The sequence below is a fragment of the Mesorhizobium sp. LNHC232B00 genome, assembly GCF_000502435.1.
Lineage (GTDB): Bacteria > Pseudomonadota > Alphaproteobacteria > Rhizobiales > Rhizobiaceae > Mesorhizobium > Mesorhizobium opportunistum.
This window is the reverse complement of sequence record NZ_AYWP01000031.1, coordinates 1-57,671: the sequence shown is the minus strand read 5'-3', so window position 1 is coordinate 57,671 and position 57,671 is coordinate 1. Positions and strand designations below refer to the sequence as shown.

Annotated in this window: 52 protein-coding genes, 1 tRNA gene and 1 riboswitch; of the genes, 30 read left to right on the top strand and 23 right to left on the bottom strand. The window is 62.7% G+C overall.

Features of this window, described 5'->3' with window-relative positions; all coding sequences use genetic code 11:
• Nucleotides 1–155: 155 nt before the first annotated feature.
• From X743_RS143040 to X743_RS143075, 9 genes are all read left to right on the top strand, one after another.
• Nucleotides 156–617 carry a MerR family DNA-binding transcriptional regulator gene (locus X743_RS143040; RefSeq protein ID WP_023768379.1) on the top strand — a complete coding sequence of 154 codons (462 nt, stop codon included), beginning with the start codon at nt 156–158 and terminating at the stop codon, nt 615–617.
• A 229-nt stretch (nt 618–846) separates the two neighbouring features.
• On the top strand, nt 847–1,350 hold the full coding sequence (locus X743_RS1000000172415; RefSeq protein WP_023768378.1) for a hypothetical protein: 504 nt from the start codon (nt 847–849) through the stop codon (nt 1,348–1,350).
• A gap of 101 nt (nt 1,351–1,451) precedes the next feature.
• Nucleotides 1,452–3,242 (top strand): acyl-CoA dehydrogenase, encoded by a 1,791-nt coding sequence (locus tag X743_RS143045; RefSeq protein ID WP_023768377.1) that lies wholly within the window; start codon nt 1,452–1,454, stop codon nt 3,240–3,242.
• A gap of 307 nt (nt 3,243–3,549) precedes the next feature.
• On the top strand, nt 3,550–4,719 hold the full coding sequence (locus tag X743_RS143050; protein WP_023768375.1) for an acyl-CoA dehydrogenase family protein: 1,170 nt from the start codon (nt 3,550–3,552) through the stop codon (nt 4,717–4,719).
• A 33-nt stretch (nt 4,720–4,752) separates the two neighbouring features.
• On the top strand, nt 4,753–5,961 hold the full coding sequence (locus X743_RS143055; RefSeq protein ID WP_023768374.1) for an acetyl-CoA C-acetyltransferase: 1,209 nt from the start codon (nt 4,753–4,755) through the stop codon (nt 5,959–5,961).
• Between the two features lie 14 nt (nt 5,962–5,975).
• Nucleotides 5,976–8,195 (top strand): 3-hydroxyacyl-CoA dehydrogenase NAD-binding domain-containing protein, encoded by a 2,220-nt coding sequence (locus X743_RS143060; RefSeq protein ID WP_023768373.1) that lies wholly within the window; start codon nt 5,976–5,978, stop codon nt 8,193–8,195.
• Nucleotides 8,196–8,203: 8 nt separating this feature from the next.
• The gene (locus tag X743_RS143065; RefSeq protein WP_023768372.1) at nt 8,204–8,749 is read left to right on the top strand and encodes a thioesterase family protein; all 546 of its coding nucleotides are present in this window, start codon (nt 8,204–8,206) and stop codon (nt 8,747–8,749) included.
• Between the two features lie 124 nt (nt 8,750–8,873).
• The gene (locus X743_RS143070) at nt 8,874–9,524 is read left to right on the top strand and encodes a helix-turn-helix transcriptional regulator (RefSeq protein ID WP_023768371.1); all 651 of its coding nucleotides are present in this window, start codon (nt 8,874–8,876) and stop codon (nt 9,522–9,524) included.
• A gap of 9 nt (nt 9,525–9,533) precedes the next feature.
• A complete protein-coding gene (locus X743_RS143075) occupies nt 9,534–10,391 on the top strand; it encodes a thermonuclease family protein (protein WP_031258476.1) in 858 nt (285 codons plus the stop codon).
• Here the strand turns inward: X743_RS143075 and X743_RS143080 are convergent.
• Entirely contained in the window at nt 10,357–12,003 is a 1,647-nt protein-coding gene (locus X743_RS143080; protein WP_023768369.1) for a lysine--tRNA ligase, read from the bottom strand. The genes X743_RS143075 and X743_RS143080 overlap by 35 nt on opposite strands.
• Before the next feature lie 168 nt (nt 12,004–12,171).
• Here X743_RS143080 and X743_RS143085 point away from each other — a divergent pair, with 168 nt between their 5' ends.
• The gene (locus X743_RS143085; RefSeq protein ID WP_023768368.1) at nt 12,172–12,585 is read left to right on the top strand and encodes a tellurite resistance TerB family protein; all 414 of its coding nucleotides are present in this window, start codon (nt 12,172–12,174) and stop codon (nt 12,583–12,585) included.
• 41 nt (nt 12,586–12,626) lie between these two features.
• Here the strand turns inward: X743_RS143085 and X743_RS143090 are convergent, their stop codons facing one another.
• On the bottom strand, nt 12,627–13,475 hold the full coding sequence (locus X743_RS143090; RefSeq protein WP_023768367.1) for a transporter substrate-binding domain-containing protein: 849 nt from the start codon (nt 13,473–13,475) through the stop codon (nt 12,627–12,629).
• 260 nt (nt 13,476–13,735) lie between these two features.
• Here X743_RS143090 and X743_RS143095 point away from each other — a divergent pair, with 260 nt between their 5' ends.
• The 3 genes from X743_RS143095 (at nt 13,736) to X743_RS143105 (ending at nt 15,977) form a co-directional block, all read left to right on the top strand.
• Nucleotides 13,736–14,467, top strand: a complete 732-nt coding sequence (locus X743_RS143095) for a LuxR family transcriptional regulator (protein ID WP_023768366.1) — start codon at nt 13,736–13,738, stop codon at nt 14,465–14,467.
• A gap of 116 nt (nt 14,468–14,583) precedes the next feature.
• Entirely contained in the window at nt 14,584–15,222 is a 639-nt protein-coding gene (locus X743_RS143100) for an acyl-homoserine-lactone synthase (protein WP_023768365.1), read from the top strand.
• Entirely contained in the window at nt 15,219–15,977 is a 759-nt protein-coding gene (locus tag X743_RS143105) for an enoyl-CoA hydratase-related protein (RefSeq protein ID WP_031258474.1), read from the top strand. The genes X743_RS143100 and X743_RS143105 overlap by 4 nt, the downstream gene beginning before the upstream one ends.
• 50 nt (nt 15,978–16,027) lie before the next feature.
• Here the strand turns inward: X743_RS143105 and ppk2 are convergent, their stop codons facing one another.
• Nucleotides 16,028–16,936, bottom strand: coding sequence for a polyphosphate kinase 2 (gene ppk2 / locus X743_RS143110; RefSeq protein WP_023768363.1), 909 nt, complete (start codon nt 16,934–16,936; stop codon nt 16,028–16,030).
• A 119-nt stretch (nt 16,937–17,055) separates the two neighbouring features.
• On the opposite strand from ppk2, the gene X743_RS143115 reads away from it, so the two are divergent.
• The 3 genes from X743_RS143115 to X743_RS143125 all read left to right on the top strand — a co-directional run bounded on the left by X743_RS143115 (nt 17,056) and on the right by X743_RS143125 (nt 20,262).
• Entirely contained in the window at nt 17,056–18,321 is a 1,266-nt protein-coding gene (locus tag X743_RS143115; protein ID WP_023768362.1) for an ATP-binding protein, read from the top strand.
• A 109-nt stretch (nt 18,322–18,430) separates the two neighbouring features.
• A complete protein-coding gene (gene phoU / locus X743_RS143120) occupies nt 18,431–19,156 on the top strand; it encodes a phosphate signaling complex protein PhoU (RefSeq protein WP_023768361.1) in 726 nt (241 codons plus the stop codon).
• Between the two features lie 98 nt (nt 19,157–19,254).
• The gene (locus X743_RS143125; RefSeq protein WP_013897272.1) at nt 19,255–20,262 is read left to right on the top strand and encodes a magnesium and cobalt transport protein CorA; all 1,008 of its coding nucleotides are present in this window, start codon (nt 19,255–19,257) and stop codon (nt 20,260–20,262) included.
• A gap of 112 nt (nt 20,263–20,374) precedes the next feature.
• Here X743_RS143125 and X743_RS143130 read toward each other — a convergent pair whose 3' ends face one another.
• Nucleotides 20,375–20,893, bottom strand: a complete 519-nt coding sequence (locus X743_RS143130; RefSeq protein WP_023768360.1) for a GcrA family cell cycle regulator — start codon at nt 20,891–20,893, stop codon at nt 20,375–20,377.
• A 356-nt stretch (nt 20,894–21,249) separates the two neighbouring features.
• Between X743_RS143130 and X743_RS143135 the strand changes: the two genes are divergently transcribed.
• The 3 genes from X743_RS143135 to X743_RS143145 all read left to right on the top strand — a co-directional run bounded on the left by X743_RS143135 (nt 21,250) and on the right by X743_RS143145 (nt 24,523).
• Entirely contained in the window at nt 21,250–22,449 is a 1,200-nt protein-coding gene (locus X743_RS143135; RefSeq protein ID WP_023768359.1) for an aspartate aminotransferase family protein, read from the top strand.
• A gap of 18 nt (nt 22,450–22,467) precedes the next feature.
• Entirely contained in the window at nt 22,468–23,379 is a 912-nt protein-coding gene (gene argF, locus X743_RS143140; protein WP_013897269.1) for an ornithine carbamoyltransferase, read from the top strand.
• Nucleotides 23,380–23,491: 112 nt separating this feature from the next.
• Entirely contained in the window at nt 23,492–24,523 is a 1,032-nt protein-coding gene (locus tag X743_RS143145; RefSeq protein ID WP_013897268.1) for an Hsp33 family molecular chaperone, read from the top strand.
• A gap of 39 nt (nt 24,524–24,562) precedes the next feature.
• Here the strand turns inward: X743_RS143145 and apaG are convergent, their stop codons facing one another.
• Nucleotides 24,563–24,955, bottom strand: a complete 393-nt coding sequence (apaG, locus tag X743_RS143150; RefSeq protein ID WP_023768357.1) for a Co2+/Mg2+ efflux protein ApaG — start codon at nt 24,953–24,955, stop codon at nt 24,563–24,565.
• Between the two features lie 220 nt (nt 24,956–25,175).
• Here apaG and X743_RS143155 point away from each other — a divergent pair, with 220 nt between their 5' ends.
• Nucleotides 25,176–26,327: a ceramide glucosyltransferase gene (locus tag X743_RS143155; protein ID WP_023768356.1), complete on the top strand. Its 1,152-nt coding sequence runs from the start codon at nt 25,176–25,178 to the stop codon at nt 26,325–26,327.
• A gap of 35 nt (nt 26,328–26,362) precedes the next feature.
• Here X743_RS143155 and X743_RS143160 read toward each other — a convergent pair whose 3' ends face one another.
• Complete coding sequence (locus tag X743_RS143160) at nt 26,363–27,553, bottom strand: O-succinylhomoserine sulfhydrylase (protein WP_023768355.1); 1,191 nt, start codon at nt 27,551–27,553, stop codon at nt 26,363–26,365.
• Nucleotides 27,554–27,608: 55 nt separating this feature from the next.
• Nucleotides 27,609–27,686: riboswitch (SAM riboswitch) on the bottom strand.
• A gap of 88 nt (nt 27,687–27,774) precedes the next feature.
• Here X743_RS143160 and X743_RS143165 point away from each other — a divergent pair.
• Nucleotides 27,775–28,869 (top strand): 2'-deoxycytidine 5'-triphosphate deaminase, encoded by a 1,095-nt coding sequence (locus X743_RS143165; protein ID WP_023768354.1) that lies wholly within the window; start codon nt 27,775–27,777, stop codon nt 28,867–28,869.
• Nucleotides 28,870–28,968: 99 nt separating this feature from the next.
• A complete protein-coding gene (locus X743_RS143170; protein ID WP_023768353.1) occupies nt 28,969–29,742 on the top strand; it encodes an ABC transporter substrate-binding protein in 774 nt (257 codons plus the stop codon).
• A 271-nt stretch (nt 29,743–30,013) separates the two neighbouring features.
• Here X743_RS143170 and araD1 read toward each other — a convergent pair whose 3' ends face one another.
• The 4 genes from araD1 to chvE all read right to left on the bottom strand — a co-directional run bounded on the left by araD1 (nt 30,014) and on the right by chvE (nt 35,286).
• Nucleotides 30,014–31,006 (bottom strand): AraD1 family protein, encoded by a 993-nt coding sequence (gene araD1, locus X743_RS143175; RefSeq protein WP_023768352.1) that lies wholly within the window; start codon nt 31,004–31,006, stop codon nt 30,014–30,016.
• A gap of 294 nt (nt 31,007–31,300) precedes the next feature.
• Nucleotides 31,301–32,587, bottom strand: a complete 1,287-nt coding sequence (gene mmsB / locus X743_RS143180; RefSeq protein WP_023768351.1) for a multiple monosaccharide ABC transporter permease — start codon at nt 32,585–32,587, stop codon at nt 31,301–31,303.
• Entirely contained in the window at nt 32,584–34,116 is a 1,533-nt protein-coding gene (gene mmsA, locus X743_RS143185; RefSeq protein WP_023768350.1) for a multiple monosaccharide ABC transporter ATP-binding protein, read from the bottom strand. Before mmsA ends, mmsB begins: the two co-directional genes overlap by 4 nt.
• 99 nt (nt 34,117–34,215) lie before the next feature.
• Nucleotides 34,216–35,286 (bottom strand): multiple monosaccharide ABC transporter substrate-binding protein, encoded by a 1,071-nt coding sequence (chvE, locus tag X743_RS143190; protein ID WP_023768349.1) that lies wholly within the window; start codon nt 35,284–35,286, stop codon nt 34,216–34,218.
• A gap of 288 nt (nt 35,287–35,574) precedes the next feature.
• On the opposite strand from chvE, the gene X743_RS143195 reads away from it, so the two are divergent.
• Nucleotides 35,575–36,564, top strand: coding sequence for a LysR family transcriptional regulator (locus X743_RS143195; protein ID WP_023768348.1), 990 nt, complete (start codon nt 35,575–35,577; stop codon nt 36,562–36,564).
• Nucleotides 36,565–36,683: 119 nt separating this feature from the next.
• On the opposite strand, the gene X743_RS1000000172410 is transcribed toward X743_RS143195, so the two are convergent.
• Nucleotides 36,684–36,959 (bottom strand): hypothetical protein, encoded by a 276-nt coding sequence (locus X743_RS1000000172410; RefSeq protein ID WP_156934524.1) that lies wholly within the window; start codon nt 36,957–36,959, stop codon nt 36,684–36,686.
• A gap of 339 nt (nt 36,960–37,298) precedes the next feature.
• Here X743_RS1000000172410 and X743_RS143205 point away from each other — a divergent pair, with 339 nt between their 5' ends.
• Entirely contained in the window at nt 37,299–38,060 is a 762-nt protein-coding gene (locus tag X743_RS143205; protein WP_023768346.1) for a Stf0 family sulfotransferase, read from the top strand.
• A 243-nt stretch (nt 38,061–38,303) separates the two neighbouring features.
• Here the strand turns inward: X743_RS143205 and X743_RS1000000170010 are convergent, their stop codons facing one another.
• The 7 genes from X743_RS1000000170010 to X743_RS143230 form a co-directional block, all read right to left on the bottom strand.
• The gene (locus X743_RS1000000170010) at nt 38,304–39,761 is read right to left on the bottom strand and encodes a methyltransferase (protein ID WP_198028499.1); all 1,458 of its coding nucleotides are present in this window, start codon (nt 39,759–39,761) and stop codon (nt 38,304–38,306) included.
• 228 nt (nt 39,762–39,989) lie between these two features.
• A complete protein-coding gene (locus X743_RS1000000172980) occupies nt 39,990–40,298 on the bottom strand; it encodes a hypothetical protein (protein ID WP_023768344.1) in 309 nt (102 codons plus the stop codon).
• Between the two features lie 355 nt (nt 40,299–40,653).
• A tRNA-Gly gene (locus X743_RS143210) sits at nt 40,654–40,727 on the bottom strand.
• A 24-nt stretch (nt 40,728–40,751) separates the two neighbouring features.
• On the bottom strand, nt 40,752–42,719 hold the full coding sequence (locus tag X743_RS143215; RefSeq protein ID WP_023768343.1) for an acyltransferase family protein: 1,968 nt from the start codon (nt 42,717–42,719) through the stop codon (nt 40,752–40,754).
• Nucleotides 42,720–42,954: 235 nt separating this feature from the next.
• Nucleotides 42,955–44,445 (bottom strand): hypothetical protein, encoded by a 1,491-nt coding sequence (locus tag X743_RS143220; RefSeq protein ID WP_023768342.1) that lies wholly within the window; start codon nt 44,443–44,445, stop codon nt 42,955–42,957.
• A 101-nt stretch (nt 44,446–44,546) separates the two neighbouring features.
• Nucleotides 44,547–45,002: a GtrA family protein gene (locus tag X743_RS143225; protein WP_023768341.1), complete on the bottom strand. Its 456-nt coding sequence runs from the start codon at nt 45,000–45,002 to the stop codon at nt 44,547–44,549.
• Between the two features lie 32 nt (nt 45,003–45,034).
• Nucleotides 45,035–46,024 carry a glycosyltransferase family 2 protein gene (locus tag X743_RS143230; protein WP_051508621.1) on the bottom strand — a complete coding sequence of 330 codons (990 nt, stop codon included), beginning with the start codon at nt 46,022–46,024 and terminating at the stop codon, nt 45,035–45,037.
• Nucleotides 46,025–46,298: 274 nt separating this feature from the next.
• Between X743_RS143230 and X743_RS143235 the strand changes: the two genes are divergently transcribed.
• On the top strand, nt 46,299–46,562 hold the full coding sequence (locus X743_RS143235) for a DUF6460 domain-containing protein (protein WP_023768339.1): 264 nt from the start codon (nt 46,299–46,301) through the stop codon (nt 46,560–46,562).
• A 20-nt stretch (nt 46,563–46,582) separates the two neighbouring features.
• Here the strand turns inward: X743_RS143235 and X743_RS143240 are convergent, their stop codons facing one another.
• Nucleotides 46,583–47,479: a histone deacetylase gene (locus tag X743_RS143240; RefSeq protein ID WP_023768338.1), complete on the bottom strand. Its 897-nt coding sequence runs from the start codon at nt 47,477–47,479 to the stop codon at nt 46,583–46,585.
• 131 nt (nt 47,480–47,610) lie between these two features.
• On the opposite strand from X743_RS143240, the gene X743_RS143245 reads away from it, so the two are divergent.
• A complete protein-coding gene (locus X743_RS143245) occupies nt 47,611–48,951 on the top strand; it encodes an MATE family efflux transporter (protein WP_023768337.1) in 1,341 nt (446 codons plus the stop codon).
• Here X743_RS143245 and X743_RS143250 read toward each other — a convergent pair.
• Nucleotides 48,944–50,023: a quinone-dependent dihydroorotate dehydrogenase gene (locus X743_RS143250; protein WP_023768336.1), complete on the bottom strand. Its 1,080-nt coding sequence runs from the start codon at nt 50,021–50,023 to the stop codon at nt 48,944–48,946. The genes X743_RS143245 and X743_RS143250 overlap by 8 nt on opposite strands.
• Nucleotides 50,020–50,370: a DUF952 domain-containing protein gene (locus tag X743_RS143255; protein WP_023768335.1), complete on the bottom strand. Its 351-nt coding sequence runs from the start codon at nt 50,368–50,370 to the stop codon at nt 50,020–50,022. Before X743_RS143255 ends, X743_RS143250 begins: the two co-directional genes overlap by 4 nt.
• Nucleotides 50,371–50,533: 163 nt before the next feature.
• On the opposite strand from X743_RS143255, the gene X743_RS143260 reads away from it, so the two are divergent.
• Entirely contained in the window at nt 50,534–50,968 is a 435-nt protein-coding gene (locus tag X743_RS143260; RefSeq protein WP_023768334.1) for a hypothetical protein, read from the top strand.
• A 127-nt stretch (nt 50,969–51,095) separates the two neighbouring features.
• On the top strand, nt 51,096–51,755 hold the full coding sequence (locus X743_RS143265) for a response regulator transcription factor (protein ID WP_023768333.1): 660 nt from the start codon (nt 51,096–51,098) through the stop codon (nt 51,753–51,755).
• A gap of 1 nt (nt 51,756) precedes the next feature.
• Here the strand turns inward: X743_RS143265 and X743_RS143270 are convergent, their stop codons facing one another.
• Nucleotides 51,757–55,248, bottom strand: coding sequence for a PAS domain-containing hybrid sensor histidine kinase/response regulator (locus X743_RS143270; protein ID WP_023768332.1), 3,492 nt, complete (start codon nt 55,246–55,248; stop codon nt 51,757–51,759).
• 246 nt (nt 55,249–55,494) lie between these two features.
• On the opposite strand from X743_RS143270, the gene mscL reads away from it, so the two are divergent.
• Both mscL and X743_RS143280 read left to right on the top strand, forming a co-directional pair.
• Nucleotides 55,495–55,914 carry a large conductance mechanosensitive channel protein MscL gene (mscL, locus tag X743_RS143275; RefSeq protein WP_023768331.1) on the top strand — a complete coding sequence of 140 codons (420 nt, stop codon included), beginning with the start codon at nt 55,495–55,497 and terminating at the stop codon, nt 55,912–55,914.
• 105 nt (nt 55,915–56,019) lie between these two features.
• A complete protein-coding gene (locus X743_RS143280; protein ID WP_023768330.1) occupies nt 56,020–57,186 on the top strand; it encodes a pyridoxal phosphate-dependent aminotransferase in 1,167 nt (388 codons plus the stop codon).
• A 74-nt stretch (nt 57,187–57,260) separates the two neighbouring features.
• On the opposite strand, the gene X743_RS0137035 is transcribed toward X743_RS143280, so the two are convergent.
• Nucleotides 57,261–57,671: aminotransferase class I/II-fold pyridoxal phosphate-dependent enzyme (locus X743_RS0137035; RefSeq protein WP_031258468.1), on the bottom strand; the 411-nt coding region annotated here is incomplete at its 5' end.

The window sequence follows — 57,671 nt, the reverse complement described above, 5'->3', positions numbered from 1 at the left end:
ATCGGTATAGAATTGACGTAAACGTAAAAGGCGCATTGAGTGTGCTGTTTTGCGATTTGTTTGTCGAAACCACGGCCGGAAGCACGCCCCCGCTTCCAGTCAGGCGACGCATGGTCAAGGACCGCGACGCCACCAGACGGGGAAAGCCAGTGACCATGAAGCTTATTTCGGCCGGCGAGACCGCGGCCAATACCAACAATATACCTGTCGAAGCCGGCGAGGATCTCGTCCGCATCGGCGAGATGGCCAAGAAGTACGGCGTGACGCTGCGCACGCTGCGTTTCTACGAAGACAAGGGCCTGCTCAATCCTCAGCGTGACGGCTCGACCCGCCTCTACACGCGCCGCGACAGGGCCCGGCTGAAGCTGATCCTGCTCGGCCGCAAGGTCGGCTTCTCGCTGCGCGACGTCAAGCAGATGATGGATCTCTACGATCCGACCGGGTCCAACACCAAGCAACTGCGGCTGGCGCTCGACAAGTCTGAAAAGCAGCTTGCCCGCCTGCAGAAGCAGCGGGCGCTGATCGACGACGCCATCAACGAGCTGGGCGGCTCGATGACGGCGGTGCGCCAGATGCTGGCCGAGCGCTCGACGCCGCAGGCGAGCGTCGCGGGCTAAGCCAGCCCCCATCTGCTTTCAACCGAAAAAGCCGCGTGGCCGTTGCCGCGCGGCTTTTTTAGGATGGGCGCAGCGGACCGCCGCGCTAGGATGATGCCTGCGCCTGTGAATGGGTGATCCGAAGGCCGGTCGCGCCTGCAGCTTCAAGAAGCGCAAGCAGGCTCCAGAATGCGTCCGGGGAAGCCGTTCCGAAGTCCACGTTCAGCACTTTGGGCCGAATGGAAGCCGAGTGGATGATATTTCCCAATTCGGCGCCCTCTTGGTGACGCTCGTCATCGGGATCGAACCAGTGCTGGAACCAGATGCCTATCTGGTCGAGCGGAGCAGCCGCGAGCGTGTGATGGATCACGACATCGTTCCATTGCAACTGCTCTATCAGGAATTCGGCGCGCTCAATCCGACCCGATATCGGCTCGAATGTGAGGAAATCCGGCTGAAGCTCGGTGGGATCGACTTTGCCGTCATTCTTGACAAAGTCGACGCAACAAAGCCCCCGAAATATCCCGCTATCCTCACCGATCTGGAACTTTACTTCGGGAGACCCCTGAACGCAGCTCTGCCGCTGCTTTGCTACGAACGCCCGAAACTGATCCAGGTAATGGCTCTGAACGCTGATTATGAATGCGGCGGGGTTCATGCGATGAAATTGCCCTGTCGCGAACAGCCGGGCAAGCGGCCGCTTGCGAAATTTCGGACAAAGCTTGGCAAAAATTTTTGCGGCGCAAACAATTGACGTTTACGCAAACGTCAATAATTGCTATTGCGACTTCGACATTGGCTCGCCTGCCGCGCACGGCTTGGTTTGGGACCAAATCCGCATGGTGGAGGAAAAGCATGCCGATCTACAGGGCTCCGGTCCAGGATACGCTGTTCGTGTTGAACGAGGTGCTGGGTTACCAGCGCTATTCGAACCTTCCCGGATTTGCGGACGCCACGCCCGACGTGCTGGAAGCGATCCTCGCGGAAGGCGCCAAGCTTGCCGAAAACGTCATGCACCCGCTCAACCGTGTCGGCGACATGGAAGGCTGCGTCCGTCACGACGATGGCTCGGTGACGACGCCCAAGGGCTTCAAGGAAGCTTTCGACCAGTACCGCGAAGGCGGCTGGATGGGGCTTGCCGCGCCGGTCGAGTTCGGCGGCCAGGGCCTGCCCTATGCCGTGCACACGGCGGTTGCCGAATACATGGTGTCGGCCAACATGTCGCTGATGATGTATCCGGGCCTGACGCAGGGCGCGATCGCGGCGATCATCACCCACGGCACCGACGAGCAGAAGGCCAAATGGCTGCCCAGGATGGTCGAGGGCGCCTGGACCGGCACCATGAACCTGACCGAGCCGCATTGCGGCACCGATCTCGGCCTGCTGCGCACCAAGGCGGTGCCGAACGGCGATGGCACCTACAAGATCTCGGGCCAGAAGATATTCATCTCGGCCGGCGAGCACGACATGTCGGACAACATCGTCCATCTGGTGCTGGCCCGCATCGAGGGCGCGCCGGAAGGCGTCAAGGGCATCTCGCTGTTCATCGTGCCGAAGCTCAAGCTCGATGCATCAGGCAATCCGGGGGAGCGCAACACCCTCTCCTGCGGTTCGATCGAGGAGAAGATGGGCATCCACGGCAATTCGACCTGCGTCATGAATTACGACAAGGCCGAGGGTACGCTGCTCGGCGAGGCCAATGCCGGTTTGAAGGCCATGTTCACGATGATGAACGAGGCACGGCTCGGTGTCGGCCTGCAGGGGCTGTCGCTGTCCGAGATCGCCTACCAGAACGCCGTCGCCTACGCCAAGGACCGTTTGCAGGGCCGCTCGCTGTCGGGGCCGAAGGCGCCCGACAAGAAGGCCGACCCGATCATCGTCCATCCCGACATTCGCCGCTCGCTGATGACCATGAGGGCCTTCAACGAGGCCGGCCGCGCGCTAGCGCTGTGGACGGCGATCAAATCCGATGTCGCCCACCGCTCGGGCGACGACAAGGATCGCCAGGCGGCTGACGACTACACCGGCCTGATGACACCGGTGGTCAAGGGCGTGCTCACCGACAAGGGGTTCGACCACGCTGTCATGGCGCAGCAGGTGTTCGGCGGCCACGGCTACATCGAGGAGCACGGCATGAGCCAGTTCGTGCGCGATGCCCGTATCGCCATGATCTATGAAGGTGCCAACGGCATCCAGGCGCTCGACCTCGTCGGCCGCAAGCTTGGCCTGAACGGCGGCCGCGCCGTCCAGGCCTTCTTCAAGGAAGTCGGCGAATTCTGCGAGGAAAATCGCGCCGACGAGAAGATGGCACCCTTCACCAAGGGCTTGAAGAAGGGTCTCAACGATCTGCAGGCGGCGACCATGTGGCTGCTGCAGAATGGCATGGCCAAGCCCGACAATGCCGGTGCGGCCTCGACCGACTACATGCATCTCTTCGGCCTCGTGGCGCTCGGCTACATGTGGGCGCAGATGGCCAAGGCAGCACAGGGCAAAACCGGCGCCAACGGTTCCCAGTCCTTCTACGACAACAAGGTGGTGACGGCGCGCTTCTTCATGGAGCGGATCATGCCGGAGACATCGGCACATCTGGCCCGCATTTCCAGTGGTGCGGACACGCTAATGGCGCTGCCTGCGGAAGCGTTCTAGAAATTGCCGGCGTCCCCCTCCCCCTTGAGGGGAGGGTGGCCCGAAGGGCCGGGAGGGGTCCTGCGTGCAGTGCGCCGGCTGGTTGGCGCTTTTGGAGGAGAATGATCGCAGTGCCCCAAACCCGCGTCAGTTTCGAAGATAAGGTCGAGCACGTCATCGGCGACCCCACCCGACCGCTTCGCGGCCACCCTCCCCTCGAGGGGGAGGGGGACGTCGGCGCGGGAGAAACGGCATGANACCCCACCCGACCGCTTCGCGGCCACCCTCCCCTCGAGGGGGAGGGGGACGTCGGCGCGGGAGAAACGGCATGACAAATCCAGCCGAAGTGCTTTCTTTGCCGAAGCCTGCCTGGGCGGCGGACGAGGTCGGCATGCTCTACGACATGGCGGTCCGCTTCATGTCGGAGGAGATCGCGCCGCGTTACGACGAGTTCGAGAAGAACGAGATGGTCGACCGCGAAAGCTGGCTGAAGGCGGGGGCCGCCGGCCTGCTCTGTGCCTCGATGCCGGAAGAGTATGGCGGCTCGGGCGGAACCTTCGCGCATGAAAGCGCCATCATCGAGGCCATCGGCCATGTCGGTGTCGACGGCTTCGGTATCGGCCTGCACAATTCGATCGTCGCCCCCTACATCCTCCACTACGGCTCGGAAGAGCAGAAGAAGAAGTGGCTGCCGAAGCTGGCGACCGGCGAACTGATCGGCGCCATCGCCATGACCGAACCGGGCGCCGGCTCGGACCTGCAAGGCGTCAAGACGCGGGCGCAGAAGGATGGCAACCAATACAAGGTCAACGGTTCCAAGACCTTCATCACCAACGGCCAGCTCGCCAACTTGATCATCGTCGTCACCAAGACCGATCCGGAAAAGGGCGCCAAGGGCACCTCGCTGATCGTCGTCGAAACCGACGAGGTGGAAGGCTTTGAGCGTGGCCGAAACCTCGACAAGATCGGGCTGAAGGCCAACGACACGTCGGAGCTGTTCTTCAACGATGTGCGCGTGCCGACCTCCAACCTGCTTGGCCATGAGGAAGGGCAGGGCTTCATCCAGCTGATGCAGCAGCTGCCGCAGGAGCGGCTGCAGATCGGCACCGGCGCCATCGCCATGATCGAGCGGGCGCTGGCGCTGACCATCGACTACGTCAAGGAGCGCAAGGCGTTCGGCAAGGCGATCATCGACTTCCAGAACACCCAGTTCAAGCTGGCCGAACTCAAGACCGAGGCCACCATCGGCCGCGTCTTCTACAACGATTGCGTCGCCCGCCACATCAATGGCGGCCTCGATCCGGTGACGGCGTCGATGGCCAAATACTGGCTCAGCGACCTGCAGGGAAAAGTCGTCGACGAATGCCTTCAATTGCATGGCGGCTATGGCTACATGAATGAATATCCGATCGCCCGCATGTTCCGCGACGCCCGCGTCCAGCGCATCTACGGCGGCACCAACGAGATCATGAAATTGCTGATCGGCCGCTCGCTCTGAGAGCGACGACCGGCAAACCCAAGGAGCAGAAAAATGGCTGACGCTTATGTCTATGACGCCGTGCGCACGCCGCGCGGCAAGGGCAAGAAGGACGGGTCGCTGCACGAGGTGCCGGCGGTACGGCTCGCCGCCAAGACGCTCGAGGCTTTGCGCGACCGCAATGGGCTGGATACCGGCAATGTCGACGACATCATCTTCGGCTGCGTCGATCCGGTCGGCGAGGCCGGCTCAGTCATTCCGCGCGCCGCCGCCTTCGAGGCCGGCTACGACAACAAGGCACCGGGCATGCAGATCTCGCGCTTCTGCGCCTCCGGTCTCGACGCCATCAATTTCGGCGCCGCCAAGATCGCCCAGGGCGCCGACGAGATCGTCGTCGCCGGCGGTGTCGAATCCATGTCGCGCGTCGGCATGGGCGCCTCCGGCGGCGCCTGGTTCATGGACCCGTCTGTCGGCTTTCCCGGCTGGTTCGTGCCGCAAGGCATCTCGGCCGACCTGATCGCCACCAAATACGGCTTCTCCCGCGACGATGTCGACGCCTATGCGGTCGAGAGCCAGAAGCGCGCCGCCAAATCCTGGGCCGATGGCCGCTTCAAGAACTCCGTCATCCCGATCAAGGATCAGAACGGCCTGACCATTCTCGACCATGACGAGCATATGCGGCCGTCGACCGACATGCAGTCGCTGGCCTCGCTCAATCCGTCCTTCGTCATGCCCGGCGAAATGGGCGGCTTCGATGCGGTCGCGGTGCAGAAGCATCCCGAGGTGGAAGAGGTCAACCACGTCCACCATGCCGGCAATTCGTCCGGCATCGTCGATGGCGCGGCGGCCGTGCTGCTTGGTTCGAAGAGGGCCGGGAAAACCATGGGGCTGAAGCCGCGCGCGCGGATCCGTACCTTCGCCAACATCGGCTCGGAGCCGGTGCTGATGCTGACCGGTCCGGTCGACGTCACCGAGAAGCTGTTGAAGCGCGCCAAGATGAAGCTGTCCGACATCGACCTGTTCGAACTCAACGAGGCTTTTGCCTCGGTGGTGCTGCGCTACATGCAGGCTTTCGACATCTCGCACGACAAGATCAACGTCAATGGCGGCGCCATCGCCATGGGCCATCCGCTCGGCGCCACCGGCGCGATGATCCTCGGCACCGTGCTCGACGAACTCGAGCGCCGCGACCTCAACACCGCGCTGGTGACGCTGTGCATCGGCGCCGGCATGGGCACAGCAACCATCATCGAACGCGTCTGACGGGGAGAGAGAAAATGAGCTACACCAATTTCACCCTCGACATCGACGCCGACGGCATCGCGCTGGTCACCTGGAACAGTCCGGACCGCTCGATGAACGTCTTCACCGAAGAGGTGATGCGCGAGTTGAACGCCATTGTCGATCATGTGGCCGGCGATGCTGCCATCAAGGGCGCGGTGATCACCTCCGGCAAGGACACGTTCTCCGGCGGCGCCGACATCACCTTGCTGCAGAAGATGCTGGCGACTTTCGCCACGGACAAGGGCAAGGATGCCGAAAAGGCGACCAAGGCGCTGTTCGAGAATGCCGGTTATATGACCGGCCTGTTCCGCAAGCTGGAGACCTCAGGCAAGCCGTGGGTTTCGGCGATCAACGGCACCTGCATGGGCGGCGCTTTTGAGCTGTCGCTCGCCTGCCACGGCCGCGTAGCAGCCGACAGCGACAAGGTCAGGATGGCGCTTCCCGAGGTCAAGATCGGCCTCTTCCCGGGCGCCGGCGGCACCCAGCGCGTGCCGCGGCTGACCGATCAGCAGCAGGCGCTGCAGATGCTGACCTCCGGCCAGACGCTGTCGCCGCAGAGGGCCAAGTCCATGGGGCTTATCCACGAGATCGCCGAGCCGGCCAGGCTGGTCGAGACCGCCAAGGCGATGATCAGGAACGGGCTCAAGCCGGTGGCGCCGTGGGACGAGAAGGGCTTCAAGCTGCCTGGCGGCCAGATCTATACACCCGCCGGCTTCAACCTCTGGCCGCCGGCCATCGCCATCCTGCGCCGCGAGACCTATGGCAATTATCCGGCAGCCGCCGCGATCCTGAAATGCGTCTATGAAGGCCTGCTGGTGCCGTTCGACACCGCGCTCAGGATCGAACAGCGCTATTTCACCGAGATCATGCAGACCAAGGAAGCGGCGGCGATGATCCGCTCGCTGTTCGTGTCGCTGCAGGAACTGAACAAGGGCGCACGCCGCCCGGCCGGCGTGCCGGAAACCAAATTCAAGAAGATCGGCATTCTCGGCGCCGGCTTCATGGGCGCCGGCATCGCCTATGTCACCGCCAAGGCCGGCATCCCGGTGGTACTGCTCGACCGCGATATCGAGTCGGCGCAGAAGGGCAAGGCGCATTCCGACAGCCTGGTCTCCGATCAGGTCAAGAAGGGCCGCGCCAAGCCCGAGGAGCGTGACAAGCTTTTGTCGCTGATCACGCCGACGGCCGACTATGCCGACCTTGCCGGCTGCGATCTGGTGGTCGAGGCGGTGTTCGAGGATTCCGCCGTCAAGAAAGCCGCCACCGAACAGGCGGAGGCGGTGCTGAAATCGTCGGCGATCTTCGCGTCCAACACCTCGACCATCCCGATCACCGGTCTGGCCAAGAATTCGGCGCGGCCGAAGAACTTCATCGGCATCCATTTTTTCTCGCCGGTCGACAAGATGATGCTGGTCGAGATCATTTTGGGCAAGAAGACCGGCGACAAGGCGCTGGCGACCGCGATCGACTTCGTGCGCGCCATCAAGAAGACGCCGATCGTCGTCAACGACACGCGCGGCTTCTACGTCAACCGCTGCGTGCTGCGCTACATGTCGGAAGCCTACAAGATGCTGATCGAAGGCGTGCCCGCGCCGATGATCGAGAATGCGGCCAAGGCCGCCGGCATGCCGGTTGGCCCGCTGGCGCTGACCGACGAGACGGCCATCGACCTTGCCCAGAAGATCATGAAGCAGACCATCAGGGATCTCGGCGACAGGGCTGTCGACCCCAAGCAGATGGCGCTGATCAACACCATGGTTGACGACCATGGCCGCTTCGGCCGCAAGAACGGAAAGGGCTTTTACGACTATCCGGCCAAGCCCGCCAAGAAGAAGCTGTGGCCGGGCCTTAAGGATCTCTATCCGCAGCTAGCACCCGAGAAGGTCGACTATGAGGAGCTGCAGCAGCGTCTGCTCGTCACCATCGCGTTGGAGGCGGCGCGGGTGATGGAGGAGGGGATCGTCACCGATCCGCGCGAGGCCGATGTCGGCTCGATCCTGGCCTTCGGCTTCGCGCCCTACACCGGCGGCGCGCTGTCCTATATCGACGGCATCGGCGCCAAGGAATTCGTCAAGATCGCCAAGGGCCTGCAGAAGAAATACGGGGCCGAGTTCAAGGCACCGAAGCTGCTGCTCGACATGGCCGAGAAGGGCGAAACCTTCTACGAACGCTTCGATCCCTACGCCAAGGGCGACGTGCAGCAGGCCGCCTGATGTAAATCATGTACGTCTGGGCGCGTATGGCGCGCATGCTGGCCACGACGCGAAGCCGTGGCCCCTACGTGATGGGCGGCGAAAGCCGGCTGGGCTTTCGCTGCCTGCCGACCGACATCGATTTCAACGTCCATCTCAACAATGCGCGCTACATGATGCTGGCCGATCTCGGCCGCATCGACCTGTTCGTCCGTGCCGGCCTCATCAGGCTGGCGCGGAAGAATGGCTGGGCGCCGATGATGGGCGGACTGCAGGTGGTCTATGCCCGCGAGATCAGGCTGTGGCGCCGTTTCGAGGTGGTGTCCTCGATCGAGACCTGGGAAGGAACCCAGGTCATCGGCAAGCACCGTTTCGTCCTCGACAATGGCGAGACGGCCGCCTTGATCCTGACGACGGCCGGCGTCTACGACCGCAAGGCGCGACGCTTCCTCGACATAGACGAGGTTGTGACCGCACTTGGCCTTGCTGTAAATCCGCGACCGCCAACGCAGGAAGAGCGGATTTTCATGACATCGCACCGGGGTTTGCGCAGTCTTGCCAAGGCGGCGGATTAATCCCCGCAATCGGAGTTTGCCCGGCCGAGGGGAACGCGCGTCACGGCTGCACGCCGGTGGACAAACCGGTATTCGAAGACTAGAAGGAAAAGGCATTTTTTCCTGTTTCGGAGGAGAGCACGACATGCTCTCGCACGACCGTGTCTGGGCTGCCATCGATGCTCTTGCCGAGCGCTATTCGCTTTCGGCCTCGGGTCTCGCAAGGCGCGCAGGGCTCGATTCGACCGCCTTCAACAAGTCGAAACGCCTGTCGTCGGATGGCCGGCCCCGCTGGCCCTCGACTGAATCACTGGCCAAGATCATCGAGGCGACGGGGGCTTCGCTCGACGAATTCACTGGGCTGATCGAAGGCAGGGCCGGGCTTGTCCATGACGCCCAGGCTGGCCGCAGACGGTCGGTGCCTTTGCTCGGTTTCGCCCAGGCCGGCGCCGGCGGCTTCTTCGACGATGCCGGCTTCCCGGCGGGTCAGGGCTGGGATCTGGTCGAACTGCCGGCGCAATCGACCGAGAGCTCCTACGCACTGCAGGTGCAGGGCGATTCCATGTTGCCGCTCTACCGCAATGGCGACGTCCTCATCGTCGAGCCGGGCGCGGTAACCCGCAAGGGCGATCGCGTCGTCGTCAAGACCACTGCCGGCGAGGTGATGGCCAAGGTGCTCGAACGCCAGACCGTCAAGTCGATTTCACTGGTTTCGCTCAATCCCGATCATCCCGACCGCGACATCTCCATGCGCGAGGTCGAGTGGGTGGCGCGGATTGTCTGGGCAAGCCAGTAGGTTCGGCCGATGCGGTTCCCCCATCTTGTCCTTGCGGTTCTGATGGTCCCGGTGATGGCGGCGCTGGTCATCGCCGGCGGGCGCACGCTGAAGGGAAGCGAAAGCGCCGTTACGGTCGATCAGATCGATCCTGGCGCCGATACGATCGCTCAAGCCGGCACCGATGCGGGGTCCGAGGAGCCGGCCACCTCGGCTCTTCCCACGCCCTCGCAACCGCCAAAGCCGCCGTCGCCGCATTCGAGGGCGATCGATCCCGCCCTCGTCGCCCCGCCGGAACTGCCAACCGGTGAACTCGAACGGGTCGAGCCGCGCGAACCGTTGAGCAAACTCGCACTCGCCATGCCGCCCAAGCCGAAGATGCCCGACGACTGGAATGGCACGAAGCTGTTTCAGCCGGTTGCATCGGCCGCCGGCCTGATCGAGGCGAAGGGCTATTCGGTCGCGGTCTCCGGCATCGACGTCGTCGGGCAGGACGAGACCTGCACCACGGATGGCAAATCCTGGCCATGCGGCATCCGCGCCCGCACGGCGTTCCGCGCCTTCCTGCGCGGCCGCGCCGTGGTCTGCACCGTGCCGCCCGAGGGCGGCCGCGACCTGGTCGCGGCGGAATGCCGGATCGGCAAGCAGGATATCGGTCAATGGCTGGTCGAGAACGGCTGGGCGCGCGCCGCCAAAGGCGGACCCTATGTCGATGCCGGCGAAAAGGCCCGCACCGAAAAGAAGGGTATTTTCGGATCGGCGCCGAACCTTGCCGGCATCTCGGCGGTGCCGGTTGCACCCGCCCCGGCGCCTCAGGCGCCGGGCTCGATCCTGGAAGAGGTCGACGGCGCCCTCAAGCCAGCTGTCCCGCCAACGCCTTCTGAATGAGCGCGCGGGTCTCGGCGACGCCGTAGAGCGCTGCGAACGATCCGAAGCGCGGGCCGCGCTCCTGGCCGATGAGCACCTGGTAGATCATCTGGAAGAAGGCACCCGAAACGCCCGGGCCGCCTTCCGGGCTCTGCTTGGAATGATCCTGATAGCGCTCGATCTTGCGCGCCACGTTGAGCGAGGCGTTCTGGATCGCTTCGCCACCGGCGTCCGCCGGCAAGTCGCCAAGCGCCTTGTCGAGGGCCAGCAGCGCTTCGCGCTCGATCTCGTCGGCCGGGCGGAAGGTCTTCGTCGGCTTCACGAAATCGTCGAAATAGCGGATCGCATGGCCGACCAGCTGGTCGAGCTCCGGATGCGTCTTTGGCGTTACGCCCGTCGTGTGGCGGGAAATGAAGCCCCACAGCACGTCCTTGTTCTGCGCATTGGAAGCGCTGACCAGATTGAGCAGCAGCGAGAACGGCACCGGCATGTCGATGGCCGGCGGGTTGCCGTCATGCATGTGCCAGACCGGGTTGCCCAGCCGTTCCTTCCAGTCCTGGCGCGGGTAGGCGCCAAGGAAGGTGTAATACTCGTCCACCGCCCTCGGGATGACGTCGAAATAGAGCTTCTTCGCCTGCCGCGGCCGCTGGTACATGTAGAGCCCGAGGCTCTCGGTCGGCGCATAGGTCAGCCATTGGTCGATGGTCAGCCCGTTGCCCTTCGACTTCGAGATCTTCTGGCCGTTTTCGTCCAGGAACAGCTCGTAGACGAAATGCTCCGGCGCACGCCCACCCAGAATATTGCAGATGCGGTCGTAGACCACCGCATTGGTCTGGTGGTCCTTGCCGAACATTTCGAAATCGACGCCAAGCGCTGCCCAGCGCATGCCGAAGTCGGGCTTCCACTGCAGCTTCACCCGGCCGCCGGTGATCGAAAGCGTCGTCTCCGTGCCCTCGTCGTCGAAAGTGATGGTGCCGGCCTTGGCGTCGACATGCTTCATGGGCACGTAAAGCACGCGCCCGCTCTTCGGGGAAATCGGCAGGAACGGGCTGTAGGTCGCCTGCCGCTCCGGTCCGAGCGTCGGCAGCATCACCGCCATGATCTGGTCGTAGCGCTCGGCGGCGCGCTTGAGCATCGCGTCGAAACGGCCCGACTTGTAGTACTGCGTCGCACTGGCGAATTCGTAGTCGAAGCCGAACGTGTCCAGGAAGCGGCACAGCATCGCATTGTTGTGGTCGGCAAAGCTCGCATAGTCGCCGCCGAACGGATTGGGAACCGAAGACAGCGGCTTGTGCAGATGCGGTTCCAGCGCCGCCCGATCTGGTACGCTGTCGGGTATCTTGCGCATGCCGTCCATGTCGTCGGAAAAGCACAGCAGCTTGGTCGCGACCTTGTCCTGCGTCAGCACACGAAACGCATGCCGCACCATCGAGGTGCGCGCCACTTCGCCGAACGTGCCGATATGCGGCAGGCCGGACGGTCCGTAGCCGGTCTCGAACAGGATGGTTTCGGGAAAGTCGGCGCCCTTGTAGCGTTCGATGATCTTTTTGGCTTCCTCGAACGGCCATGCCTTGCTCTCGGCCGCCGCCGCCAGCAGTTCGGGATTGAGATCGATGATGTTTGATCCCGCCATGGTCCTGTTTTCCAATTATTCGCGGGCCAAATTCGCGATATGGCCGCAAGTGTCGATTTTCAACCGGTCTCTAGGCGCGCGTGGCCGGAGCGTCAACGCGCGCGGCGCTTTTTCCTTGCGGCCCTTGGGGCACGTTCCTACCTTCGAAGCCCGTTCAAGGAGCAAACAATGCCATCGCCGTCCCCGCATGAAGCCCTGATCTACCTGATGGTCATCACCTCGGCCTCCGACCGTGATATGACCGATGTCGAACTGGCCAGGATCGGCGATGTTGTTCGCTCATGGCCGGTGTTCGAGGATTTCAAGCAGGACCGGCTGGTTCCCGTCGCCCAGGCTTGCCAGAAACTGCTGCATGAAAAGGACGGTCTCGAGGGTGTGCTGGCCCAGGTCGGCGAGGCCCTGCCGGAGCGCCTGCGCGACACCGCCTACGCCGCCGCCTTCGAAGTGGCCGCCGTCGATCTCGAAATGCGCTTGGAAGAAGTGCGGGTGCTGCAACTGATCCGGCGTGAGCTCGATCTCGACACACTGACCGTCGCCGCCATCGGCCGCGCCGCCAAGGCGCGGCTGCGCACGCTGACCTGACGGCGTTCCGGTCGGATCAGAAAAAGCTGACCGGAACCGGATCAGAAAAAGCTGACCGGGAAATAGCGCAGGTAGAATTCGGCAAAGGTGCCTTTCACTGAAATTTCCTGCAGCGCGTAATCCAGCGCCGCCGCCAGCGCCGGATCGTCCGCCCGCGTGGCGATGGCCATGCCCGTGCCCAGATATTCGGGAGCCAGATAGGGGCCGCCGGCAAAACGGCAGCAGCCAGCCGCGTCCGAGCCGCCCAGCCAGAAGGCGAAACGCATGCCGTCGCCGAAGGCGGCGTCGATCTTGCCCGCCTTGAGATCGCTGTAGAGGGCTTCGGGTCCGTCGAAGGTGACGACCTGGACCGTGCTGAAATAGTCGCGCAGCATGCGCTCATGTGCCGAGCCTGATATCACGCCGACGCGCTTGCCGCGCAGTTTGTCGAAGATCGGCTCCAGCAATGCCTTGCCCTTCGGCATGATGAAACGTGCCGGGAACTGCAGGTAGGAGCGCGAGAAGGCGTATGTCTGGCGCGACTGCGGCGTCGCGGCGATGCCGGCGATGATGGCTTCGCCCTCGCCCTTCTCGAGCGCCCCTTCGAGCTCAGTCCACGGCAAAGCCTGGATCTGGCATTTGTCGACGATGCCGAGTTCCGCGCAGATGGCGCGCGCCAGGTCGATGTGGAAACCGGACAATTTTCCCGAGCTGTCGAGAAAGTTGAAGGGTGGAAAATCCGTGGTCGTCAGGAATCGCAGCCGCGGCAGCGCGGAAAGGTCCGGCTTGGGCAGCCGCTCCTTGGCGTCCCACAGCACCGGCACCTGCGGTTCCGCCGCGCGCGCGCCAGCCAATGGCAGCACCGCAATCATCATCGACGCCAGGACCAGGAACCGCCATTGGAACGCCACGATAGAACTCCGCCGCACTCGTGTTCGCAGGGGTTTTGGTACGAAAATGGTACAGGCACAATGGTTTTTGATTTCAACGCGCCGATTTCAGGATATGCTTTAGCGTGTTTGCAAACAGCGGTGGCTGCCCTGGTTGGGGGACCAGGGTCGAGAACCACAACCGGAAACGGGCGCGTTGCAATCGGCGGTCGGTGGCAAAGTGCAGACAATGCATGGACCATCGGTCTCAATGCATGAGGCAACATGGGGTTGATGTTGCGATGGGTCAATTTGATCTTACGCTGGAATACATAGACCAACTGCAGCACGCAGGAACGGCGGCGGCGGTCTGTGAGAAACTGTTGGGTATAACATCGGATTTCGGTTTGACCGCGCTGATGGCTGGAACCGTTCCGCAGCCAGGCACGCCGGCCGGGCAGCAAAAGCAGCACGTGCTGCTTTGCGACTGGCCTGTCGAATGGCTGGAGCGCTACGTATCGCGCAACTATGTCGATCACGATCCCGTGGTCAGCCACATGAAGCAGCTGCAGGCACCTTTCCAGTGGCGCGAAGCTGCCCAGGACATTCGCATCGACAAGAGCAGCGGCGAAGTGATGGGCGATGCCGGCGCGTTCAAGCTGCGCGACGGGCTGGCCTTCCCGCTGATCACGCTCGACGGCCAGATCGTCATGGTGTCGCTGGGCGGCGAGGCCGTGGAGCTGTCGGCGGCCGAGTTCGGCCTGGTGTCGCTGGTCTCGACCTATGCGGTTGGCCGCGCCATGCAGCTCCACACCATGTCCGGCAACACCATCGACCATGTCGAGTTGACGCCACGTGAACGCGAATGCCTGCAATGGGCCGCCGTCGGCAAGTCCGAATGGGAGATTTCGCAAATCCTCGGCATCTCCGAACACACGTCGGAGAAACATCTTCTTAACGCCAAAAGCAAACTCGGTGCCGTCAATAGAGTTCAGGCTGTCGCCGAAGCGATAAGACGCGGCTACATTAGTTAGGTCGGCCGTGCCGACCTAGAACTCCCGCCTACGTGATCGAACTCCCGCCTACGTGATCACGCAATTTTCTCATCAAAGCACGGCCGTATCATCCTTTGAACACAGGAGACGGCAGTATGCTTTTTTGTCTTACAACCCAGGAATTGATGCAACGCCCCGACCTTTGGGAGGCGGTCCATCGGCTACGCTATCAGATTTTCGTCGAGGAGATGGGGTGGGAGGATCTGCGCCGCCCGGACGGATTCGAGGTCGACCAGTTCGATCATGACGAGGCGGTGCATCAGATCGTCATCCGAGGCAACGAAGTCGCTGGCTATCAGCGGATGCTCCCGACCACGCGGCCGCATCTGTTGACCGAGGTTTTGACCGACCTTTCCGAAGGCACGCCGCCATCGGGTCCGAACATCTGGGAATTGACCCGCTATGCGGTGGCTCCCGGATTTCGCGATGGCCGTCGTGGCGTCTCGACCGTCGGCACCGAACTGATAGCCGGCTTCGTCGAGTGGGGCCTGAAGCGCGGCGTCGACAAGGTGATCATCGAGTTCGAGCCGATGTGGGTGCTGCGCGCGTTGCAGCTGCATTTCCTGGCGACGCCGCTGGGTTATCAGCGCACCTACGGCAACCAGCAGGTCGTGGCGACGCTGCTCTCCTTCAACGAGCACACGCTGGACGTGGTGCGTTCGCGCCGCAATCACCATGCCCCGGTCCTGGCCCGGGGATATCCCGACATGTTCGGTCAAAGGCGGGCGTCATGAGATCGGAAATCGCCATGCACCCGCAACCTGAACTGCGCAACCATACGCTGGTCGTCACCGTGTCGTCGAATGATGGCCGGCCGGTGCTCGACAGACGAGCCTATGAAAGCCTTGCCAGGACGTTCCACGAAGCCGCCGACAATGAAGAAGTGCGTGTCGTCGTGCTGCGTGGCCTGGCCGGCTGCTTCTGCCTCGGCGGCGATTTTTCCGAGTTCCTCGATGCCAGCAAGCATCAGAAACTGATCGCCGCCGTCACTGACATGTTCCGCACGCTGGCAACGTTTCCCAAACCGATCCTGGCCTGCGTCGACGGCGATGCCGTCGGCGTCGGCTGCACCATCCTGTTCCATTGCGACATGGTGATTGCTTCCGGCAAGAGCACGTTCCGGGTGCCGTTCGTCGATTTCGGCCTTGTGCCGGACGCGGCGACCAGCATCCTGGCGCCGCAGAAGCTCGGCTATGCCGGCGCCTTCCGCTTCTTCTGCCTCGGCGACACGCTCCGTGCCGAGGACGCCAGGGCGCTCGGCCTAGTCGCCGAGATCGTGCACGACGGCGTCGAGGAAGCTACGCTTGGCCGGGCTAGGCAGCTCGCCAAGAAGCCTGTCGCCGCCTTGCTGCAGACGCGTGGCCTGCTCAAGGGCAACACTGGTGCGCTGTGCGACCGCATCGACCAGGAGATATCGCTGTTTCAGCAGGCGCTTCAGGACGATGCCACGCTGCGGCGATTGCAGCGCATCGCCAGGCTGGCGGCCTGAGGATCGCCAAGAATGCCGTGCCGCGTGGACGCCACGCGGTACGGCAGGCATCAGCCTTCCTTGCCGAGGAATGACGGCCCTTCGCCGATAATCTTCTTGTCTTCCTTGCCGACGACATCGAGATCGCGCCCCTCATAGGGCAGCGACAACAGGATGCGCCGCATCACCGCTAGCCGCGCACGGCGCTTGTCGTTGGCCCGCACGATGATCCACGGTGCGAATTCCTTGTGGGTGCGCTCGAACATGGTGTCGCGCGCCTTGGTGTAATCGTCCCATTTGGTAATGCCGGCAATGTCGATCGGCGAGAACTTCCAGCTCTTCAGCGGGCTGTACCGGCGATCGTGAAAGCGCTCGAGCTGCGTTTCCCGGCCGATATTCAGCCAGAATTTGAAGAAGTGGATGTCGTCATTGACGATCATCCGCTCGAAATGCGGCGTGTCGTCGAGAAACTTCTCGTGTTGTTGCGGCGTGCAAAACCCCATCACCGGCTCGACGCCGGCGCGATTGTACCAGGAACGGTCGAAGGTGACGAATTCGCCCGCCGTCGGGAAATGGTCGACATAACGCTGGTAGTACCATTGTCCGAGCTCGGTGGGCGTGGGCTTGGTCAACGCCACGTTGCGCGCCGTGCGTGGATTGAGGTACTGGCGCACCACGAAGATCGTGCCGCCCTTGCCGGCGGCGTCGCGGCCCTCGAACAGTGCCATCACCCGCTTGCCCGTCGCCTGCAACCACGCCTGCGCCTTGACCAGCTCGATCTGCAATTTCTCGAGCGTCTCGTCATACTCGTCGCTTTTCATTTTCTTGTCGTAGGGATAGCCGCCCGCGGTCAGCTTATTGTCCTCGACCCAATCTGGAAGCTCGGGATTCTCGATATCGAACTCCCGCTCCTTGCCGCCGATCCTGATTTTCAGCGGACCCGAAGTCGGCGCGGCGGAGTCTTCCTTGGCTTTTTTCATCGAGACGAACCCTTTTAAGCATCCGGACTCATGCTATTGGGAGCCTCCGGAGCGGTCCAGCGGAAGTTTCCGTCGCCGCACGACCGGTAGGGACGGCATAGGCGCGGGCACGCGGGCGGATGACAGACCTGGACGCAGAGCAGAAAGACATGGCCCGGACCTTGGCCGTCAGGCTGTGGAACAGCCGCTGGCTGCTTGCGGCCGGTGTCGTCGCGGTTCTGATCGCCTTCGCCCTCGCGGGTATTTCCACTTACGTGCTGGTGCCGGCGCTGCTCCTGCTGCTCGCGGCCGCGATGTTGCCGACGGCCGGTGCGCTCCAATCGGTTGAGGGTGCGGCGTCGATCGAAGCGATCGGCCTGCAGCGGCTCTCCGGCGAGTATCTGGCGGCGGCCGTCGCCGACCCGCTCATCATCTTCGACCATGCAGCCACCATCGTCCATGCCAACGCCGCTGCCTTCGCCGCCTTTGGCGGGATTGCGCCGGGCATATCGCTCTCGCTGAAATTCCGGGCGCCGGAAATGCAGGCCCTGCTGGACGGTGTGCTGTCCGGCAACGTCGCTTCGGATGTCGTCGACTACACCGAGAAACTGCCGGTCGAGCGCGCCTACCGGGTCAGCGCGTCCTCTGTCGGACACGGTACCGATCTTTATGTGCTGGTGTTCAAGGACCAGAGCGAAGCGCGGCGGATCGACCGCATGCGCGCCGACTTCATCGCCAATGCCAGCCACGAATTGCGCACTCCGCTGGCCTCGATCTCCGGCTTCATCGAAACGCTGCGCGGACCGGCCCGCAACGATCCGGCGGCGCGCGAGCAATTCCTGCAGATCATGCAGAACCAGACCGGCCGCATGGCGCGCCTGATCGATGATCTCCTGTCGCTGTCGCGACTGGAGATGAAGCCTTATCTGAAGCCGGGAACCGAGGTCGATCTGCGCCAGACCGTCGACAGCGTCATCGATTCCCTGGCCCCGCTGGCCCGTGAAAATAGCGTCGTCATCGAGCGCGATTTCGCCGACGGGCCGCTCGATGTGCCGGGCGACCGCGACGAGCTGTTTCAGGTTTTCGAGAACCTTCTGGAGAACGCCTGCAAATACGGCCAGTCGGGCGGCCGCGTCATCGTGTCGATCGCGCCCGGTGACGACGGTTCCGAACCCGGTGTCGACGTGACGATCAGGGATTTCGGTCCCGGCATTCCCGAGGAGCACATTCCGCGCATCACCGAACGCTTCTACCGTATCGATGTCGAGACCAGCCGGACCCAGAAAGGCACCGGCCTCGGCCTGTCGATCGTCAAGCATATCCTGACGCGTCACAACGCCAGGCTGACGATCAGGTCGGAGGTCGGCAAGGGCGCCGCCTTCTCTGTTCATTTGCCGGCGCACTGATACTGCCCTAGTTTTCCCAGAGGCCGTTTCTTTTTTCTGTCATCCGGTTAGCGTATCAGCGGGGATTCGAAGGAAACGACTCAAGACATCCGTGGGAAGGCATTCGTCCATGCAGTCCGTGCACATAGTGAGCGCCTACGACGAGGAACTGAAATATCTGTCGAAGCGCATCGCGGCGATGGGCGGCCATGCCGAACGCATGGTCGAGCAAGCGGTCGCCGCCCTGGTCAACGCCGATCCGGGACTGGCCCAGAAGGTCATCCGTGACGACGCGGTGCTGGACGAGGGACAGCGCGAGATCGACGACAAGGCGATCATCATCATCGCCAGGCGCCAGCCGATGGCGACGGACCTGCGCGAGATTGTCGGCGCCATCCGCATTTCCGCCGACCTCGAACGGGTCGGCGACCTCGGCAAGAACGTCGCCAAGCGCGTGGTCGCCGTCACCGACGGGCGCCAGCCGACCAGCCTGTTCCGTGGCCTGGAGGCCCTTGCCAATTTGGCGCTGACCCAGCTCAAGGAAGTTCTCGACGTCTACGCGTCGCGCTCGGTCGAGAAGATCGGCTTCGTGCGCGACCGCGACGATCAGATCGATGCCATGTACACGTCGCTGTTTCGCGAATTGCTGACCTACATGATGGAAGATCCGCGCAACATCACGCCCTGCACGCATCTCCTGTTCTGCGCCAAGAACATCGAGCGCATCGGCGACCATGCCACCAACATCGCCGAGACCATCTACTACATCGTCACCGGTGACCAGATGCCCGCGGACCGGCCGAAGGGCGACAAGACGGACAAGATCGGCCTTTCACCGCCACCGTCGGTGACGTGAATGCACTTTTGCTCGAACGCTTGATCATATTGCGCTAAACTATCCCGACGCCAGACGGGTTGGTTCCCCAGTGAGGGCAATGCTTTCGGGAGGCAGCGATGGAATATGTCCGGGAGTTCAAGCCCGCGCCGCCGCAGTCAGGCATCATCGCCTCCGGCGTCTACACCGCCGGGCGTCGCATTGCCGACATTCCGATCGAGGAAGCCGGCGAGTGGGCCAAGAAGTCGGGACACGTCGTCTGGATCGGGCTGCTTGAACCCGACCGGGAGCTCCTGTCGCGCGTCCAGGCGCAATTTCATCTGCACGAACTGGCGATCGAGGATGCCGAACATCCGCATCAGCGGCCTAAGATCGAACAATATGGCGATGCGCTGTTCATCGTCGCCCGCACCGCGCAGCTGATCGAAGGACGTGTCACCTTCGGCGAGACGCATCTGTTCGTCGGCAGCGGCTACATCGTCAGCGTCAGGCACGGGCCTTCGACATCCTATGCCGCCGTGCGCCAGCACTGGGAAAGCTGCCCGCATTCGCTGGCCAAGGGCGAGGATTTCGTCCTCTATGCCATTCTCGATTTCATCGTCGACAATTACATGCCGGTGCTCGAGCAGATCGAGGACGAGGTCGAGGCGATCGAGGACAAGGTCCTTCTGAAGCCGATGACCGGCCCCGACATCGAGCGGCTCTATATGCTGCGCCGCGACCTCTTGCGCCTGCGCAATGCAGCGCTGCCGCTGGTGGAAGTCTGCCGCCGGCTGACCAGTGCCGACCTGCCGCAGATCCATTCCGCCATGCACCCGCTGTTCCGCGACGTGACCGACCACATCCGGACCGTCCAGGAAAAGATCGACAGCCTGCGCGAGGTGCTGGCCTTCGCCTTCGAGGCGAGCCTGCTGGTCGGTCAGAGCCAGGAAACGGCGATCTCGAAGAAACTCGCCTCATGGGCGGCCATCCTGGCCGTGCCGACCGCCTTCGCAGGCATCTACGGCATGAACTTCACCGATATGCCGGAACTGAGGATGGAATATGGCTATCCGATGGTACTGGCCACCATCGCGCTGATCTGCGCGGTCCTGTACTGGCGGTTTCGCAAGAACGGGTGGCTGTGAAAGTAGGGCAGCAGGGCAGCAGGGCAGTAGGGCAGTAGGGCAGTAGGGCAGTAGGTTAAGGCGCTCACAAGCGCAGCTCAAAACATACTGCCCTACTGCCCTATTCCCTTACTTACCTGTTCCGCCTCCGCTCCGCCGCCGGCTGGAACGCAACCCGGGCGTGGTATTTGCAGTAGGGGCCGGTTTCGGCGGCTTCGTTGCCGCAGAAGTTGAAGTCTTTCGAAAGCGGATCGCCGTTCGGCCATTTGCAGGTTCGCTCGGTCAACTCGACAAGCTGCAGATGCCGTGAGATCGGTACCACGACGTTCTCGACCGGCCGGATATAGTGCCGCGCCACCGGTTCGGCGTCGAACTGGGTCTGCAAGGCCGTCGCGCCGATCGATGTCGTGACGTGACGCGATGCGCTTGCGGCCCGCGCCACCGATTTCTGAACGGTCGATCCCTGCGCCGTCTTCTTCTGGCGTGCCGGCGCCGCCGTTGCGCGCCCGCGGCCCGACAGTTTCAGCCGGTGCACCTTGCCGATGACCGCGTTGCGGCTGACCCCTCCGAGCTGCGCAGCAATCTGGCTTGCGCTCAGACCCTCCGACCACAGTTTTCTGAGAAGTTCGACCCGCTCGTCAGTCCAGTTCATGAGACCGCGCTCCTGCTAAGCGTGCGGCAATCAGAATCCACTCCCGACCCAGCACCACTGCTGGGGCAGACACCACATATATCTGGTGATTAGGTCCGCCGCACGAAATCTAGTTATTTCTCGACTACAACTACTCTATGCGCTGACTCGGTGACAAGAGTCCCAAGTGCAACACGAATCGGTTTTTTCGGTTTTCCCCAACTTGCCGCTCTCTTATGAGCCGGCGTCCTGTCAGGGGGCTTGCCGCGTGCCACTACGCGACGTTTTCGTTGACTTCATGGCCGAAAAACACGATAAGCCGCAAAGGCCGCCGCTTTGGCGGCTTTTTTGATTTTCCGGCACCGGAGAAGCATATAATGAGCGGTTCGGCGCTTTTCGAGACCTTTTCTCGCGCACCCCTGGCTTTCGACCATGGGGAAGGCTCCTGGCTGGTTACCGACAAGGGCGAGCGATATCTCGATTTCGCCGGCGGCATCGCGGTCAATTCGCTTGGCCACGGTCATCCGCACCTGGTCGCGGCCCTCACCGAGCAGGCAGCCAAGCTCTGGCACGTTTCCAACCTCTACGAGATTCCCGGGCAGAGCCGTCTTGGCGAGCGGCTGGCCGATGCCACCTTCGCCGACAAGGTGTTCTTCACCAACTCCGGCGCCGAGGCGTTGGAATGCGCGATCAAGACGGCGCGGCGCTACCACTTCGTCAAGGGCCATCCCGAGCGCTTCCGCACCATCACCTTCGAGGGTGCTTTCCACGGCCGCACGCTGGCGACAATCGCGGCCGGTGGCCAGTACAAATACCTCGAGGGGTTCGGACCCAAGGTCGAAGGCTTCGACCAGGTCGGCTTCGACGACATCGATGCCGCCGAAAAGGCGATCACCCCGGAGACCGCCGCGATCCTGATCGAGCCGGTGCAGGGCGAGGGCGGCATCCGCCCGGTGCCTGCGCAATCGCTGAAGCGGCTGCGCCAGCTTTGCGACCAGCACGACCTGCTGCTGATCTATGACGAGGTCCAGTGTGGCATCGGCCGCACCGGCAAGCTGTTCGCGCATGAATGGTCAGGCGTCACGCCGGACATCATGGCCATTGCCAAGGGCATTGGCGGCGGCTTCCCGATGGGCGCCTGCCTTGCCACCGACGAAGCGGCCGTCGGTATGACCGCCGGCGTGCATGGCACCACCTTCGGCGGCAACCCGCTGGCCATGGCGGTCGGCAACGCCGTACTCGACGTGGTGCTCGAAGAGGGCTTCCTCGAGGACGTCCAGCGCAAGGCGCTGCTGATAAAGCAGGGACTTGCCGCCGTTGCCGACGAATTTCCCGAGGTCATCGAGGACATCAGGGGCACCGGGCTGATGCTCGGCCTCAAATGCGCCATGCCCAATGCCAAGGTGAACATGGCATTGCGCGACCAGCACCTGCTGGCGGTTCCGGCCGGCGACAACGTCATTCGCCTGCTGCCGCCGCTCACCGTCACCGATGCCGAGATCCACGACGCGCTCGATCGCATCCGCGCCGGCGCCAAGGGCCTGGTGGAGGCGATCGCCTCCGCCGCCGCGAAGTAAATCCCGGAACCGTTGCCGATGTCACTTCGCCACTTCACCGATCTTTCCGCCGTTTCCGAAGGCGATTTGCGCTTCATGCTGACCGACGCGGTGGCGCGCAAGGAGCGCCTCAAGGCCGGGGAGCGCTCGAAGCCGCTCGAAGGCAAGGTGCTGGCCATGATCTTCGACAAGCCGTCGACGCGCACGCGGGTGTCCTTCGACGTCGGCATGCGCCAGCTTGGCGGCGAGACCATCATGCTGACCGGCACCGAGATGCAGCTCGGTCGTTCCGAGACCATCGCCGACACCGCCAAGGTGCTGTCGCGCTATGTCGACGCCATCATGATCCGCACCACCTCGCACGAACGGCTGCTGGAGCTGACCGAGAACGCCACCATTCCGGTCATCAACGGGCTGACCGACGATACCCATCCATGCCAGCTGATGGCCGACATCATGACCTTCGAGGAGCATCGCGGTCCGGTTGCCGGCAAGACCATTGCCTGGACTGGCGACGGCAACAACGTGCTGCATTCGCTGCTCGAGGCGTCGGCGCGGTTCCGCTTCAACCTCAATGTCGCCGTACCCGAAGGCAGTGAGCCGGCGCAGAAGCATATCGACTGGTCGCAGGCGAATGGCGGCAAGCTGCACTTCACGCGCTCGCCCGAGGAGGCCGTCGACCAGGCCGACTGCATCGTCACCGATTGCTGGGTGTCGATGGGGCAGGAGCATCGCGCCCGTGGTCACAACGTGTTCTCGCCCTATCAGGTCAATGCCAAGCTGATGGCCAGGGCGAAGCCAGACGCATTGTTCATGCACTGCCTGCCTGCTCATCGCGGCGAGGAAGTGACCGACGAAGTCATCGACGGCCCGCATTCGGTGGTCTTCGACGAGGCCGAGAACAGGCTCCACGCCCAGAAGGCCGTGCTTGCCTGGTGTTTGGGCGCTTGAAGTGTCTCGGTGCTTGAAGTGTCTGGGCGCTTGATCTGCGGGGGCGCGATGCCTATCTGCGCCGCATCACGCAAATCAAGCGCGTTTGGACGCATGCTCCCGAGAGGACGGCATGGCCGCGCCCCGGAGCTTTGTCATGTTGGAAACGTATCAAGTGACTGAACACCACCCCAAACTCGGCGAGTTCGGCTACGCCGGCGACGATCACGTCGTGCCCTTCGAGGTCGGCCCGCTCGACGTGCGTGGCCGCACGGTCCAGCTCGGGCCGATGCTCGACGCCATCCTGAGCCGCCACGATTATCCCGAGCCGGTCGCCCGCCTGCTCGCGGAAGCCTGTGTGCTGACGGTGCTGCTCGGCACTTCGCTCAAGTTCGAGGGCAAGTTCATCCTGCAGACCCGCACCGACGGGCCGGTCGACATGCTGGTGGCGGACTTCTCCACGCCCTCTGCCCTGCGCGCCTATGCGCGCTTCGACGCCGATCGGCTCGAGGCTTTGGTCGCGGTCGGCGAGACATCGCAGCAGACGCTGCTCGGCAGCGGCGTTCTGGCGCTGACCATCGACCAGGGCGCCCACACGCAGCGCTATCAGGGCATCGTTCAGCTCGACGGCGAAACGCTGGAAGACGCCGCGCGCACCTATTTCCGCCAGTCGGAACAGATCCCGACCGATATCAGGCTGTCGGTGGCCAAGCTGTTGACGCCCGGCCCTGGCGGCGCGCGCGAGCAATGGCGTGCCGGCGGCATCCTGGCGCAGTTCCTGCCGCAATCGCCCGAGCGCATGCGCGTTCCGGACCTGCCCGGCGGCGATGGCGATCCGCGCGAGGAGATCCATGATCCGGCCGACAATTCCTGGCAGGAGTTGCTGGCGCTGCTCGGCACCATCGAGCCGACCGAACTCATCGATCCGACGATCGGCGCCGAACGGCTGCTCTATCGCCTGTTCCATGAGCACGGCGTGCGCGTCTTCGGCGGCGTTCCCGTCGCCGACCAGTGCTCATGCTCGCGCGACAAGATCCGCGGCATCCTCGAGGGCTTCTCCGCGCAGGAGATCAAGGACAGCACCGAGGATGGCGGCATCCACGTCGCCTGCGAGTTCTGCTCGAAGCAATATGACTTCGACCCGGCGGAATTCGCGGCGCAATGAAGGAACCGGCTTTCTCTCCATGGAACGGGGAGAAAGCCGCTAATTCACCGTCCGCCGCGTTCCTGGCAGGTCGAGTGAAAATGCCGGAATGGCGATGTCGAAGGTCTCGCCGCGCTTGTTGCGCATCGTGTAGCGGCCGACCATGATCCCTGACGGGGTCGAGAGCGGGCAGCCGGACGTATACTGATAGCTGTCGCCGGGATTGAGTTCAGGCTGGTCGCCGACGACGCCCGGCCCACTCACTTCCTCGATCCGGCCGGTGCCGTCGGTGATATGCCAATAACGCGACAGAAGCTGCACGAACTCGTCCGACTGGTTGTCGATCGTTATCTGATAGCCCCAGACATAGCGGTTCTCCGAAGGATCCGAGCGGTCCTCGAGGTAGAACGGCCTGACCTGCACTTCGATGTTGCGCGTGACGGCGCTATACATAAACGGCTCCAAACTGATCCGGTAATTTCGGCGCTCCCGGCGGGCAGGTCAACATGCGCGTCTTGTCGCGCCCGGCCTTGAAAGGCAGGTGCCGGCAAAGAATGTCATTTAAGTGACACAGGACAATGGTGGTGTGCGCCAAGCGGGCGACTCGACGCTCTGTCGAACTGTTGAAAACGGCCACAAAGCCGGCCGTCTTTTCTGGAGTGACCAGATCTCGATGGAACTCACTCTCATAGCCGCCTCGCTTTCGACTGCTCTCATTCTCTCAAATGCCGCCAGCATTTCGCTTGCCGCTTCGCAGCTGAAGCGGCGAACCACGGTCGCCCCGCCCGACGGCAAATCGCAGCCGGTGTCGATTGTCATACCATCGCGTGGTGTCGAGCCGTTCACGCACGAGACACTGGAACGCGCCTTCTCGCTCGACTGGCCGCGCTACGAACTGATCTTCTGCGTCGCCCATGCCGACGATCCGGTCGTCAAACTGATAAACAGGGCAATTGCCCGGTTTCCCAAAGTGCCGGCCCGGCTGTTGATCGGCGACGACCGCGTCAGCGCCAATCCCAAACTCAACAACTGCGTCAAGGGCTGGGAAGCGGCGCGCCACAACTGGGTCGTTCTTGCAGACTCCAACGTGCTGATGCCCAGGGATTACATCCAGCATTTGATGGCGGCGTGGCGAGCCGATACCGGCCTTGTCTGCTCGACGCCGATCGGCTCGCGTCCCGACGGTTTTTGGGCCGAGGTCGAATGTGCCTTCCTCAACACGCTGCAGGCCCGCTGGCAATATGCCGGCGAGGCGCTCGGCCTTGGCTTCGCCCAGGGCAAGAGCATGCTGTGGAACAAGCCGATGCTGGATGCCAGCGGCGGCATTCGCGCGCTGGCCGCCGAGATCGCCGAGGACGCCGCCGCGACCAAGCTGGTGAACGGCCTCGGCCTGCGCGTCAATCTCGTCGCTTCGCCCTTCGAGCAGCCGCTCGGCCGGCGCACGCTTGGCGAGATCTGGTCGCGCCAGGCCCGCTGGGCGCGCCTGCGCCGTGTCACCTTCCCGCTGTTCTTCGCGCCCGAAATCCTCACTGGTGCTGTGGTGCCGCTGGCGCTTGCGCTGGTCGCGGCGGCAGGCGCCGGCTTCAGCCTCTGGGCAACCGCGCTTACCGTGTTGGCGGCCTTCTATCTTCCGGAATGCGCCCTGGCCTGGTCCAAGGGCTGGTACCTGTCGCCGCGCATGGTCGCGGCGATCATGGTGCGCGACCTGATCCTGCCGGCGATGTGGACGCGCGGCTGGCTCGGCGGCGCCGTCGACTGGCGCGGCAATGCGATGATCATCCGCACCAAGGCGGCCGAACTGGAGGAGACGCCGTCAAGCGCCTGATCGCGCCTGCTCGACGGACCTGCTTGGCTGTCTCTCTATTTGGCCGCCCTCAACGCCTGCGCGATGTCTTCCAGAAGGTCGTCGGTATCCTCCAGGCCGACCGACAGCCTGAGCGTACCTGGCCCGATGCCGAGTTCGGCGCGCGCCTCCTCGCTCAAATTCTTATGCGTCGTCGTCGCTGGATGGGTGATCAGGCTCTTGGCATCGCCGAGATTGTTCGAGATCAGAACGATGTCCAGCGCATTCTGCAAGGCGAAGGCCGCCTGCTTGCCACCCTTGACGTCGAGGCAGATCAGCGTCGAACCGCCCGACATCTGCTTCTTGACGATATCAGCCTGCGGGTGGTCGGCACGGCCGGGATAGATGACGCGGGCGATCTGTGGCTGCTCGGCCAGGAAATCGGCGATCCTGCCGGCGCTTTCCGTCTGCTGGCGCACGCGCACCGGCAGCGTCTCCAGTCCCTTCAGCAGCGTCCAGGCATTGAACGGCGACAGGCTGGGCCCCGTGTGGCGGAAATAGTCGTGCAGGTTCTCGTCGATCCACTTCTTGTCCGACAGGATAACGCCGCCCAGGCAACGGCCCTGGCCGTCAATGTGCTTGGTGGCCGAATAGACGACAATGTGGGCGCCGAGCTGCAGCGGCTTCTGCTGCAGCGGCGTGGCGAAGACATTGTCGACGACGAGCCGCGCACCGATTGAATTGGCCAGCGATGCGACGGCTGATATGTCGACCACTTCCAGCGTCGGGTTGGTCGGGCTTTCCAGGAAGAACAGCTTGGTATTGGGCTTGACCGCTCTTTCCCAGTTGGCGATGTCGGTGCCGTCGACCAGCGTCGCTTCGATGCCATATCGCGGCGCCAGCGTCTCGACCACCCAGCGGCAGGAGCCGAACAGCGCGCGCGCCGCCACGATATGGTCGCCGGCCTTGACGCTGCACAAGAGTGCCGCCGTCACCGCCGCCATGCCCGACGCCGTGGCGCGCGCATCCTCGGCACCCTCCAGCGCGCACATGCGCTTTTCGAACATGTCGACCGTGGGATTGGCGTAGCGCGAATAGATGAAGCCTGGTTCCTCGCCCTTGAAACGGGCCTCCGCCGCCTGCGCCGTCTCGTAGACATAGCCCTGGGTGAGGTACATTGCTTCCGACGTCTCGCCGAATTGGGAACGCAAGGTTCCGCCGTGGACGAGGGCTGTCTGTGGCTTCCAGTCGCGCTTCTTGTTGCTCATTGCTTTGTTCCAGACACAAAAAAACCGGCCGCGAAAGTCGCAACCGGTCCATACGGCCTTGCGGCCAACGGTCCTTTAGCGACTTGTTTAACGTGGCTGCAAGCCGACCGGCCAAATCACCACGGGATAACGACCCTTTAGACCCGTCCCACGCTTGCGTCAATTGCTGGCTTCATTAAGAGGTTTGTGCGACAAGAAAATCGTCGGCCAGGAGCGCAGCCTTGCGGCAGACAGGCATTCTTCCCGATCAGGACATTGCGGCGCTGTTCCAGTCCGGCGCGCTGAAGTCGCCGCGCGCGCTCGGTGCCGACCAAATCCAGCCGGCGAGCCTCGATCTCAGGCTCGGCGACACGGCCTGGCGGGTGCGGGCTTCCTTCCTGCCGGGCCCCAACCACACGGTTTCGGAAAAGCTCGATCGCCTGAAGCTGCACGAGATCAATCTTGCCGAAGGCGCTGTGCTGGAAACCGGCTGCGTCTACATCGTGCCGCTGCTCGAAAGCCTGGCGCTGCCGGCGGAGATTTCGGCCTCGGCCAACCCGAAGAGCTCGACCGGCCGGCTCGATATCTTCACCCGTGTGATGACCGACCGCGGCCACGAGTTCGACAAGATCGCCGCCGGCTACAACGGTCCGCTCTATCTGGAAGTCAGCCCGCGCACCTTCCCGATCGTCGCGCGCACCGGTTCGCGCCTGTCGCAGATCCGCTTTCGCACCGGCAATGCACTGCTCTCGGAAGCCGAATTGCATGAACTGCACCGTGCCGAGATGCTGGTCGCCACCGAACCGCCGAACATTTCCGGCGGCGGCATCGCTCTGTCGATCGACCTCAACGGCGACAGTGATGGGCTGGTCGGCTATCGAGGCAAGCATCACACCGGTCTCGTCGACGTCGACAAGCGCGCCGCGCAGGATGTCGTAGATTTCTGGGAGCCGATCCACAAGAGCGGCGCCGGCGAACTGGTGCTCGATCCCGACGAGTTCTACATCCTCGTCAGCCAGGAAGCCGTGCATGTGCCGCCGCTCTATGCAGCCGAGATGACGCCCTTCGATCCGCTCGTCGGTGAATTCCGTGTTCACTATGCTGGCTTCTTCGATCCGGGCTTCGGCCATTCGGCGTCCGGCGGCACCGGCAGCCGGGCGGTGCTCGAAGTGCGCAGCCACGAAGTGCCGTTCATCCTCGACCATGGCCAGATCGTCGGCCGGCTGGTCTACGAGCACATGCTGAAGCGGCCGCAGGCGCTTTACGGCACCGACCTCGGCTCCAACTACCAGGCGCAGGGCCTGAAGCTGTCCAAGCATTTCCGCGCCGCGCGCTGAGCTCCGATTACCACCAGGTAAAATACTTGCCTGCGCTGGCACATCATGCTTGGCTGGCTTGTCGGTCGCCGGGATGCGGCGCTCAAGGGGAACAAGAAAATGCAGATTTCAAAATGGATCCTATCGGCGGCAGGCGCTGCCATGTTGGCGATGGCGGCCGGCTCTCTGTCGGCGCAGGCTGCCGAGAAATTGAAAATCGGCACCGAGGGCGCCTATCCGCCGTTTAACACCATCACCTCTGACGGCAAGGTTGTCGGCTTCGATATCGACATCGCCAATGCGCTGTGCGCGCAGATGAAGGTCGAGTGCGAAATCGTCACCCAGGACTGGGATGGCATCATCCCCGCCCTGCAGGCCAAGAAGTTCGACGCCATCATCGCCTCGATGAGCATCACCGAAGAGCGCAAGAAGCAGGTCGCCTTCACCAACAAATATTATACGACGCCGCTCGCCCTGGTCGCCTTGAAGGACAGCGACATCGCCTCCACCGAACCTGCGGCACTTGCCGGCAAGACGGTCGGCGCCCAGGCTGCGACCACGCAGGCCACCTATGACCAGGATGTCTATGGCAAGGCAGGCGCGGAGGCAAAGCTCTACCCGACCCAGGAGGAAGCGATCACCGACCTGCAGAACGGCCGGCTTGACGCTGTGATCTCGGACAAGTTCGTGCTGATGGACTGGATGAAGAAGGCGAGCGACGGCTGCTGCAAGATGATTGGAGACGTCAAGGGTACGGAGACGCAAGCCGGCATCGCCGTGCGCCTCGAAGACACCGCACTGCGCGACAAGCTCAACGCGGCCATCGACGCCATCGTCGCCGACGGCACCTACAAGAAGATCCAGGCCAAATATTTCGACTTCGATATCTATTGAGGGATTGAGGCTGCCAATCTCCCCCCTCGTGGGGGAGATGCCCGGCAGGGCAGANTTCGACTTCGATATCTATTGAGGGATTGAGGCTGCCAATCTCCCCCCTCGTGGGGGAGATGCCCGGCAGGGCAGAGGGGGGCGCGAAGGATCGCGGCCTTTCTTCAAGATGCCGGGAATAGCCTGAAGACAGAATTGTTTCGATTGAGACGCTGGCGGGACAGCGCCCCCCTCTGGCCTGCCGGCCATCTCCCCCACAAGGGGGGAGATCACTCCATCACAAAGCCCTGACCGCCACCTTCATCGGCTGCTCAATCTCGAGCGGGTTGCGTAGCGGCAGGCCGAAATCCCCGGCCTCGATCTCGAATACGTCGCCGGCTTCGGTCTTGATGCCGTCGGCGAAGGACAGCGTCGCCGTGCCGAACATGTGCACATGCACGTCGCCGGGCTGACGGAAGGCCGAGTATTTGAAGTGGTGATGTTCGAGATTGCCGATGGTGTGCGACATGTTCGCTTCGCCCGACAGGAACGGCTTTTCCCACAGCGTCTTGCCGTCGCGCACGATACGCGACATGCCGCGGATGTCCGATGGCAGGTCGCCGATCAGGATCTCGGGTCCGAAGGAGGCGTTGCGCAGCTTGGAATGGGCGAGGAAGAGATAGTTGACGCGCTCGGTCACGTGGTCGGAAAACTCGTTCGACAGCGTGAAGCCGACGCGGAACGGGGCACCGTCGTCACCGATGACATAGATGCCGGCCACCTCGGGTTCCTCGCCGGCGTCTTTGGCGAAGGCCGGTGACAGCAGCGCGGCACCCGGCGCCACGGCCATCGTGCCGTTGCCCTTGTAGAACCATTCCGGCTGCACGCCGGTCTGGCCTTTCGCGGGCTTGCCGCCTTCCAGGCCCATCCGGAACATCTTCATGGAATCGGTGAGCTGCTCCTCGCCGTCGGTGCTGAGCTTCTTGTGCATGGAATCGCGCGTCGCGGCCGAACCGAGATGCGTCAGCCCGGTGCCGGTCAGATGCAGGTGCGCCGGATCGGGGTGATTGATCGGCGACAGGAGCCGCCCCTTCTTGTAGGCGGCGTCGAGATCGACCGTCTCGCCAAGTCCCTTGCGCTCGATCAGCGCGACGAGGCCGGTGCCGGTGCGGGCAGCCTCCATCGCCAGCGAATAGACGCTGCGCGCCCCGTTGATGATCCGGGTCTTGCCGCCGCTGCGGGCAACGACACGGATGGTCTCGGCGTCGTCGAGAATCTGCGAGATCAGCATGATCAATCCTCTCTCATGTGCCTTGGCATGGCTGCCGGTGCGGCAAACCTTCCCAAGCGCGGCCGGAACGTCGTCCGTGCCACGGGTGAAATTCTCCGTTCGGATTGCGCTCGCGGGGCCTGGTTCCTTGAGGGAACTTCTTCATGCCGGCGGGTTGCCGACAGCGCCGCGATGTGACCCGTATGCCTTCCTCGTTGCCCTTGCTGGAGCGGTTCGACCCGCTCCCGGTATTTTTTTGTCCCTACGCAATTCCTGTGGGAAAACCGCGACGCACTTTTCCTGGAATTGCTCCTGTCAGGCCTTGTTCTTGTTGTAGACGTCGAAGATCACGGCGCCGAGCAGCACCAGACCTTTGACCACCTGCTGCCAGTCGACATTGACGCCCATGATCGACATGCCGTTGTTCATCACGCCCATGATGAAGCCGCCGACCACGGCGCCGATGACCTGGCCGACGCCCCCCATCGCCGAGGCGCCGCCGATGAAGACGGCGGCGATGACGTCGAGTTCGCTGCCCAGGCCTGCCGCCGGCACGGCCTGGCCGAGGCGGGCCGCGATGATCAGGCCGCCGAGCGCCGACAGCACGCCCATATTGATGAACACCAGCAAAGTCAGCCGCTCGGTGTTGATGCCCGACAGTTGCGCCGCCTTGGGATTGCCGCCCATCGCGTAGATACGGCGGCCAATGGTCATGCGCTTGGTGACGAAGACGAACAGCGTGATCAGCACGCCCATGACGAGCAGCACCACCGGCAGGCCCCGGTAGCTGGCGAACTCATAGACCAGGAACAGCGCCAGCGCGCTGGCGACCAGCGTCTTGACGATGAACAGCGGGAAGGGCTCGGCCTCGTAGCCATGACGTTCGCGCTTGCGCCGCGTCCTTACCCCGAAATAGGCATAGGCCAGCACGGCGATCAGGCCGAGCACGACCGTCGTCATGTGCAGGGTCACGCCGCTGCCCAGGATGGTCTTGCCGGCCGCGTTCACTACCGGCGGGACAAGCGTCAGCGGGCCGATCACGTCAGGGATAAAGCCGGAGCTGAGCATTTTGAAGTCGTCCGGAAGCGGGCCGACCGAAGAGCCGCCGCCGAGCAGCGCCTGGCAGATGCCGCGGAAGATCAGCATGCCGGCCAGCGTGACGATGAAGCTCGGTATCCGGTGATAGGCGATCCAATAGCCTTGCGCCGCGCCGATCAGGCCGCCCACGATCAGGCAGATGATCGAAACCACCAGCGGATTGCTGAGCGGCCCGAGCTGCCAGATAACCATCATGTTTGCCGCCAGCGCGCCGATGAAACCGGCGACCGACCCGACGCTGAGGTCGATATAGCCCGATACGATGACCAGCAGCATGCCCAGCGCCATCACGATGATGAACGAGTTCTGCTGCACCAGGTTGCTGAGGTTGACCGGCTTGAACAGCGTTCCCGAGGTGGTGAACTGGAAGAACAGCATGATGACGATCAGCGCGATAATCAGGCCGTATTCGCGCAGGTTCGTCGCCAGCGCCGACACGGCGATGCGTGGACGCTGTTCTTCGGCGATGTTGCCCTGTGGGGCGGGGGCGCTATCGGTGCTCATGCTGCTTTTCCTTCTCCCCGGACGATGGCGCGCATTATTTTTTCCTGGCTCGCGTCCGCCGCGGGCATTTCGCCCACGATGCGTCCTTCGTTCATGACGTAGATGCGGTCGGTAATCCCGAGCAATTCCGGCATTTCCGACGAGATGACCACGATCGCCTTACCTTCCGAGGCAAGCCGCGCGATGATCGTGTAGATTTCGTATTTGGCACCGACGTCGATGCCGCGCGTCGGTTCGTCGAGGATCAGCACGTCAGGGTCGGCGAACAGCCATTTCGACAGCACCACCTTCTGCTGGTTGCCACCGGAAAGATTGCCGGTCAACTGATAGACACTGGACGCACGGATATTGGTCTTCTTGCGATAGTCGTTGGCAACGGCGAGTTCGCGCATGTCGTCAATGACGCTGTGGCGCGACACGCCGCCGAGATTGGCAAGCGTTATGTTGTGCTTGATATGGTCGATGAGGTTGAGACCGTAGGTCTTGCGGTCCTCGGTGACGTAGGCAATGCCGTGTTGGACCGCCTTGCTTACCGACGAGACATCGACCGGCTTGCCCTTGAGCAGCACCTCGCCGGTGATGCGGCGGCCATAGGAGCGGCCGAAAAGGCTCATCGCGAATTCGGTGCGCCCGGCGCCCATCAGCCCGGCAATGCCGACCACCTCGCCCTTGCGCACATTGATGTCGATGCCCTTGATCACCTGCCGTTCGGCGTGGAGCGGGTGATAGACCGACCAGTTCTTCACCTCGAACACGACCTCGCCGATCTTGGGCTCGCGCGGCGGATAGCGGTCATCGAGCGAACGGCCGACCATCGAGGTGATGATACGATCTTCGCTGATATCCTTCTTGGCCAGCGTCTCGATGGTGCGTCCGTCACGGATGACCGTTACCTTGTCGGCGACCCGGTTGATCTCGTTGAGCTTGTGCGAAATCAGGATCGAGGTCATGCCTTGCCGCTTGAATTCGAGCAGAAGATCGAGCAGCGCCTGGCTGTCTTTTTCGCTGAGCGACGCGGTCGGCTCATCGAGGATCAAAAGCTTGACGTCCTTGCTCAGCGCCTTGGCGATTTCGACCAGCTGCTGCTTGCCGACGCCGATATTGGTGATCAGTGTCTTGGGGTCCTCCTTGAGGCCCACCTTCTTCAACAGCGCGCCGGTGCGCGCCTCGTTGGCATCCCAGTCGATCACGCCGTAGCAGGCGTGTTCGTTGCCGAGGAAGATATTTTCAGTGATCGACAGCATCGGTACCAGCGCAAGCTCCTGGTGGATGATGACGATGCCCTTGTGTTCGCTGTCATGGATGCCTTTGAACTGGCATTCCTGGCCCTGGAAGATGATCTGGCCATCATACGTGCCTGCGGGATAGACGCCCGACAGGACCTTCATCAGCGTCGACTTGCCGGCGCCGTTCTCTCCGACCACGGCGTGGATCTCGCCTTCCTCGACGCTGAGGTTGACGTTCGACAGCGCCTTCACGCCGGGGAACGTCTTGGTGATGTCGCGCATCTCCAAAATCGTCGAGGTCATGGGCAATAATTCTCCTGCGAGGTCCGCAACAATACCGGGGTCGCTGGTGAACGAAAAGGGGCCCTGCGTTGCGCAGGACCCCTGGCTTTGCAACCGAAATTACTTCAGGTCTTCGGCCTTGATGTAGCCGGAGTCGACGACCAGCTTCTGGTAGTTCGACTTGTCGACTTCGTGCGGCGTCAACAGGATCGAGGGAACGACCTTGACGTCGTTGTTGTAGGTCTTGGTGTCGAGGCCGTCAGGCTTGCCGCCCGAGAGCACCTTGTCGACCAGACCGACAGTGGCCTTGGCCAGGTCGCGGGTGTCCTTGAACACGGTCGAGTACTGTTCGCCCGTGATGATCAGCTTGACCGAGGCGGTCTCGGCGTCCTGGCCGGTCACGATCGGCCAGGGCTGTGCGTCGGTGCCGTAACCAACGGCGCGCAGCGAGGCGGTGATGCCGCGCGACAGGCCGTCATAGGGCGACAGAACGCCATCGACGCGGCTGCCGTCCGAATAGTTGGCCGACAGGAGGTTGTCCATGCGCGCCTGGGCGGTGGCTGCCAGCCAACGCAGCGTGCCGACCTTGTCCATGCCCATCTGGCCGGACTTGATCTTGATCGAGCCGTCGTCGATCAGCGGCTGCAGGACGGAAATCGCGCCGTTGTAGAAGAAGAAGGCGTTGTTGTCGTCGGGCGAGCCGCCGAACAGTTCGACGTTCCACGGCTTGGTGTTCGGGAAGCGTTCCTTGAGGCCCTTGACCAGCGAATTCGCCTGGATCACCCCGACGCCGAAATTGTCGAAGGTGGTGTAATAGTCGACATTGGCGGTCTTCTTGATCAGGCGGTCATAGGCGACCACGACGACGCCCGCGTCAGCGGCCTTCTGCAGCGCATCCGAAAGCGTGGTGCCGTCGATCGAGGCGATGATCAGCGCCTTCGGGCCCTTGGTGATTTCGTTTTCCAGCTGGCTGAGCTGGTTGGGGATGTCGTCCTGCGCGTACTGCAGGTCAACGGTGTAGCCAAGAGCCTCGAGCTGGGACTTGACGGCATCGCCGTCATTGATCCAGCGCTGCGAAGTCTTGGTCGGCATCAGCACGCCGACAAGACCCTTGTCGGCCGCGTGTGCCGAATAGGTCATGGCAGCGATGCCAAGCGCCGCGACTGCGGCCAGTGTCTTGATGATTTTCACATAACTCTCCCTGTTTGATGGACGCGGCACCCCGGGGGTCGCGGGCCGCGCAATCGTGCAGAAGCGCCAAGGCACTGCTGCCGTCATATCGATCTCCGGTATCCTCCCATGGTCCCGAACCGCTGATTTCAATCGATACGATTTCATCGTCGGCGACTGTCACGTCTCGGAACGCGCGAAGGGTGTGGCTCTTTGCCATAACTGTCAAATGCGATCTTTGATGGTTGCTATACCGGGACTGATATATGTTGGATCCAGGAACACGATATTGGCGAGTTAGGGGCATTCGTGGCGACATTGCGCAATCCCGGTGGAATTTCAGAGGGTTACAACGAGCTGCCCGGTGACGGCGAGACCCTGCTGCGCAGCGGTCTCAGCCTGCGTCACATGCGCATGATCGTGGCCTTGGACGATCACGGTCGGGTGAGCGCGGCTGCCCAGGTCATGAACATCTCGCAACCGGCGGCTTCGCGCATGATCGCCGAGATGGAGGCGGTGCTGGAGGTCAAGCTGTGCGAAAGGCTGCCGCGTGGCGTCACGCTGACGCCCTACGGCAAGGCGCTGGCGAGGCGTGCGCGCTCGATCCTGCTGGAGATGCGCGAGGTCGATCGCGAGATCTCCGAGCTCAAGGCGGGCAAGGGCGGCTCGGTGTTCCTGGGTGCCGTGACGGCGCCGGCGATCGAACTGGCGGTGCCGGCGATTCGCGAAATTCGCCGCATCTATCCGCGCATCGAGATCACCATGCAGGTCGAGACCTCGAATGTGCTGGCGCGCGAACTTATTGCCACGCGCCATGATTTCATCATTGCGCGCATTCCTGACGACCTGAACCCACGGCTGTTCGAATCCCGTGTCATCGGCGTCGAGAAAGCCTGCCTGATCGTGCGCCGCGGCCACCCGCTCACCAGGGGCAGCGTGGTGCGGCTGGAAGATACCGCCGCCTATGACTGGGTCTTTCAATCGGGCGGTTCGCCCTTGCGCCAGGCGATGGAGAGCAATTTCCTCAACCGCAACATCGCGCTTCCGGACCGCATCCTCAACACCAGCTCGCTGCTCTTGACGCTGGTCATGGTCGCGCAGTCCGACGCCATCGCCCCGGTCTCGATACAGGTCGCGAAATTCATCCAGAATCCCGACGGACTCGCCGGCGCCATCGACGTCGTCCAGACCGAGTTCGACATCGAGGTCAGGCCCTACAGCCTGATCACGGTCAGGAATCGCGTGCTGTCGCCGGCCGCCAAGATGCTGCACGATTTTATCCTGCGCGAAGTGGGATGATGGAACGCGAATCGAGCTCGCGCGTTCAGTCCAGTCGGCATGCTCGCTGGAGCCCGTTTTGGGCGAGGGAACGAGGCGCCGGTAGTCAACAAGTCGGGAGGTTTTTGATGGAACGTCGGTTATTTCTCACTGGAATGCTTGGCGTTGCGGGGGCAGTTGCGTTTGCAAGCGTAGCCGGACCCGGCCGCGCGGTTGCCGGTATTCCCCAAGGCAACGGTATTCCCCAGGGCAACGGTATTCTCGATGAACTGGACAAGCCTGATCCGGCTGTCTTCGAAGACGACGACCAGGTCGAGGTGGAGCAGATATCCCATCGCCGATGGTATCGCCGCCACCATCGCCATGGCGGACGACGTCGCGTCTGGAGAAGGGTCTGCCGTCGTTATTGGCGCCATGGCCGTCGCCGTGTCCGCTGCTGGCGTGAGCGCGTCTGGGTCGGCATCTGGCTGTAACGGACCGCGAGTTGAAGGCCGGCCACCGCTGCGGTGGCCGGGTGCCTTGTTGATTGGGGACGTATGCAGGGGCCAGACCTGTGCGTCGCACCCAGCGACGGAATTGGCCGGCCTGTTTAGCCTAAGACTGCTTAGCCGAAGATCGAATTGACGGAATCATATTAGAGACTACTAATTGGCCTGTTGTTAGACGGAGGTGACCATGCCGAGGAGCCATCGAGGCGCAGAACCGTATCCCGCAATGCCGGCCATACGCTTACAGGCAGGGGGCAACCGGCACGCATGAAAGGTGTGGCGATACTGACCGAGGCCCGTAGCGGCTCAGAATGGCTTGGCAGCCTCGCAAACAGCACCGGATTGTTAGGCAACTCAGCCGAATGGCTCGACACGGCCAATCTGGGTTTCAAGCCGAAATCCTTCGATGAACTCCTGTCTGCCGTCATCGATCGCGGCGGGACCGCGAATGGCAGGTTCGCCGTAAAACTGTTTCCACGCCACCTTCACTGGTCGCAGGCGAAACATGGAGCCGACTTCCTTGCCGAATGTGTCCGGCGCCATACCATGGGTTTGATCCTGCTGGAACGGCGCGACCGCCTTCGTCAGGCGATTTCCTACTGCCGGGCAAAGGCGTCTGGCGGTTGGAGAAGCACGATGGACCGCGCGGATCTGGTTCCGCAATACGACTTCGCCGGTATCTGCCGGGCCTATTTCCTGATTGAGCAGAGCTATGCCTTCTGGGAGGCCTACTTGCGCCTCGCCGATTTGCCCCACGACCATTTCTTCTACGAAGATCTGCTGGATGATCCCCGTCCCTACGTCGCATCGGTTGCCCGGCAATTGTCGGTTGAGATGCCCGACTGCGAGTTCAAGACGAATTTGCGGTTGCAGCGGGACACGCATACCGAAGAGTGGGTGGAGCGTTTCCAGGACGACGCCCGATCCGGAGACGTGCTGGCCCACCTCCCCGAACAGGTGGCGCCGCGCAACTTCGAGAATTTCACCCGGTTCCTTCTCAAGAAGCAGATGCGAATAGGCCAGGCTTAGACTTGCCGCGGCGCCCACTGGTTTCCGGAGCCAAATCAGGCGCAAACCCTTCGGACATATGCTGGAGCGGGTAGCGGGAATCGAACCCGCGCGTTCAGCTTGGGAAGCTAGCCCTTTCGACCGGATTCCAACGAATACCGTGTAAAATCGGGCAAATAGCGCTTGTTTGAAATCAATGGGTTACCGTCGAAATGTAAAACCGTCGGACGGTTACAATGCCGCGGTTCTTCCCAGCGCAAGGGGTCAGTGGCTGTCGTGATCGGCAACCAAGTTGCAGCGTCCATCCGTCCCGAAAAACAAACCTCTGCCGGCCCCCTCTTTCCACCAACCATTTCCGGAGGCAGAGCGACGCAGACTGACCACGCCGAAACGCCACGCGCTCTTGTCGCCCTGGTAGGGCTGCAAGGAGAATAAATCTTCGTAGTGCGGCACCGGCCAGGTGTGATCCAGCACATCCCAGTCGCCTATCTTCCCACCAAGCCACATATCAAAATGATCTCGAGTCTTTGTGGCGGGCGGATTCGGATAGAGGGCAATTAGATGGGCTGTTCCGTCAGGATCGAGCTTGGCAGGCAGCGATTCGACAATTTTTCGAAGCAGATCGGTCCCTTGCAGTCCGCCGCTCCAGAAATTGTCTCCTGGTTGCGCTGCACTATCAGGAGCGTAAGGAGGATTGGCCAAGAGGAGATCGCATGTTCCCTCGATTGAGTTGAACAAATCGCTTAAAATAAACTGTGCGTTGCTTTTGCCGTTAAGCATTGCATTGAACGTTGCAAACTCAACAGCGCGCGGATTGATGTCCGCGCCGATAACCGACGAACAATGATCTGCGGCCAGTATCGCGTGAATACCGGATCCTGTCCCCAAATCGACTGCCCGCCGTCGTGGACTTCTTTTGACCAAGCCGCCGAGAACAAAGCTCTCTCCCCACAGCCACATGACCTGATTGATTGTGGAATTCTTGGCAGGATGGTCCGTTACAATGTAGCTGCCGTAGCAAGGAAATAAACACGCGTTCGCTTGCAGGACTCCGCCCGCACAGTCGGTCAGGAGGCCCATATCAAGCGCTGTATCGACGAACCTCGACGTAAGCTGTTTGGCAAAGAGGTTCGCGTTGACCTGACGGCCATCAATAAAGAGCGAAATAAGATTGTCGATGGGATCGTTTGCACGAGCGACCCAGTCGGGTCTCATCGAGGCCCAGAAATTAACCCCTAGGCGAGGAAAAACCCCCAGTCGCTTTGCGCAACTAGCGAGGTCAAAACTGCAACTGCGCAATTCGCTCACAAATTGCGTCATTCGTTCAGGTGCCACCGGGACCGGTGCAGCAACTTCGCGACAAATCGTCTGCAGTGTCGAGCTTGCTGGCTGTTCGGATCTAGCTGGCGGCGCTTCAGCCAAATGACCTGGCGGCGTATCCGCTTGCAGGAGGGCAATTATCTCATCTTTCTGATCGACAAGTGCCGATTTCAATTCCGCGTCGATTGCGCCCACAGGAGCACTGCATCTAAGCCGGGACCCTTCAACCCATAGGTTCACCTTGCGGCTACGCAAAATTGTTAGAAGCGTGCTGACGTCCATCATAGAGTGTTCCTGATACTGAACGTTACCTTCGAAGGATGAAGCTGGCCGCCGCTTCCTGGCGTTCTTTCGCCAGCGATCAGCCTGGTTGGCACCTTGATGACGCTGGACCTTGCCCACGCCCCTCACTCCCAAAGGAAGAATGCTTCCAAAGTGGCAGTGAGTCCAGATAAGTTTAGCTACGGCTAATGGGCAGGGTAAGCGTGATACGCCGTTGGACTAATTGTCCTTATGCTAGTTCCAGCTAATTTGCCCCGCGACGGGAATTCAAACCCTACTCCTCGTCAGCCTTATGACACTTAAGCCCGCTGGCCCCCTGGGCTTTTTTGTGCCCGGTCGACGGCGGTTTTATTTGACGGGCGGCACTGATCGGAAAACCAGCACATTGGGGCCGAACTCCCTCACCCAAGCCTCATCCCTGGTGCCGCTGCGGTAGGAGCTTCGACACAATGCCTTCGAGGCCATTCGCTCGGCCGCGAAGAACTCGGCGCCACCGCCTTCAAGGTACTGGCTGTACTGGATGACGCCGTCGGCGGGCTTTACCAGGTTCCACAGAATCACCTTGCGCTCGATCACCGGCAGCGGGCGCGGATCCTCGCCATCCTTGTGCAAGATGTCGAAGGCGACGAAGGCAAGCAGCTCGGCATTCCATGCCAATGCGCGATTGCATGGCGTGAAAGTTCGGCCGGCCGTCCGGCTCGGGCGCGATCATCTCGCCGTCGAGGATCAATGATTTCGCCGGCAGCTTCTCCACGGCGGCAACGATCGGCCAATAGCGCTTTGACCAGTCGTGCTCCATCTTGGTAAACGCCCGGCCGCCGGCCCCGTCGAGCACCAGCTGGGTGCGGTAGCCGTCATACATTTGCACAACCTATGAGGTCGTCGTCGGACGCGCGCTGTAGCGTCCAAGAGAGCGACTCGACCAAAAAGCGGAACGAAGCGGTAAAACTGCCTGTAATAACCACCCAATTTAGCTTGCTCCAAACCAGGCGCAAACCCTTGCGGCATATGCTGGAGCGGGTAGCGGGAATCGAACCCGCGCGTTCAGCTTGGGAAGCTGACAGGCTACCATTACATCATACCCGCGCAGCAGCCTCGTTACCATGAGGATTAGCCTCCGGGCAATCGCAAACCGGCTCCTGTCGCAAGTTGCGGCGGCTCAGCGGGTCCATGGCCCGCGGATTGCCCTTTTGCCTTCGCGACTTCGTTGCTCGCGGCAAAGCTCGGCCAGTATTTCGAGATGGCGAGCGCCGCTCCGGCGGTCGAGAAATGGCCGTAGTCGAAGTAGAGAAATTGCCTGGTGCCTGCATCGGCATAGGAACAGCCGGCCGCGTCACACAGATAGGCCAGCGGGTCGATGAAATCAGCGCCTTTGACGAATGGCAGCACTCGCTTGTTGATGTCCGGATCCATGGCCATAGGCCAGGACGTGTTCGTGGCATGCTCCCGCGTTGCGAAGAAAGCGATTTTCTGGACGTCGGCGACGAATTCCGGAGACTGGCCGATGACATAGACCTTGACGCCCATTTCGCGAAGCCGGTCGACTGTCTTCTGCAGGCCATCGAAGCCCCTGATCTGGTAGTCGCTCCAACGGCCGCTCAGGATCACCGCCTGGACATTGGCCTCCCGGATGATCGACAGGGCCCGTTCGTTGAAGCGGGTGCAGGCCGGCCGGGCATAGGAAAAATAGCTCAGGTCAGGTGGACAGCCGGCATAGGTGTATTGGATGACGTTGGCCTGGACCTTCTGCGCGTTGGCGTCGAGCCCCGGAACATAATGGGCTGCAAAGGAATCGCCCCACAGCAGCACATTGGTGGCAAAGCCCTGCGTGCGGGTGCAGTCGGCGAGGTTCCAGGTCTCGATCCGGGTCTCGCCTTCATTGAAACAGACGCCGTTGCGCCAGTCGCCGACGCGAATCCGTTCGGTCGAAAAATCCGGGAACCGTTGCGGAAAACCGTTGCCCAGCGCACCAGTCAGGCCAACGGCGCACAGCAGCGCGATCGCCGTCGCTGAAAAGGCGAAGATGGGCAAGGGGGCGGTGAACGCCCGTTTCTGGCGAAAGGGTTGCTCGACATATTTCCAGGAGAACGTCGCCAGGGCGAAGCTGGCCACCGTCATCGCGACGATCGTCGGCACTCCGATGGCCTTCAGGGAGAGATAGTGGACGAACGAGTTGATCGGCCAGTGAACCAGGTAGAGCGAATAGGAAATGAGGCCGACCCAGACCAGCGGGGCGAACCGAAGCACGCGGGTGGCAATGGGTGCCGGCCCTTCCGCGCCCGCGCGATCGGTGCCGGCATAGATGAGCAGCGCCGTTCCAACGCAGGGCAACAGGGCATTGTAGCCCGGAAACGGGTCGCTTTCCGAAATCGTCAGGAAACCGGCCGCGACAAGGACAAAGCCGGCCAGCCCGATCAGTTCCATCGCCAGCCGGCTGGCAAGCGCCGGAGGCCTTTTCAGCATCAGCATGGCGCCCAGCGCCAGTTCCCAGATCCGTGTCGGCAAAAGATAGAAGCCGGCGGTCGGCGCCAGCGTGGTTGCCATGACCGCGACGGCAAAGCTGCCGATGGCGATCGGCAGCAATATCGTCAGCCAGCGTTTCGAGGCATAGCGGTAGATCAGATACACAAGGATCGGAGCGAAGATGTAGTACTGCTCCTCGACCGAAAGCGACCATGTGTGCAGCAGCGGCCGCAGTGCGGCATCGATGGAGAAATAGTTGGTCGTCTTCCAAAAATAGATGTTCGACCAGAAGGTCGAGGCCGCGATCACGCTGAGACTGAATTCGTGTAGATCCGTCGGCAAAAGGATGAACCAGGCAGCAATGCTCGCGAGCACGATGACGAAGGTCAGCGCCGGCAGGATGCGGCGCGCACGGCGCCAGTAGAAGCGGCCGATCGAGAACTGGCCGCGCTCGAGATCGTCGAGCAGGCTGCCGCTGATCAGATAGCCCGATATGACGAAGAAGATGTCGACCCCGGTAAAGCCGCCGGGAATGGCGGACAGGCCGAAATGGAAGAGCACGACGGGCAGCACCGCGATCGCCCGCAGACCGTCGATGTCGCGCCTGTAGTTCATTTGACCGGTCCGGATGATGGGGTCGGCGGTGTTGGCTTGCCGCAGCTTGCTGCATCGCTCATGCGGCGACGTCCTGATATTGCGAAAAATGCCAGTTTGCTGGTCGCACAGATCTACCCTCTGTCGCGCAACTTTGCTGCACTGCAACATCGGTGTCAAGGCAAACCGGTGTTCGATTGATGAAGCCGATTGGCGCAGGCGTTGAAAGATCGGCGTTGAAAAATCGCCGTAAAAATCAGGCGCCGGGCAGGTAGATCACGGCATAGTCGTCCGCATAGGCCCGCTTCCAGCCCAATTCCGCGAAGAACGGTATGCGGGTATCGTCGGCTGTAAGCAGCGCCCAGCCAACAGCATATTTTTTCAGCTGGGCCTCGAGCCGCGGCTTTCCGTCGCTCTTGCCCGTCGCCTCATCGGCTTTCGTGAATCCGCCCAGGAACAGTTGGTCCGTCCTGCCGTCGATATAGGTCTTGATGTCATGGAAAATCAGCGTGCCGCCGAAATTGTAGGAGTTCAGCACGTTGCCTGTGAGGTGGTGATCCACGGCGAATGCCAGGGCGCCGCTGGCCGATGTCTTCGGGCTCGGTGCGACCTGATAGGCGCTGCCGAGGATCAAGACCGCACCGACCAGCAAGACAGCCATGGTGCCGCAGAGCATATGGAATCGGCTGGCCAAGAGCTTTTCCAGCCCGTCACGTTTTTCCGCCAACCAGGTCGTGGTTGAGAGCGAAGGATACTGCCATGCGACCTCGACCGCGATCACCAGGGGAATCAAAAGGAAAGGCAGATACACAAATCGCATATGGCTGAGATAGACATGCAAGGCGAAGACGATGAACATCGCCTTGGCCCAGCCGATCCGGAGCTTCGATACCAAAAGCCCGAAAAGCGCCAGCAGCATCACCGCTTCCTGGAAGAGGTGCTCCTGGGCATTGAATGGGCGCCACTCCAGGATGAGCGGCACCGCCTCGTTGCCATAGGCGACGGTGAACGTGGCCAGGATGGCCTTCACCCCATAGGGATGCATCAGGCTGACCAGTGGGCAGAGCAATCCGAACGCAACCCATTTTGCCAGAAGCGCCGGCTTCGACAGGCCGATCCGCGACAGCAGTTCCAGTCCGGCAAATCCAGCGATGACGTAGCTCAGGGTGAAGGTGGCGTGCAGGTTCGCCCACAAGACGACAAGCACGAGCAGCCACAGGGGCGGGGCTTTCTCTTCATGCGCGGCGCGAAACAGCATTGCCGTCCAGACGACGATGATCGGCAAGGTGAAGACGTGCGGGCGCGCCGTATAGATCGGAGCGACCAGGAAAGCCGCTGTGAAGGCCAGTGCTATCGCCAGGATCGGCTTCAGCCAGGCGCTGAGGAACCATCCCATCAGGAAGACCGTCAGGCCGACGGTGGCGATGATCAGCGTGACGACGCCATTCCAGCCGCCCGCATTGTAAGCAAGGGCCAGAAGCACCTGACCCAGCCATTCCTTGGCGATCCAGGGCTGGCCGGCGAACGTATAGGAATAGGGGTCGACGGTTGGAAACGTCCGGTTTGCCAGGAAGTCCAGCCCGACCTTCACTTGCCACCAATTGTCGGGATCCTGCAGGATCGCGCCGGCGAAGGCGGTGAGCACATAGGCCACGACGCACGCGCAGAGAAGGCAGAATATCAGCCTGATGCGTTGCGCGTCCCCCAGTGACGGCGACGCCGTCACGATCGCAGCGGCCTGTGTCATGTCGCAACTCCGGGTGACGGCGTCGCCATCACAATCGCTGCGGCTTGTGTCATGTCACGGCTCCAAGCGACGGCGTTGCCGTCGCGATGCTGCGGCCTCGGTCATGTCGCAACTCCGGGCCATTTCGCGTTCGTTGCGGCCACGGCATCATCCGCATCGCCAACGAAGACGAAACGGGACGAGCCGAGATAGAAGATGACGGTGTAGAGGCAGTTTCCAGCCAGATGGGCGAACGGGTTTTCGATGATGCCGGCGGACATGGCGGCGATCACTATGCCCAGATTGGCGCTATAGGCGACAATGAAGGTGATCGCGTATCGAACGGCTGTGCCGGGGCGAAAGCCGCCGGCAGTAGTGAATGTCCATCGGCGATTGAGGAAAAAGCCAAGGGTGAGGCCCGCTGCATAGCCTGCCGCGTTGGAAACGATGTCGCCCAGTCCCAGCCACAACCCGGTCAGGATGAGCGTGTATCCAAGCGCCGTGTTGAGCAGCCCGACGGCGCCAAAGCGCAGCATCCGCGAGAAATCAGACGGAAGAGCCGACCGCATCCTGTCCATGCCGTTCCCGTTGTATCCGGTCGACCTTCGCCTCAACCACGCGCGGCTCTTTTCGCCATCTCCTGCAGGCGATGGACGGGCAGGTCGCTGTCCTTGGCTGGCTGGTCGCGCGAAACGATTTCGTTGACGAAGTAGAGCGGCCGCCGCTTGGTCTCCATATACATGCGGCCGAGATACTCGCCGAATATGCCGAGCACCAGAAGCTGCACACTGCCCATGATCAGCATGATCGCGGCAAGGCTCGTCCAGCCGGGCACCACGTTGCCCCTGGACCATTCGAACAGCGTATAGCCGAGCACGACCAGCCCGAGCACGCCGAACATCATCCCCAGCAGCGAGGCGAACCGCAAAGGCACGATCGAAAAGCTGGTCATCGCGTCGACCGCCAGAAGAACCATCTTCTTCAACGGATAGTGGGTGGTGCCGGCAAAGCGCCGGTGCCTTTCATAGGGGAAGGCGACCTGCCTCAGCCCGATCCAGCTCACCATGCCGCGAATGAACCTGTAGCGTTCGGGCATCGCGTTCAAATGGTCCACCGCGCGGCGGCTCATCAGCCGGAAGTCTCCGGAGTCCTGCGCGATCTCGACATCGACCATCCGGCCCAGCAATCGATAGAACATCGAGGCGGAAGCCAGCTTGAACCAGCTCTCGCCGTCGCGCTTCATCCTCTGGCCGTAGACGACGTCGAAGCCTTCATCCATCTTCGCCATCATTGCGCCGAGCAGTTCGGGCGGATCCTGGAGGTCGGCGTCCAGAATGAGGATGCGCTCGCCGCGGCAGAATTCCAGCCCGGCGCTGAGCGCGATCTGATGGCCGTAATTGCGGGCAAGGTCGATGGCGACCACATGGTCGTCCTTTTCGGCCAGTTCGAAAATGGCCTCGCGGGTGCCGTCGGTCGCCCCGTCGATGACAAGCACGATCTCGTAGGAAGGGCTTTGCTCGAGGCATGCGGCACTGACGCGTCGATGAAGCTCGGCCACGCCGTCGCGCTCATTGTAGCATGGCACCACGACCGACAGCATGACTGTGCGGTGCGCGCCGATTTTTCCTGTTCCCGCCAAAGCCTGGCTCCCGCTCTTGGAACGGCAATAGCGGCAATTGGTTAGAAAACAGATAAGCCGGGATCGAGGGCGCTATCGAACGGCCGGGCGCGTCCTGCGCCGTCACGAACGGACCGACAGTTCCACGCCACGCACACTTTCTGCCGCGCGGGCCGCGCTGGCTTGATGGATAGCCGCCAAGCACGTATTTCTGGGCGGTGCCCGTGAGTCTGGGCATCTCAATCGGGAGACGGCCTTGTCCGCACTGACGCGTTTTCTCGGCGACTCGCCGTTCAGGGTGATCCTGAAGCTGCTGGTGGTCTCGTTCCTCGTCGGCCTTGTCATGAACGCCTTCGGCTGGTCGCCGATGGATGTCTTCTATGGCATCCAGAAGTTCTTCATGGATGTCTGGAACCTGGGCTTCCGCGCCATCGACCGCTTCCTTGGCTATATCCTGCTCGGCGCCGCGATCGTCGTTCCGGCCTTCATCCTGCTCAGGATCGCCAACTACCGGAAATAGGCCATGCTCGAAAAAGTTCGTCAGGCGTAGCCCGAGGCCACCTCGAACAGGATGGCGTGGCGCGCGGCAAGTGCCGGCACGTCCGTGGAATAACCGCCACCGATGACACCGCAGACGGGGATGCCGTCTGCGCGAAAATGGCCGATCACCATCTCGTCGCGGCTGCGCAGGCCGTTGTCGGAAAGCGCCAGCCTGCCAAGCCGGTCCTGCGCATGGACGTCGACGCCGGCATTGTAGAAAACGATGTCCCAATGCCGCATGGCCGACAGTTCCGGCAGGATCGCGGCGAGCCTTTCGAGATAGGGTGCATCGCCGGTGCCGTCGGGCAGCGCGACATCGAGGTCGGAGGCGATCTTGCGCACCGGGTAGTTGCGCTCGCCATGCATTGAAAAGGTGAACGCGCGCGGTTCATCGCCCAGAATGTCCGCCGTGCCGTCGCCCTGATGCACGTCGAGATCGACGACAAGGACGTTGTGCGCGGCACCCTCCGCGAGCAGCATCAGCGCGGCGACGGCGACATCGTTGAAGGTGCAGAAGCCGGCGCCTTGCGCGTGCCGCGCATGATGGCTGCCGCCGGCGGTGTTGCAGGCGATGCCGTGACGCAAGGCGAGCCGCGCCGCCAGTATAGTGCCGCCCGTGGCAAGCTGCGCGCGACGCGAAACACGCGGGCCGATCGGAAAGCCGATCTCACGCTCGATTTTTTCCGGCACAAAACAGCCGATGACCTGATCGACGTAATCGGCCGCATGGGCAAGCTTCAGCCATGATGCCGGCGCGGGTTCCGCTGTGTTGAGCGCGCCGGCCAGGCCGCGTGCGTGCAAGGCCTCCATCAGCAGCGGATACTTGCTCATCGGAAAGCGGTGGTTGACGGCGAAGCCGGCGTCGTAGTCGGGATGGTGGACGATCTGCAGGGGCATGGACTCGGTCCGGCGGGCTCGCGCCAGACCGGGATTTCGGTTGGCCGTCGCGGCAAGGGTGATTGCGCGGTGGCAGGAAAATGGGGCACATCGGACCCTCGATCAAGCCGCAATCAGCAAGGCAGCAATCCTTGGACAAGGGCGCGACCACAGCCGACGCGAAACCTTTCGTCGTCACCAACCGTTCCGTGCTCGCCATCGCGGTGCCGATGACGCTTGCCTATCTGACGACGCCGATGCTCGGCCTAGTCGATACGGCCGTGATCGGCCAGTTCGGCGATGCCGCCTTGCTCGGCGGCCTGGCGGCGGGCGCACTGGTCTTCGACGTCGTCTTCACCAGCTTCAATTTCCTGCGCTCCGGCACCACCGGCCTCGTGGCCCAGGCTTTCGGGCGTGGCGACGCGCTTGAGGAACAGGCGGTGTTCTGGCGCGCCGTGCTGATCGCGGTCGTCGCCGGCATCGTAATGGCGGCACTTTCGCCGTTGATCGCGGTCGGCGGCCAGTGGTTCATGGATGCCGGACCACGCGTCAGCGAGGCGATGGGCGTCTATGTCAGGATCAGGCTGCTCGCCGCACCCTTCTCGCTGATCAACTACGCCATCCTTGGCTATGTGCTGGGCCGCGGCGAGGGCGGGCTTGGGTTGGTGCTGCAACTGGTGCTCAACGGCATCAACATCGCGCTCTGCTTCCTGCTCGGGCTGAGACTTGGCTGGGGCGTCGCCGGCGTCGCCTGGGCGACCGTCAGTGGCGAATTCCTGGCCATGCTGCTCGGTCTGGCCATCGTCATCAGGCGGTTCCGGACGGCGCCGCCCTTGCCCCGCCATCGCTTGCTCGACATGTCCGCCTTCCTGCGCATGATGTCGCTCAACCGCGATATCATGATCCGCTCGTTCTCGCTGCTTGCCGCCTTCGCGCTGTTCACGCGCCAGGGCGCGCAGTTCGGCACCGTGACGCTGGCCGCCAATGCGGTGTTGATGAATTTCTTCCTTGTCGCCGGCTATTTCCTCGACGGTTTCGCCACCGCCGCCGAACAGCTCGCCGGCCGCGCCGTCGGTGCACGCGCGGAGCAGCCCTTCCGTCAGGCCGTGCGGCTGACGCTGTTCTGGGGTTTCGGGCTGGCCGGGGCCGCGACGCTGGTGCTTCTGTTGGCCGGCGCCAATCTGGTCGCCGTCGTCACGACATCGCAGGAGGTCCGCTCCGTGGCCGACATCTACCTGCCGTGGGCGGCATTCACCGCGCTGAGCGGCGTGCTGGCGTTCCAGATGGACGGCGTCTTCATCGGCGCGACCTGGTCGCGCGACATGCGCAACATGATGCTCTTGTCGTTCCTGGTTTTCGCCGCCGCGCTGCTGACCCTGGCGCCGGCCTTCGGCAATCACGGCCTGTGGGCGGCGCTGCACGTGTTCCTTTTGGCACGCGGCTTCAGCCTGCTGGCGATTTTGCAGCTGCGAATGCGCACGGCGTTCAGCTGAGTGGCTTCGACGCCCACCGATCGAGATTGCTGTCGCGCAATTCGCGGATGGACTTGAGGCGCCCTTTTTCCATGAAGCTTGCCATCCCTGCAATAATGCGGCTTGGCAGTGCCGGTCCGGCGTAGATCATGCTGGTGTAGAGCTGGACGAGATCGGCACCCGCGCGGATTTTCTCCAGTGCGGCGTCCGTGGTATCGACGCCGCCGACGCCGATGATGGCCGTATCCGGGCCGAGCAGCCTGCGCATTTTCGCCAGCACGATGGTCGAGCGTTCGAACAGCGGCTTGCCCGACAGTCCGCCCGTCTCGCGCGCAACGTCGCCGCTGCGCAAGGCCGGTCGCGAAATGGTTGTGTTGGAGACGATGACGCCGTCGATCCGCTTCTCGGTCACCTCGGCGGCGATGTCCTCCAGTTCGGCCTCGACCAGGTCCGGCGCGATCTTCAGGAAGACCGGCGGCTGCGCGGACGCCACGGCGCGTGCGGCCATGACCCGCGACAGCAGTTCGCCGAGCTGTTCGCGCGCCTGCATGTTGCGCAGACCCGGCGTGTTGGGCGAGGAGATGTTGACGGTGAGATAGCTGGCATAGGCCGCAAAGCGGGCGACGCCGCGCTCATAGTCGCCGATGCGGTCGGCACTATCCTTGTTGGCGCCGATGTTGACCCCGACAATGCCGCCACGACCCTTGCGGGCGGCGAGGCGTTTTTCGGCAGCCGCATGGCCTTCATTGTTGAAGCCAAGACGGTTGATCACCGCCTCATCCGCCGTCAGCCGGAAGATGCGCGGCTTCGAATTGCCGGCCTGTGGCAGCGGCGTGACCGTGCCGACCTCGGCAAAGCCGAAACCGAGGCCAAGCAGCGCATCGGGCACCTCGGCGTTCTTGTCATAGCCGGCCGCCATGCCGAGCGGGTTCGGGAAATCGAGACCACAGAGACAGACCTTCAGCCTGGCATCGCGCGTTGCACGCGCGCCAACCGGCAGGCCGCAGCGCAACGCCGCGATCGACAGGCCATGCGCTATTTCCGGATCGAAGGTGAACAGCAGCTTCTGGCCGAGCCGGTTGAGCACGCTCATTGCCCCTCCAGCGGCGGGAACTGGTGGGTGCCGTCGGCGCCGAGCGGCAATGGCTTGACCCACTTGACCGCTTTCAGGTCCAGCACGCCGTAAAGATGCGGGAATAGCGCGCCGCCGCGCGAGACTTCGTATTTCAGGGCATCGCCCAGGCTGGCGTCGTCGATGGCGACCAGCAGAAGATCCGTCTGGCCGGAAAAATGTTTTGCCGCTGTTTCCCTGACCTGCGAAGCCGTGGAGAAGTGGATGAAGCCGTCGGCGACATCGATCGCGGCACCAGTGAAACGGCCATTGGTTTCGGCCTCGCGCCAAGCCGCTTCCGGGGTTATCTTATAGATAAACTGAGACATGGTTGCGCTATAGAGCAATTCCAGGACAAGTGTGAAACGGTTTTCCGTCCGGAATTGCGTCAAAACGAATCCGAACCAGCCGTGCGGGAAAGGCCACGCCAAGGGTCTTCCCCATTTCCGGCGCAAAGATGCGATATTTTAGGCTTTGGCCATGGAGGACAACATGCGTCTGCAGCACATCTTGATCCCCGCCGCGCTCGTTTCGCTGGTCGCGGCTTCAGCATATTCGGAAGAAACCGATCGCTACCGGCTGGAAAAGTCGGCCACCGGCTATATCCGCATGGACACCCAGACCGGCGCGATGTCGATCTGCGAGGAACGCTCCGGGCAGCTCGTCTGCAAGATGGCGGCCGACGAGCGCGCCGCTTTCCAGGACGAGGTCGACCGCTTGCAGACCTCGATGAAGGCGATGGACGAGCGCGTCACCAAGCTGGAAAATTCGCTCTCCGCCCGGCTCGAATCGAAGCTGCCGAGCGAGGAGGAATTCAACAAGACGATGAGCTACATGGAGCGCTTCCTGCGCGGCTTCATGGGCATCGTCAAGGATATGGACAAGGACAAGGGTGACGGCGCCCAGCTCAACTCGCAGAAGACCTGAGCGCTATAGACAAGGGAAAACGCGGCGCGCTGGCTTTGCCGCTTGAAAACAGCGCGCCGCCCCTCATAATCGTCCAACGTGCCCCGGAAAAAGCCTAAAAAATCATCGGGGATTCGGGGAGGGACATTTGCCGTCAGGCTATTCTTTCGTCATCGCCGACGATCATCCGCTGTTTCGCGGCGCGCTGCGCGAGGCGCTCGCCGGCATCGGCAATGTCGCCGCCATCCACGAGGCCGGCGATTTCGAAAGCGCCAAGGCGCTGGTCGTGGCCAATGAGGATGTCGATCTGGTGCTGCTCGACCTGTCGATGCCGGGCGCCAGCGGTCTCTCCGGCCTGGTTTCGCTGCGCGGCGTCCATCCGTCGGTGCCGCTGGTCGTTGTCTCGGCGCACGATGACCCGGCGACGATCAGGCGCGCGCTCGATCTCGGCGCTTCCGGCTTCATCTCCAAATCGGCCAGCATGGAGGAGATCCGCAATGCCGTGCAGTCGGTGCTTGCCGGCGACATCGCGGCACCCGCCGGCATCGATCTCGGCGTCGAGCGCGATCCCGAAATTTCGGACCTGATCAAGCGGCTGCAGGCGCTGACGCCGCAGCAGACCCGGGTGCTAGGCATGCTGGCGGAAGGCCTGCTCAACAAGCAGATCGCCTATGAACTCGGCGTCTCCGAGGCGACCATCAAGGCGCATGTCTCGGCCATTCTGCAGAAGCTCGGCGTCGACAGCCGTACCCAGGCGGTGATCCTTTTATCCAAGATCGGCGGCGACCCGCTGCAGCCGACGAGCTGACCTATTCCGCCGCCGAGGCCAGCGGCCTGACCCTGGCCATCATCGAACGCAGCACGGCGGGTTTCAGCGGTTTGTTGATCACCGGGATCTCGAGCCCGCTTGCGGCCGCCCGCACCTCGTTGAAGCGGTCGGCCGTGACCAATACGGCCGGCAGGCCGGCGCCATGGGCCGCCCGCAGCCTGACGATGATGTCGAGACCGGTTTCGCCGTCGAGATGGTAGTCGGCAAGCACGATGTCCGGGCGGCCGATCGCGGCGGTCTCCAGATCGCGTGAGCCGGATACGGTGTCGACATGGCACCCCCAGCCTTCGAGCAGCAGCCGCATGCCTTCGAGGATGCGGGCATCATTGTCGATGCAAAGCACATGCAATCCCGCCAACGAAGCCGCCGCCCGGGCAGGGCCTCTGGTCTTTTCGATCTCGCGTCGCGGCTCCTGCATGGCAGCGACCGGCAAGACAACGGAAAAGCGCGTGCCTTTGCCTGGATTGGAGAAGATGCGGATTTCGAGCCTGAGCACCCTGGCGATGCGGTCGACAATGGAGAGGCCGAGGCCGAGGCCCTCGGCCTCGCGCGCACCCTCGTCCAGTCGCGTGAATTCGCGAAAGACCGTGTTCAGCTTGTCACCGGCAATGCCGATGCCGGTATCGATCACCTGGATCTCTGCCAGTTCGCCGCGCCGCCGCACACCGACCAGGATGCGGCCGTGGCGGGTATATTTGATGGCGTTCGAGACGAGATTCTGGATCAGGCGGCGCAACAGATTGCGGTCCGTCATCACCGTCAGCGACGATGGCATGATCGTCAGCCCGAGCTTCTTTTCGGCGGCAAGCGGCCGGAAGTCGTTGCCGATCTGGCTCAGCAGTCCGTCGAGTGTGAAGGCGCTGTCATCCGGCTTCATCGCGCCGGCATCGAGGCGCGAGATGTCGAGCACGGCGCCCAGGATCGTCTCGACCGATTCCAGCGAGGATTCGATGTTGACCGCCGCCTTTCCGGCCGGACCCTTGCCGGCCTTCTCGATCAGCGAGGAGCAATAAAGCCGGGCGGCGTTCAGCGGCTGCAGGATGTCGTGGCCGGCGGCGGCGAGGAAGCGCGTCTTGCCGAGATTGGCCTCCTCGGCCAGCATCTGCGCCTGCGCCAGCTCCTCGTTGACGCGGGTCAGTTCGATGGTGCGGGTCTTGACGCGCTGCTCCAGCGATTCATTGGCGCGCTTCAGCGCCAGATCCTGTTCGACGCGGCCGGAAATGTCGGCATAGGTGGCGACGATGCCGCCATCCGGCATTGGGTTGGACCGCAGTTCCAGGATGCGGCCGCTGGTCTTGAGCTCCATCTGCCAGGGGCTGACGAAACTGGTCAGCCGGTTGAGCATCGTCACGCGCTGGTCGGCGGGAATGTCGCCGCGTTCGGCGAGATGGCGCAGAACCTGGTCGAGCGAGACGCCGACCTGGCCCATGTCGTCGGGCAGGTCGAACAGCGCCCGGTACTGGCGGTTCCAGCAGATCAGCCTGAAATCGCGGTCGAAGACAGTGATGCCCTGCTCCATCTGGTCGAGCGCGATCTGCAACAGGTCGCGGTTGTGCTGCAGCGCTTCGGTGGCGTCGTCGAGCAGGCGGAAGGCATCGCTGGATTCGCGGTCGTGGCGCCGGAACAGCAGCGACAGGATCAGCCGCGCCGAGGAGGAACCGACAGCACTTGCCAGCAGTTGCTCGGAGAAGCGGATGACGTCCATGCTCGCCTGCTCCTTGCCGAGCAGCGTGGTGCCGTTGGTCTTTTCGAATGATTGGAAGGAGCGCTCGGTGCGTTCGACGCCGAGATAACGCCCGATCGTATCCTTGAGGTCGTTGACGGTGATGGCGGTGCGGAAGCGGCGCAGGCTCGGCATCGGGCCGGCATCCCTTGGCACGAAGATCGATGCCTGGATGCGCTCCAGCGGCACCGACGCGCGCGACAGCGAGCCAAGCACGAAGAACAGCGTGTTGATCGACAGGCTCCATAACACGCCGTGGTTCAGTGGTTCGGCCACAGTGCCGAACAGGGCCTGCGGCCGCAGCGCTTCGAAGCCGAACAGCCCGTGCACGACCATGTCGGTATCGGGCGCGACAAGCGAGGGCAAAAGCAGCGTGTAGCCCCAGACGAGGATGCCGGCGACCATGCCGAGCGCGGCGCCCCTGCCGTTGGCGCCACGCCAGATCAACCCGCCGACTAGTGCCGGCGCGAACTGCGCGATGGCCGCGAACGACATCAGGCCGATCGATGACAGTCGTGCGCTGTTGGTGCTCTCGCGGTAGTAGAGGAAAGCGATGAACAACAGGATGAAGATCGCCCCGCGCCGCACATTGAGGATCAGCGTCGACCAGTCCTCGTTCTCCGAGGTCGAGGTCTTGAGCAGCCGGCGTACGAACAGCGGAATGACGAGATCATTGGAGATCATGATCGACAGCGCCACGCTTTCGACGATCACCATGGCCGTTGCCGCCGACAAGCCGCCGATGAAGGCCGCCATGGCGAGCACATCATGGCCGCTGAACAGGGGCAGCGACAGCACGTAGAGATCGCTGCTGGTGCCGGTGCCGACCAGCGACAGGCCGGCAAAGGCGATCGGCAGCACGAACAGGTTGATCGCCACGAGGTAGAGCGGGAACACCCAGGTCGCCGTGCGCAGTTCGGCCTCGCCACGGTTCTCGACGATGGTGACGTAGAACTGCCGCGGCAACAGGATGATGGCAAAGCCGCTCAAGCCCGTCAGCACCAGCCAGGTGGCGAGCGAAGTGTTGTAGCCCATCGCCTGGCGCACCTGCCCGTTCTGCGCCAGCTTGGCGAACATGTCGCCCGGGCCGCCGAAGATCAGGAAGGTGACCATCAGGCCGATCGCCAGGAAGGCGGCAAGCTTGACCACGGTCTCGACCGCCACCGCCAGCACCAGTCCGTCCTGGTGCTCGGTGGCGTCGGCGTGGCGGGTGCCGAACAGCACCGCGAACAGCGCCAAGAGCATGGCGACGACCAGCGAGATGTCGCTGACGAACGGATCGAAGGAGGGCGGCGATCCCGTATAGTGCTCGACCATCAGGCTGACCGAGCCGGAGATCGCCTTCAGTTGCAGCGCGATGTAGGGCACCGCGCCGATGGTCGCGATCAGCGTGGCGATCGCGGCGACGGTGAAGCTTTTGCCGTAGCGGGCGCCAAGGAAGTCGGCGATCGAGGTGATCTTCTCGGTCTTGGCCAGCCGCACGATACGGTTGAGCAGCGGGAAGCCGAACACGAACACCAGCACCGGGCCGGTATAGATGCCGAGGAATTCGAGGCCGCGCTCGGAGGAGAGCCCGACCGAGCCGAAGAAGGTCCAGGAGGTGCAGTAGATGGCAAGGCTGAGCGCATAGATGAAGGGCCGCGCGCGGCCGGGTCCGGAGACAGCCGAGCGGCGGTCGCCCAGGCTGGCGATGGCGAACAGCAGCGTCACATAGGCGATCGCGATGATGACGATGAACAAGCCCTGCACGCCTGGAATTTCCTCCTTTGCCGCCTTTTTATCCGGCTTGTGCGAACGCAATCACAGCTTGGCGCTGGAGTCCATCGCGGCTTTGGCAGCATGATCGGGGCGACGAAGCGAGCCCGGGCGCCTAAGGAGAAAGCGGTTGCTTTCCCCTTTTTGCCCATGTTGCAACCGCAGGTTTTTGTTATGTTGCCTTCAGGTCGAAGCCAAGGACGGAGCGGCAGCGCGGCCGGCCATGACAAGGAGGGTCGAATGCTGAGAGAATTCCAGGAATTCATTTCCAAGGGCAATGTGATGGACTTGGCCGTCGGCGTCATCATCGGCGCAGCTTTCAGCAAGATCGTCACTTCGTTGGTTGACGATGTCATCATGCCTTTCATTGGCGCACTCGGAGGGGTCGATTTCAATAACTACTTCATTGGGCTGTCGCACAATGTAACCGCCACCAACTTGGAAGATGCGCGCAAGCAAGGCGCGGTCTTTGCCTATGGCAGCTTCATTACCGTGGCGCTGAATTTCCTGATCATTGCGTTTGTCATCTTCCTGATGGTCAAGGCGGTGAACAATCTGCGCAGGCGGCTCGAGGCCGAGAAGCCTGCGGCCCCCGCCGCGCCGCCGCCCGCCGATGTTGCGTTGCTGACCGAAATCCGAGATCTGCTCGCCAAGCGATAATGTAGCCAACCGTTGCTGGACCAAAACCCCGGCCGTTCGCGGCCGGGGTTTTCCGTTCAAGCATCTGGTAAAGAGCGGCAACCCTAATCGAAAACGGATTTGTCTATGAGCCTGATCGACAGCTTTCGCGCCGAAGCCCGTGCCGCACCTGAGAGCGGCATTGTCGCCGTCGTCAATTACGGCCGCCTGCGTGAGGGGCTGATCCCGCTCTGGGCCGGCGAGGGCGACCTGCCGACGCCGGCCTTCATCACCGATGCCGCGTCGAAGGCGCTGGCAGGCGGCGAGACGTTCTACACCTGGCAGAGGGGCATTCCCGACCTCAGGCAGGCGCTGGCCCGCTACTACGCCAGGCATTTCGCCAAGACCTTCCCGGAGGAACAGTTCATCGTCACCGGATCCGGCATGCATGCCATCCAGATGTCCCTTACCGCTCTCGCCGGCGCTGGCGATGAGGTGATCTATCTGTCGCCGGCCTGGCCGAATTTCGACGCCGCCGCCGCCCTGTCGGGCGCCGTTCCGGTGCCGGTCACGCTCGATCATTCCGGCAATGGCTGGTCCTGCGACGTCGAGAAGATCGCCGCGGCGATCACCCCGCGCACCAAGGCGCTGTTCATCAACACGCCGTCGAACCCGACCGGCTGGACCGCCGATCACGAGACCTTGCGGGCGATCCTCGATCTCGCCCGCGCCAAGAACGTGTGGATCATCGCCGACGAAATCTATTCGCTGTTCCACTATGGCCCTGGCCGTGCGCCGTCCTTCCTCGACATCGCCACGGCGGAAGACCGCATCCTGTTCGTCAACTCCTTTTCCAAAAACTGGGCAATGACCGGCTGGCGCGTCGGCTGGATCAAGACGCATCCGAGCCTGCAGCAGGTGTTCGAGAACCTGATCCAGTATTCGAATTCCGGCGTCGCCCAATTTATGCAGCGCGGCGCTGTCGCAGCTCTCGACGAGGGCGATGGTTTCGTCGCCGAACAGGTGGAGCGGGCGAGGAAGGCGCGCGACCTGGTCTGCGGCATTCTCGGCGCCACCGGCCGCGCCCGGTTTACCGTGCCGCAAGGCGCCTTTTACTTGTTCTTCACGGTCGACGGCATCACCGATTCGCGCACGGCGGCCTTCGATATCGTCGACAAGGCCAATGTCGGCCTGGCGCCGGGAACCGCCTTCGGTCCCGGCGGCGAAGCCTTCCTCAGGCTGTGCTTCCACCGCCGCCTCGACCAGATCGAGGAGGCCGCGCATCGGCTGGCGAAGTGGATGGGAACTGTCTGAGCAGGCGGCGAAGCCCGAACTGGAAGTCGCTCTGGTGCCTCAGATGCCGCCGGAGTTGAGTTTCAAACGGGCTTTCAGCCGCCTGACTTGGGCACCAGCAGCGGCACGATCCGGTCGCTCTTGGCGACAGAAGGCCGGCCGGCGGAACCATAGGGAATGCCCAGTGCATCCCAGGTCTCGACCAGCGCATCCTGCAGTCCAGCGATCAACTCATCCGAATGGAACGGTGTCGGCGTGATGCGCAGTCGCTCCGTGCCGCGCGGCACGGTCGGGTAGTTGATCGGCTGGATGTAGATGCCGTGCACGCCAAGCAGGCGGTCGCTGGCCATCTTGCAGAGCTCGGGGTCACCGACCAGCAGCGGCACGATATGGGTCGGCGATTCCATCACCGGCAAGCCTGCGGCCGACAGGATCTGCTTGGTCCGGCTCGCCTGCTGCTGCTGGGCGTCGCGCTCGGCCTGCGAACCCTTGAGATGGCGGATCGA

Coding starts and splice junctions, on each gene's coding strand:
- X743_RS143040 (WP_023768379.1), top strand. CDS start 156: ATGAAGCTTATTTCGGCCGGCGAGACCGCGGCCAATACCAACAATATA.
- X743_RS143045 (WP_023768377.1), top strand. CDS start 1,452: ATGCCGATCTACAGGGCTCCGGTCCAGGATACGCTGTTCGTGTTGAAC.
- X743_RS143050 (WP_023768375.1), top strand. CDS start 3,550: ATGACAAATCCAGCCGAAGTGCTTTCTTTGCCGAAGCCTGCCTGGGCG.
- X743_RS143055 (WP_023768374.1), top strand. CDS start 4,753: ATGGCTGACGCTTATGTCTATGACGCCGTGCGCACGCCGCGCGGCAAG.
- X743_RS143060 (WP_023768373.1), top strand. CDS start 5,976: ATGAGCTACACCAATTTCACCCTCGACATCGACGCCGACGGCATCGCG.
- X743_RS143065 (WP_023768372.1), top strand. CDS start 8,204: ATGTACGTCTGGGCGCGTATGGCGCGCATGCTGGCCACGACGCGAAGC.
- X743_RS143070 (WP_023768371.1), top strand. CDS start 8,874: ATGCTCTCGCACGACCGTGTCTGGGCTGCCATCGATGCTCTTGCCGAG.
- X743_RS143075 (WP_031258476.1), top strand. CDS start 9,534: ATGCGGTTCCCCCATCTTGTCCTTGCGGTTCTGATGGTCCCGGTGATG.
- X743_RS143080 (WP_023768369.1), bottom strand. CDS start 12,003: ATGGCGGGATCAAACATCATCGATCTCAATCCCGAACTGCTGGCGGCG.
- X743_RS143085 (WP_023768368.1), top strand. CDS start 12,172: ATGCCATCGCCGTCCCCGCATGAAGCCCTGATCTACCTGATGGTCATC.
- X743_RS143095 (WP_023768366.1), top strand. CDS start 13,736: ATGGGTCAATTTGATCTTACGCTGGAATACATAGACCAACTGCAGCAC.
- X743_RS143100 (WP_023768365.1), top strand. CDS start 14,584: ATGCTTTTTTGTCTTACAACCCAGGAATTGATGCAACGCCCCGACCTT.
- X743_RS143105 (WP_031258474.1), top strand. CDS start 15,219: ATGAGATCGGAAATCGCCATGCACCCGCAACCTGAACTGCGCAACCAT.
- ppk2 (WP_023768363.1), bottom strand. CDS start 16,936: ATGAAAAAAGCCAAGGAAGACTCCGCCGCGCCGACTTCGGGTCCGCTG.
- X743_RS143115 (WP_023768362.1), top strand. CDS start 17,056: ATGACAGACCTGGACGCAGAGCAGAAAGACATGGCCCGGACCTTGGCC.
- phoU (WP_023768361.1), top strand. CDS start 18,431: ATGCAGTCCGTGCACATAGTGAGCGCCTACGACGAGGAACTGAAATAT.
- X743_RS143125 (WP_013897272.1), top strand. CDS start 19,255: ATGGAATATGTCCGGGAGTTCAAGCCCGCGCCGCCGCAGTCAGGCATC.
- X743_RS143130 (WP_023768360.1), bottom strand. CDS start 20,893: ATGAACTGGACTGACGAGCGGGTCGAACTTCTCAGAAAACTGTGGTCG.
- X743_RS143135 (WP_023768359.1), top strand. CDS start 21,250: ATGAGCGGTTCGGCGCTTTTCGAGACCTTTTCTCGCGCACCCCTGGCT.
- argF (WP_013897269.1), top strand. CDS start 22,468: ATGTCACTTCGCCACTTCACCGATCTTTCCGCCGTTTCCGAAGGCGAT.
- X743_RS143145 (WP_013897268.1), top strand. CDS start 23,492: ATGGCCGCGCCCCGGAGCTTTGTCATGTTGGAAACGTATCAAGTGACT.
- apaG (WP_023768357.1), bottom strand. CDS start 24,955: ATGTATAGCGCCGTCACGCGCAACATCGAAGTGCAGGTCAGGCCGTTC.
- X743_RS143155 (WP_023768356.1), top strand. CDS start 25,176: ATGGAACTCACTCTCATAGCCGCCTCGCTTTCGACTGCTCTCATTCTC.
- X743_RS143160 (WP_023768355.1), bottom strand. CDS start 27,553: ATGAGCAACAAGAAGCGCGACTGGAAGCCACAGACAGCCCTCGTCCAC.
- X743_RS143170 (WP_023768353.1), top strand. CDS start 28,969: ATGCAGATTTCAAAATGGATCCTATCGGCGGCAGGCGCTGCCATGTTG.
- araD1 (WP_023768352.1), bottom strand. CDS start 31,006: ATGCTGATCTCGCAGATTCTCGACGACGCCGAGACCATCCGTGTCGTT.
- mmsB (WP_023768351.1), bottom strand. CDS start 32,587: ATGAGCACCGATAGCGCCCCCGCCCCACAGGGCAACATCGCCGAAGAA.
- mmsA (WP_023768350.1), bottom strand. CDS start 34,116: ATGACCTCGACGATTTTGGAGATGCGCGACATCACCAAGACGTTCCCC.
- X743_RS1000000172410 (WP_156934524.1), bottom strand. CDS start 36,959: ATGGCGCCAATAACGACGGCAGACCCTTCTCCAGACGCGACGTCGTCC.
- X743_RS143205 (WP_023768346.1), top strand. CDS start 37,299: ATGAAAGGTGTGGCGATACTGACCGAGGCCCGTAGCGGCTCAGAATGG.
- X743_RS143215 (WP_023768343.1), bottom strand. CDS start 42,719: ATGAACTACAGGCGCGACATCGACGGTCTGCGGGCGATCGCGGTGCTG.
- X743_RS143220 (WP_023768342.1), bottom strand. CDS start 44,445: ATGACACAGGCCGCTGCGATCGTGACGGCGTCGCCGTCACTGGGGGAC.
- X743_RS143225 (WP_023768341.1), bottom strand. CDS start 45,002: ATGGACAGGATGCGGTCGGCTCTTCCGTCTGATTTCTCGCGGATGCTG.
- X743_RS143230 (WP_051508621.1), bottom strand. CDS start 46,024: ATGCTGTCGGTCGTGGTGCCATGCTACAATGAGCGCGACGGCGTGGCC.
- X743_RS143240 (WP_023768338.1), bottom strand. CDS start 47,479: ATGCCCCTGCAGATCGTCCACCATCCCGACTACGACGCCGGCTTCGCC.
- X743_RS143250 (WP_023768336.1), bottom strand. CDS start 50,023: ATGAGCGTGCTCAACCGGCTCGGCCAGAAGCTGCTGTTCACCTTCGAT.
- X743_RS143255 (WP_023768335.1), bottom strand. CDS start 50,370: ATGTCTCAGTTTATCTATAAGATAACCCCGGAAGCGGCTTGGCGCGAG.
- X743_RS143260 (WP_023768334.1), top strand. CDS start 50,534: ATGCGTCTGCAGCACATCTTGATCCCCGCCGCGCTCGTTTCGCTGGTC.
- mscL (WP_023768331.1), top strand. CDS start 55,495: ATGCTGAGAGAATTCCAGGAATTCATTTCCAAGGGCAATGTGATGGAC.
- X743_RS143280 (WP_023768330.1), top strand. CDS start 56,020: ATGAGCCTGATCGACAGCTTTCGCGCCGAAGCCCGTGCCGCACCTGAG.